Source organism: Pseudomonas sp. W2Aug9, from assembly GCF_023127755.1.
In the GTDB taxonomy this organism is placed as follows: domain Bacteria; phylum Pseudomonadota; class Gammaproteobacteria; order Pseudomonadales; family Pseudomonadaceae; genus Aquipseudomonas; species Aquipseudomonas synxantha_A.
Genome location: NZ_SPKL01000028.1, coordinates 112,316 through 169,986, shown reverse-complemented (window position 1 = coordinate 169,986; position 57,671 = coordinate 112,316). Strand labels below are relative to the sequence as shown.

Annotated in this window: 44 protein-coding genes and 1 pseudogene (2 of these 45 running past the window's edge); 24 read left to right on the top strand and 21 right to left on the bottom strand. The window is 57.9% G+C overall.

Translation table 11 applies throughout. The features are described from left to right. Window positions 1–241, top strand: a pseudogene (locus E3O56_RS18775) (IS3 family transposase); its annotated part reaches 757 nt to the left of the window's first position; the annotation flags it as partial. An 811-nt stretch (window positions 242–1,052) separates the two neighbouring features. Here E3O56_RS18775 and E3O56_RS18770 read toward each other — a convergent pair. The 5 genes from E3O56_RS18770 to E3O56_RS18750 form a co-directional block, all read right to left on the bottom strand. Further along, window positions 1,053–3,167, bottom strand: a complete 2,115-nt coding sequence (locus E3O56_RS18770) for a hypothetical protein (RefSeq protein ID WP_248128738.1) — start codon at window positions 3,165–3,167, stop codon at window positions 1,053–1,055. Further along, window positions 3,154–4,674, bottom strand: a complete 1,521-nt coding sequence (locus tag E3O56_RS18765; protein WP_248128736.1) for a site-specific recombinase — start codon at window positions 4,672–4,674, stop codon at window positions 3,154–3,156. Before E3O56_RS18765 ends, E3O56_RS18770 begins: the two co-directional genes overlap by 14 nt. An 11-nt stretch (window positions 4,675–4,685) precedes the next feature. Next, window positions 4,686–5,939, bottom strand: a complete 1,254-nt coding sequence (locus tag E3O56_RS18760) for a site-specific integrase (RefSeq protein ID WP_248128734.1) — start codon at window positions 5,937–5,939, stop codon at window positions 4,686–4,688. A 290-nt stretch (window positions 5,940–6,229) separates the two neighbouring features. Then, a complete protein-coding gene (locus E3O56_RS18755) occupies window positions 6,230–6,664 on the bottom strand; it encodes a hypothetical protein (protein WP_248128732.1) in 435 nt (144 codons plus the stop codon). A gap of 194 nt (window positions 6,665–6,858) precedes the next feature. Next, window positions 6,859–8,472 carry a methyl-accepting chemotaxis protein gene (locus E3O56_RS18750; protein ID WP_248128731.1) on the bottom strand — a complete coding sequence of 538 codons (1,614 nt, stop codon included), beginning with the start codon at window positions 8,470–8,472 and terminating at the stop codon, window positions 6,859–6,861. Between the two features lie 159 nt (window positions 8,473–8,631). On the opposite strand from E3O56_RS18750, the gene E3O56_RS18745 reads away from it, so the two are divergent. Next, window positions 8,632–9,843, top strand: a complete 1,212-nt coding sequence (locus tag E3O56_RS18745; RefSeq protein ID WP_248128729.1) for a multidrug effflux MFS transporter — start codon at window positions 8,632–8,634, stop codon at window positions 9,841–9,843. Between the two features lie 22 nt (window positions 9,844–9,865). On the opposite strand, the gene E3O56_RS18740 is transcribed toward E3O56_RS18745, so the two are convergent. Beyond that, a complete protein-coding gene (locus E3O56_RS18740) occupies window positions 9,866–10,780 on the bottom strand; it encodes a tyrosine-type recombinase/integrase (RefSeq protein ID WP_032875314.1) in 915 nt (304 codons plus the stop codon). A 106-nt stretch (window positions 10,781–10,886) separates the two neighbouring features. Further along, the gene (locus E3O56_RS18735; protein WP_248128728.1) at window positions 10,887–11,699 is read right to left on the bottom strand and encodes a hypothetical protein; all 813 of its coding nucleotides are present in this window, start codon (window positions 11,697–11,699) and stop codon (window positions 10,887–10,889) included. A gap of 410 nt (window positions 11,700–12,109) precedes the next feature. Between E3O56_RS18735 and arnC the strand changes: the two genes are divergently transcribed. The 12 genes from arnC (at window position 12,110) to E3O56_RS18675 (ending at window position 25,218) form a co-directional block, all read left to right on the top strand. Continuing rightward, on the top strand, window positions 12,110–13,168 hold the full coding sequence (arnC, locus tag E3O56_RS18730) for an undecaprenyl-phosphate 4-deoxy-4-formamido-L-arabinose transferase (protein WP_248128726.1): 1,059 nt from the start codon (window positions 12,110–12,112) through the stop codon (window positions 13,166–13,168). Next, window positions 13,165–15,156 carry a bifunctional UDP-4-amino-4-deoxy-L-arabinose formyltransferase/UDP-glucuronic acid oxidase ArnA gene (gene arnA / locus E3O56_RS18725; RefSeq protein ID WP_248128724.1) on the top strand — a complete coding sequence of 664 codons (1,992 nt, stop codon included), beginning with the start codon at window positions 13,165–13,167 and terminating at the stop codon, window positions 15,154–15,156. Before arnC ends, arnA begins: the two co-directional genes overlap by 4 nt. Continuing rightward, the gene (arnD, locus tag E3O56_RS18720) at window positions 15,156–16,040 is read left to right on the top strand and encodes a 4-deoxy-4-formamido-L-arabinose-phosphoundecaprenol deformylase (RefSeq protein ID WP_103735168.1); all 885 of its coding nucleotides are present in this window, start codon (window positions 15,156–15,158) and stop codon (window positions 16,038–16,040) included. Before arnA ends, arnD begins: the two co-directional genes overlap by 1 nt. Next, a complete protein-coding gene (arnT, locus tag E3O56_RS18715; RefSeq protein ID WP_248128722.1) occupies window positions 16,037–17,692 on the top strand; it encodes a lipid IV(A) 4-amino-4-deoxy-L-arabinosyltransferase in 1,656 nt (551 codons plus the stop codon). The genes arnD and arnT overlap by 4 nt, the downstream gene beginning before the upstream one ends. After that, window positions 17,689–18,036 (top strand): 4-amino-4-deoxy-L-arabinose-phosphoundecaprenol flippase subunit ArnE, encoded by a 348-nt coding sequence (arnE, locus tag E3O56_RS18710; RefSeq protein ID WP_032875331.1) that lies wholly within the window; start codon window positions 17,689–17,691, stop codon window positions 18,034–18,036. The genes arnT and arnE overlap by 4 nt, the downstream gene beginning before the upstream one ends. Continuing rightward, window positions 18,033–18,446 (top strand): 4-amino-4-deoxy-L-arabinose-phosphoundecaprenol flippase subunit ArnF, encoded by a 414-nt coding sequence (gene arnF / locus E3O56_RS18705; RefSeq protein WP_078821367.1) that lies wholly within the window; start codon window positions 18,033–18,035, stop codon window positions 18,444–18,446. Before arnE ends, arnF begins: the two co-directional genes overlap by 4 nt. Then, complete coding sequence (locus E3O56_RS18700; RefSeq protein WP_032875337.1) at window positions 18,443–19,825, top strand: UDP-glucose/GDP-mannose dehydrogenase family protein; 1,383 nt, start codon at window positions 18,443–18,445, stop codon at window positions 19,823–19,825. Before arnF ends, E3O56_RS18700 begins: the two co-directional genes overlap by 4 nt. Beyond that, entirely contained in the window at window positions 19,826–21,448 is a 1,623-nt protein-coding gene (locus tag E3O56_RS18695; protein ID WP_248128720.1) for a phospholipid carrier-dependent glycosyltransferase, read from the top strand. 321 nt (window positions 21,449–21,769) lie between these two features. After that, window positions 21,770–21,958, top strand: a complete 189-nt coding sequence (locus E3O56_RS18690) for a type VI secretion system contractile sheath small subunit (protein ID WP_282446895.1) — start codon at window positions 21,770–21,772, stop codon at window positions 21,956–21,958. Window positions 21,959–22,123: 165 nt separating this feature from the next. Beyond that, the gene (locus E3O56_RS18685) at window positions 22,124–22,831 is read left to right on the top strand and encodes an HPP family protein (RefSeq protein WP_248128716.1); all 708 of its coding nucleotides are present in this window, start codon (window positions 22,124–22,126) and stop codon (window positions 22,829–22,831) included. 131 nt (window positions 22,832–22,962) lie between these two features. After that, window positions 22,963–24,063, top strand: coding sequence for an enoyl-CoA hydratase/isomerase family protein (locus E3O56_RS18680; RefSeq protein WP_005788310.1), 1,101 nt, complete (start codon window positions 22,963–22,965; stop codon window positions 24,061–24,063). A gap of 3 nt (window positions 24,064–24,066) precedes the next feature. Continuing rightward, window positions 24,067–25,218, top strand: a complete 1,152-nt coding sequence (locus E3O56_RS18675) for an acyl-CoA dehydrogenase family protein (protein ID WP_005788309.1) — start codon at window positions 24,067–24,069, stop codon at window positions 25,216–25,218. A 75-nt stretch (window positions 25,219–25,293) separates the two neighbouring features. On the opposite strand, the gene E3O56_RS18670 is transcribed toward E3O56_RS18675, so the two are convergent. The 5 genes from E3O56_RS18670 to E3O56_RS18650 are packed head-to-tail and all read right to left on the bottom strand — an operon-like array spanning window position 25,294 to window position 30,850. Continuing rightward, window positions 25,294–26,067: an enoyl-CoA hydratase gene (locus tag E3O56_RS18670; protein ID WP_223018320.1), complete on the bottom strand. Its 774-nt coding sequence runs from the start codon at window positions 26,065–26,067 to the stop codon at window positions 25,294–25,296. Between the two features lie 11 nt (window positions 26,068–26,078). Continuing rightward, window positions 26,079–27,206, bottom strand: coding sequence for an acyl-CoA dehydrogenase family protein (locus tag E3O56_RS18665; RefSeq protein WP_248128714.1), 1,128 nt, complete (start codon window positions 27,204–27,206; stop codon window positions 26,079–26,081). 9 nt (window positions 27,207–27,215) lie between these two features. Next, complete coding sequence (locus tag E3O56_RS18660) at window positions 27,216–28,400, bottom strand: acetyl-CoA C-acyltransferase (protein WP_248128713.1); 1,185 nt, start codon at window positions 28,398–28,400, stop codon at window positions 27,216–27,218. A gap of 11 nt (window positions 28,401–28,411) precedes the next feature. Beyond that, window positions 28,412–29,179, bottom strand: coding sequence for an SDR family NAD(P)-dependent oxidoreductase (locus E3O56_RS18655; protein ID WP_248128711.1), 768 nt, complete (start codon window positions 29,177–29,179; stop codon window positions 28,412–28,414). Between the two features lie 21 nt (window positions 29,180–29,200). Further along, window positions 29,201–30,850 (bottom strand): AMP-binding protein, encoded by a 1,650-nt coding sequence (locus tag E3O56_RS18650; protein ID WP_032875355.1) that lies wholly within the window; start codon window positions 30,848–30,850, stop codon window positions 29,201–29,203. A 245-nt stretch (window positions 30,851–31,095) separates the two neighbouring features. Here E3O56_RS18650 and E3O56_RS18645 point away from each other — a divergent pair, with 245 nt between their 5' ends. The 4 genes from E3O56_RS18645 (at window position 31,096) to E3O56_RS18630 (ending at window position 36,426) form a co-directional block, all read left to right on the top strand. Continuing rightward, window positions 31,096–31,989 carry a bestrophin family protein gene (locus tag E3O56_RS18645; protein WP_103735159.1) on the top strand — a complete coding sequence of 298 codons (894 nt, stop codon included), beginning with the start codon at window positions 31,096–31,098 and terminating at the stop codon, window positions 31,987–31,989. 76 nt (window positions 31,990–32,065) lie between these two features. Next, window positions 32,066–33,124 (top strand): tetratricopeptide repeat protein, encoded by a 1,059-nt coding sequence (locus E3O56_RS18640; RefSeq protein ID WP_032875361.1) that lies wholly within the window; start codon window positions 32,066–32,068, stop codon window positions 33,122–33,124. 132 nt (window positions 33,125–33,256) lie between these two features. Further along, window positions 33,257–34,759 carry an ATPase domain-containing protein gene (locus E3O56_RS18635; RefSeq protein ID WP_223018322.1) on the top strand — a complete coding sequence of 501 codons (1,503 nt, stop codon included), beginning with the start codon at window positions 33,257–33,259 and terminating at the stop codon, window positions 34,757–34,759. 71 nt (window positions 34,760–34,830) lie between these two features. Further along, window positions 34,831–36,426 (top strand): ATP-binding protein, encoded by a 1,596-nt coding sequence (locus E3O56_RS18630; RefSeq protein WP_248128751.1) that lies wholly within the window; start codon window positions 34,831–34,833, stop codon window positions 36,424–36,426. Window positions 36,427–36,481: 55 nt separating this feature from the next. On the opposite strand, the gene E3O56_RS18625 is transcribed toward E3O56_RS18630, so the two are convergent. The 6 genes from E3O56_RS18625 to E3O56_RS18600 all read right to left on the bottom strand — a co-directional run bounded on the left by E3O56_RS18625 (window position 36,482) and on the right by E3O56_RS18600 (window position 47,250). Further along, window positions 36,482–40,321 (bottom strand): hypothetical protein, encoded by a 3,840-nt coding sequence (locus tag E3O56_RS18625; RefSeq protein ID WP_248128709.1) that lies wholly within the window; start codon window positions 40,319–40,321, stop codon window positions 36,482–36,484. Between the two features lie 361 nt (window positions 40,322–40,682). After that, complete coding sequence (locus E3O56_RS18620; protein ID WP_005788286.1) at window positions 40,683–41,060, bottom strand: response regulator; 378 nt, start codon at window positions 41,058–41,060, stop codon at window positions 40,683–40,685. Window positions 41,061–41,138: 78 nt separating this feature from the next. Further along, window positions 41,139–42,332, bottom strand: coding sequence for a hybrid sensor histidine kinase/response regulator (locus E3O56_RS18615; RefSeq protein WP_078821356.1), 1,194 nt, complete (start codon window positions 42,330–42,332; stop codon window positions 41,139–41,141). Further along, entirely contained in the window at window positions 42,326–42,925 is a 600-nt protein-coding gene (locus tag E3O56_RS18610) for a chemotaxis protein CheB (RefSeq protein WP_005788283.1), read from the bottom strand. Before E3O56_RS18610 ends, E3O56_RS18615 begins: the two co-directional genes overlap by 7 nt. Further along, the gene (locus tag E3O56_RS18605) at window positions 42,922–43,737 is read right to left on the bottom strand and encodes a protein-glutamate O-methyltransferase CheR (RefSeq protein ID WP_005788281.1); all 816 of its coding nucleotides are present in this window, start codon (window positions 43,735–43,737) and stop codon (window positions 42,922–42,924) included. Before E3O56_RS18605 ends, E3O56_RS18610 begins: the two co-directional genes overlap by 4 nt. A gap of 15 nt (window positions 43,738–43,752) precedes the next feature. Beyond that, entirely contained in the window at window positions 43,753–47,250 is a 3,498-nt protein-coding gene (locus tag E3O56_RS18600) for a response regulator (protein ID WP_248128706.1), read from the bottom strand. A gap of 283 nt (window positions 47,251–47,533) precedes the next feature. Between E3O56_RS18600 and E3O56_RS18595 the strand changes: the two genes are divergently transcribed. The 3 genes from E3O56_RS18595 (at window position 47,534) to E3O56_RS18585 (ending at window position 53,201) form a co-directional block, all read left to right on the top strand. Continuing rightward, complete coding sequence (locus tag E3O56_RS18595; protein ID WP_248128705.1) at window positions 47,534–51,118, top strand: hypothetical protein; 3,585 nt, start codon at window positions 47,534–47,536, stop codon at window positions 51,116–51,118. Between the two features lie 197 nt (window positions 51,119–51,315). Further along, on the top strand, window positions 51,316–51,672 hold the full coding sequence (locus E3O56_RS18590) for a response regulator (RefSeq protein ID WP_216091395.1): 357 nt from the start codon (window positions 51,316–51,318) through the stop codon (window positions 51,670–51,672). A 128-nt stretch (window positions 51,673–51,800) separates the two neighbouring features. Further along, window positions 51,801–53,201, top strand: a complete 1,401-nt coding sequence (locus E3O56_RS18585) for a DUF1254 domain-containing protein (RefSeq protein WP_248128703.1) — start codon at window positions 51,801–51,803, stop codon at window positions 53,199–53,201. A 19-nt stretch (window positions 53,202–53,220) separates the two neighbouring features. Here the strand turns inward: E3O56_RS18585 and E3O56_RS18580 are convergent, their stop codons facing one another. Together E3O56_RS18580 and E3O56_RS18575 are read right to left on the bottom strand one after the other, a co-directional pair. Further along, window positions 53,221–53,892 carry a DUF3313 domain-containing protein gene (locus E3O56_RS18580; protein WP_005788271.1) on the bottom strand — a complete coding sequence of 224 codons (672 nt, stop codon included), beginning with the start codon at window positions 53,890–53,892 and terminating at the stop codon, window positions 53,221–53,223. Window positions 53,893–53,997: 105 nt separating this feature from the next. Further along, the gene (locus E3O56_RS18575) at window positions 53,998–54,492 is read right to left on the bottom strand and encodes a hypothetical protein (protein ID WP_032875395.1); all 495 of its coding nucleotides are present in this window, start codon (window positions 54,490–54,492) and stop codon (window positions 53,998–54,000) included. Between the two features lie 165 nt (window positions 54,493–54,657). On the opposite strand from E3O56_RS18575, the gene E3O56_RS18570 reads away from it, so the two are divergent. Continuing rightward, entirely contained in the window at window positions 54,658–55,350 is a 693-nt protein-coding gene (locus E3O56_RS18570) for an aspartate/glutamate racemase family protein (RefSeq protein WP_032875398.1), read from the top strand. On the opposite strand, the gene E3O56_RS18565 is transcribed toward E3O56_RS18570, so the two are convergent. After that, complete coding sequence (locus tag E3O56_RS18565; RefSeq protein WP_032875400.1) at window positions 55,347–55,859, bottom strand: GNAT family N-acetyltransferase; 513 nt, start codon at window positions 55,857–55,859, stop codon at window positions 55,347–55,349. The genes E3O56_RS18570 and E3O56_RS18565 overlap by 4 nt on opposite strands. 227 nt (window positions 55,860–56,086) lie before the next feature. Here E3O56_RS18565 and E3O56_RS18560 point away from each other — a divergent pair, with 227 nt between their 5' ends. Both E3O56_RS18560 and E3O56_RS18555 read left to right on the top strand, forming a co-directional pair. Further along, window positions 56,087–57,058 (top strand): LuxR C-terminal-related transcriptional regulator, encoded by a 972-nt coding sequence (locus E3O56_RS18560; RefSeq protein ID WP_248128701.1) that lies wholly within the window; start codon window positions 56,087–56,089, stop codon window positions 57,056–57,058. Window positions 57,059–57,158: 100 nt separating this feature from the next. Beyond that, a protein-coding gene (locus E3O56_RS18555; RefSeq protein WP_248128699.1) for a transporter crosses the window boundary here: on the top strand, window positions 57,159–57,671 show its 5' portion. The gene runs 363 nt beyond the window's last position; the window shows 513 of its 876 coding nt (coding positions 1–513); it begins with the start codon at window positions 57,159–57,161; its stop codon lies beyond the right edge, outside the window.

Below are 57,671 nucleotides of genomic sequence, written 5' to 3'. Positions count from 1 at the left end.
AGTTGCCAGCATGAGTCGCCGAGGCAACTGTCATGACAACGCCGTGGCCGAGAGCTTTTTCCAGCTTCTAAAGCGGGAACGAATCAAGCGGAAAATCTACGCCACGCGGGAAGATGCTCGTAGTGATGTGTTCGATTACATCGAGATGTTCTACAACGCAAAATGCCGGCATGATTTCAACAATCAGCTGTCACCGATAGAGTTTGAAAAGCGTTACGCAATGAGCTTGAAAGGTGTCTAGAAAATCCGGGGCGATTCACACCCTGAGTTTCCCACCTAAGCGCAGATGACCAATGGTCAATCTATACCCCGCCCAGAGGGTTCTTAGCCGCAAGAACTCCTTTGTAGTTGAGGGTTTGAAAGACTAACAACCAGCGGCTGTGTTGGAGCTGAAAAGCAGAAAGGCAAAAGCCCGGTCGCTACCGAGCTTTGCAGATCCCTCTAGGGGAGATAAAGCGAAAGTGCCTCAAGGGCTACCAATGAAACTCTACGGGCGGTTGCCGCACCTGTCAACGCTTTGGTCTGCGATGATATAGTCATGAATGCATACCGTAATGTGTAGTCGTAAGTGCGGACGCACTCCTGCGCAACACTGTAGCCGAGCCACTATGCCGCAATCTGTAGTCAATATAATGACTAAGCTGATTTAACCACCGTTCTCAACGACGCCATTATCGACTCTACGTCCAAACCGTTCACTAGGCAGTTATGTGCTATTGCTGACATAGCCTCAAAGAGCTTATCTCGCTGTCTTATCAACAATGCGTTCTCCGCTTGCAAACTTGCTATACACTCTTCAAAACTTCTGCGCCGACGGGCGCCATCTGGATCCCTTCCGCTTTCCCTCATTTGTGCGATACGGGCAGACTCGATTCGGTTCCCGCGCTCACCCCCTAGCGTAGCTCGGCTCGTCAGGCATAACCTGCGCTGCACCTCCGGCCGGGAAATCGGCGCCAGTTCCACCCCTAAGCTAATCATCTGGGCAAGGAGGGAGTCAATTGCCTCGTCCAGGGTATTACCCCTCAATTTCTGTCTTTTCGCCATGGTCGCCTCTAGTCATCTGAAACCGAACTGTGTCGTTTGTAGTTGTCTGAGACTGTAACTGGATGCCCATTTGGAAACACGCGTTGCACACCTACATTGGTATCCCGCGTGAGCACGGACTTGAGATTGTTGAGTTTTTCCTGCTGGTCCACCAGCCAAACATCAGTGCCTGCCTCTCCAGCTCCGGCATCCCGCATGATGGTGATTGCCGTAGTCAGATTATCGGCTTGCTTCTTAAGGTTAGCCCGTTCCGATGGTGTGCCCATCAGATGCAGATGCGAGCAGCCATTCCAGCACTGAAGATGCTTAGGGCAGGGCGCTTGAGAGAAGTCGTGAATGCAACCTCCAAAGGGTGTCACGTGCAGCGCCGTTGCGTGTACGGTAAGGAATGCGTCTGCTGTGGTCGTGCCTTTATTTGACAGCAGCGCATGGTAACTGTCGGTCAAAGCGCCCTGGATGCGCTTATCTCTTATGCCCGTATGTAGAAAGTCGATGCGCTCTTGATGACTATTGAACGCCAAGAACTCTTGATGGGTAGCAGTGTCTTCTTCAATGGTTGTGTGTTGGTAATAGAAATTCTGGTCGAGACGTTTTCGCCCCAAAGCCAGCGCCTGCTGAACATTGCTCATGCCAGTCAGATGGTAGATAGTATTTCGCCAGTGGCGCGGTTGATGGCTAGTCAGCTTGATCGGTGTCCCATCAGCTTCAAATAATGAACGACGCGAGAATATAGACGAGAATCGCGGATCCGCGCCGAGTGCTCGGTTAATGTCAACCAACGTGACTCGTCGCGGGATGGCGCGGAACACATTGCCCTCACGTCCACCTAAACGAAATTGTCCGTCAAACGCAATTGCAAGCGTTTCGCTAGTCTTAAGTACTGTCCGTGGAATACCACCGATGTTCTCCGTTAGAGCCTCATGACCGCGCAGCTTAGGGATGAGTAGTTTTTCAATCTCACCGGCTAGGTACCTCCGTTTCCTAGCTTCAGTGGATTTAAGCTTTGTTTCATCGTCGATTGGGTCAATGCCATTTCTAGATAGATACAAATGGAGATTCCGACCTGAGCTTGACCCGTCACTAAATCCGAGCCACCGGAGAACTTGATTCTCAGTCAGAATCTCGTGCGGCGAGTAATCCCAAAGGCGTCCCGGATTGGCCTCTTGCCATCTAGCGATTTCTCGTTGCTCCTGCGTCAGTACCTTGAGTCTCTTTACTGCACGCCTGGCTAGAGGGATGTCGCTTTCTCCAAACCAATGAACACGAGATTGGAAATGCTTTTCCGCAAAGTACCTGATTCCGCATTCGATCAAGCTTTTGCCATTTGCATCTACAACTATCTTTCCTGTTGCGCCTTTGATTGGCCTTTCGACCCAACAGTCAAAAGGAATTACCGCTACCTCGTTCCCCCTTTGGCCTGTCGCGATTAGTAAATCGATAACGCGCAACAAGATTTCTTCACTGTCACTAAGCGGGTTATTTGAGCAAAGGGCGTAGGCTTCCATCGCCTCCCGAGAGGGTAGCTTCTCGTCAGATTTACGATGTTTTACATCACGATCGGGATCATGCAGTGAAATGTAAACGTGACGGCGCTTTTCTGGTTTTGCATCATGCTCAAAGTGGATGGCGATCTCAGTTAATTGCAGACTATCAATCGTATCCGCTACTACTTGAAGGTGAGAGATCGCGTCGTACAGATTTTTGTAACTACTTTGGCGGAGAAATTCTACGACGCGATCAAAGTCGCCTCGTGTCAATTGTGTTGGATCGGATGCGCCGCGCTCAAACAAGGGGTTGTATATCCGCCGAATAGCAATATTGTATGCGGCCACCATCGAAAACTTTAGGTTCCTGGTGCGTTGTAGATACACAATCAGGGCCTTGCAAAAATCTTGGAACTCGAAGGGGAGTGGGCCCTTGGCCGGAGAAGGATAGCCCGTTTTTTCGAGGGCTTGCCGGTGTGTCTCGAAGGTGAGCGTATTTTGCTTTCCCCGTTGTGGTAACCAGCTTCCGACGGCCCATAACGATGACGACCACGGTGTTGAAATCGGTAACGAATGAAAAATTGCTTGTTCCTGTATAACAAAATCTCCGAGGCTTTGACGTTCTCTAGACAGCGTCATCTGCAGCATCCTCAGTTTGTTGCCGGCAGCGCTCGATCGTAGCGCTTACCGCGAGAATGGTTGTCTGATGCTGAGCCAGGGGCCGGTTGTGAATGAGCTCACCGGCTAGCTCTGCCATATCAATGAACCGTTGGGCCTCCCGCTGGAGCGCATCCTTTACCTGCTCATGGCGGCCGTCAGCAAAGGGGTGGAACTTCTTGCAAGTGTAGCACGCGTATATAGGGTTGTAGGGACAGTGGGTATGGACCGGCAGGGCGCAGGCACCAATATCGCCTATGTACTGCGTATCAATGACGCCGCGGATGGCTCTTTCAGGAGCTGTATCGCGGCGTTGGACGATTTTCCCAGTTAATAAGCTGCGCATGATGCGTTGATAGGACGGGCTCTTACCCAGTGCTTTCTCTTTGATCCGGGCAATGTTGGGGGTGGCCGTTACGTAAGCACGCGCGGCAACCGTGCTGTTGTGTCCGAGCAGTTCGGCAATCATGTCTGCCGGAGTCCCCTGATCCGCCAAGCCTTGCCCGAGGTGGTGACGCAACAACATGGTTACCTGATTCGGCCTATCTATCCCAGCTTCACCCAGCTCGTGTTTGAGGCCTGAACCGATTTCAACAACCGAGAGACGCCTTCCACAAGGATCGACAAATAATGGTTCACAGTCGCTACCAAAACGGCATTGAATTTCTGAAACGTGCCGTGAGATTTTCTCACCTAGGCAGGTGGTTATTTTGCGGGGGCGCCGCTCAGGTCTGCGCTGCCCGACTTTTTTGGCCATGGGTAACCACAGGGTGTAGTACTTCTCGTGATCAGCGCTCTCAATAAACTCAAAATCAGCAATGTCAAGCGAATGAAATTGAATCGACCGGGGCGCTAGTTCGAACCCTAGGTGAAGCAGCATGTTAAACTGGGCTTCCTCCCAATAGTCATATGAAATGCGTCGCTCGATACGCTTGAGTAACCGAATTTCCTCATCAAGTTCTAATCCAGACTGCGAGAGGAAAATTCGCGCATACGGATCCACCCGTTCTGATTTTGTATCTTTGATCGTTAAATAAGTCCTGTTATCAAAACCTTTAATTCCTCTGTCGATTGCCCAGCGATAAAATCTGCGAAGCCCAATTAGGTTATGCCTAACTTTTTTAAAGCCTTCTAATTTGGCAATAAAATTTTGCTGATCCCAAGGAAAGCGTCGGGCGAGATTGGTGCTTGATAGGTAGACAATAAACCTAGCAAACATGAATGCTGTTTGGGGAGCATACTTCTCTAATGAATAAGCCATAAAGCCTTTGGCTATTTCAGTGAGCTCTGGAGCTAAGTCCAGCTCGACCCAATCAATTTTCAGCGCGACTCCACCGTCGTACCATGTCCACACCTTTAGCCGGGTATCGACGTAGCGTGGCTGGTCATTAGTGCGAGTTCGAATCGCAACGTAAGCGGGTCCCCTGAACACGTAAGCTGGCAAAGAAGAGGGCGGTAACGCATGTTCTTGATCGGCTGATTTGGTCACGGCGAACCTCCTTAACTGTCAAGTCGGCTCCAGGCTGCCGAGGTGCGCTGGGCATTGTGGAGGTTGGCCGACTCGGCTAGATAACGACCTGCGTAACGGCGTGGCATAGTCGAGGTCTCAGACCAACCGCAGACTCGCCGTAGTTCGTCCGTGGCCCGCTCGAGGTCATGCCCACGCTTTTCGACCAGGTAAGCCAAAAAGTGGTCTGCAAAGGTGTGGCGAAAGTCATGCGCAGAAAGTGTAGGCAACAATCCTGGATGAGCCAGCTCAATGGTCAGAAACAGCCGATCAAGAACGTTAGACAACGCGCGGATCGACAGCGGGCGGCCACGATCCGAGATGAACAAATAGCGATACAGCAATTTCATCGGTTTACCGTCACGCAGAGGGCGCCGGTCGTGCTGGATATAGCGCTCGTAGACCTCATACAACTGTGCGGAGATGCCTACGGTCCGCCCATGTGTTTTGAGCGCAGGCTCTTCAACGCGCGGGTCGCAGGGATCATGTTCGCGGTCATTGATGCTGACATAGGCGTGCTGAGAACCTTTATTGATATCCGTGGTGTAGAGCTTCAGAAGCTCTCCGCGACGGATGCCGGTCTCCAAGAGCAATTCAATCATTAGCCAGTTACGCAGTTGCAAACGTTCCGGGAACGGATTCGCCGCAGCGTCAGGGCGAATCAGCATGCGAACGATCTGTAGTTGCGTATCTGTCAGGCTGCGGTAACGAATGCGATCGGGACGAGCATTGATGATATGGCTCTCAAAGCGCCGCTCAATGACGTCGGCAACATCGGCAAATACCACGTTGATGTCAGCCTGTGTGGTTGAATTCTGACGGACGCGCGGGATGTAACGGGTGACGCACCAAGACAGGTATTTCTTCAGCAGGCGCAGGTACTGGTCACGTGTTCGTGAACTGATCTGCTGAAAAAGTACAGTGCCAGCTTTGCCGATTCGGGCGATCAGATTATCGGCATGACGGCCACTTTGGAGCCAAATAGCGTAACCGTCCAGCAAAGCCAGAATCGCCTCAAAGTGGCAGGCCAAGATGGCCTCATCGATATCCAGATCTCGGCTTTTGGCATAGGCGTAGAAAGCCTGGATCGCGCGCAGGTGCGCCGCAGCCGTGTTGTAAGCGCGGTGCCTGAGTTTGAGCTGGACGTAGATGAACGGAATAAGTATGGGCAACGGCGTCGTATCACCAGCTTGTACAAGCAGCGGTAGTCGGTGACCTGAAGAGAAACGGCACTGAATCAGTTTCATCGACAGCTGCCTCATTCAAGAAATCGTCATGAACACTATGAACATGGCCCGTTGAGAGAGTAGACGTCAAATACGAATTGGTCGAATCAGTGACTTACGTGGCTTATGAACATATCTAACATAGCACCTCGTTTAACATAATATACATTATGCGAACCACTGAGCCATCCTTCAGGGGCTCTGTTCGGCGCATTTCACTAAGCGACCTAGACCACCGCGCGCCAGATTCATAAGCAGCCATCGTTGCCCTCGCTGACCTGCCTCCGTTTGACCCTTGGGCCACCGGGCATTTACGGCGAGTCAGCACACGGTTCACCAACGCTGTGGTGAAATGGATAACGTTGCCCGTCATAACGCAGTACTGGGAAACAAGAGCCCGGGCCGCCGACCTCGACATCAGGCCAACCATTACTGCCTTTGCCAGGGAGAAACTCAGCGACGCCGCTTTCTTTGAGCATGAGTTTCCAGTGACCGTCAGTCTGCTGGCTGACTAGATAAAATCCAGTACCCGCTTGCCCATAACAGTCAGTGCTGCCTTCGGTAATCAACGCATCCGGCCGACCGTCGCCGTTCAGGTCCTTGATCAGCTCCATGGTTGCCGGCGTGTAGCTACCTGTTGTCTCGATTTCGCACTCCGACGTCTCTTGGTTAAATCCAGCAGCGCGGAAAGCTTTTATCTGCTCGCTACGCGGCAGTTCATCCGCCAGCGCCGTGGCACTGATCACGAAACATGCCACCCATAGACCTGACGTAAGCCTTCCCCGCATATAGACCGTCCCTTTATGATGCTCAAATGTAAAGTATCGTGCACGTACCCACACTAGCGTGAAGGATGAGCTAGCTCTGCCCTTATTATATAACCACTGACTATAACTAAACTAAATGACTATTTAGTTGAGTTATATATAGATAGGCCGGTTCACAACCTGAACCGATCCACCGACTGCGACAGCTTCCCCGCCAAACTCGACAATTCATCCGTCGTTGACGCCGTGTCTCCAATCACGCGGCTGTTGTTTTGCGACATACCTGCAATCATCTCCACCTGGTGAGCAATTTCATTGCTGGCCAGGCTTTGCTCGCTGATGGTGCGGGAAATATCGTTGACCAATTCGGTGGTGCTGAGCGTGGCCTGAAGGATCTCGCGAATGGCGCGTTCCACTTCGGCGGTAACGGCCATGCCCTTGTCCACTTGAGCAACGCCCTCCTCCATGCTGGTCACCGCTTCCCGGGTGTTCAGCTGGATGCGCCCGACCATACTGGCGATCTCCTGCGTGGATGCGCTGGTGCGTCCGGCCAGGCTGCGCACTTCATCGGCGACGACTGCAAAGCCGCGGCCCTGCTCACCTGCACGGGCGGCTTCGATGGCGGCGTTGAGGGCCAGCAGGTTGGTCTGGTCGGCGATGCCTTTGATCACTTGAATAATGCTGTAGATCGCCTCGGACTCCTTGTCCAGTGTGCGGATCACTTGGGCCGATTGCTGCGCTGAACGGGCAATGCCATCCATGTCGCTGACAACCTGGTGAATGACGCGGCCGCCGTCCTTGGCCAGGGTTTCTGCCTGGTTGGCCATGTCGAGGGCACGTTGGGCGTGGCGAGTGATTTCCTCAATGCTGGCAGTCATTTCGCTAGCGGCGGCGGCCATGGTGCTGGCGGCGGCGCTTTGCTGTTGACTGCTGCCTGCGACTTCATGGCAACCCTGGCTCAGTTGTTCGCTCATGCCATTGACGCCGTGGGCGTTGCTGCGAACCACTTCAATCATGCCGCGCAAATCCCGCTGCATGGTGGCCAGGCTGCGAATCAGCGCACTGGCTTCATCGTGATTTCTGGGCTCGATAATAGGTTCGCTCAAGTTGCCATGGGCAATGCTGTCGGCAATGCGGCTGGCGGTACGCAGTGGCCCCATGATGCTCAGGATCACCCAGCGCCCTTGTGCCAGCAGCAGTAACAGGCTGGCGATCAGTACCACGGCCAGGGTCCAATTGGCGTGGCTGATGGTTTGTCGGGTACTGATACTGGTCAGTTGAGTCTTGTTTTCGATCAGTTCGCTCAAGGCCGCCATTTGATCTTCCAGCCGACTGAACGCGGCATTGAAGGTCTCCAGCTCACCACGGGCGGCTTCGGGGTTGTCCAGGGCCAGCGCGACGATACGCTCACCGGCGCTGATATAGGTATCCAGGCTGGGCTTGATGTTTTCCAGGCTCGCCTTGATTGCATCGTCCAACGGCTGCTTGAAGTTGTCCGCCAGCACCTGGCGAAAGTGGTCGGCATGTTCCTTGAGCGAGCTGTTGACCTGGGCTGGTGTGCTGGTGCTTTTGCCTAGCCCCACCAACATGGCCGATAGCACGTCGGCACGCAGGGCGTCGTGCATCATGTCGGCTTCCATGTGATTACGCAGCACGGTCATGCTGACGTCATTGTCCTGTACCGCATCGCCCATCCGGGTATTTCCCAAATAGCTGGCCAGGCTCATGATCAAGGCGGTGAGCAATCCGGTCCCAATCAACAGCATCAAGCGTAATTTGATCGTCATGCTGGTATCCCCGTGCCAGGACCATCGGTTGGGAATCCAACCGTTCAAGTGCTCACTGTTAGCTGTATCGGCAACAACTCCTTGTTAGTGAAGCCTAAGTTTGCGGATCTGCGCGTTTCACTTAAGCTGACCGTCCTTTGCTCCAGCCGGACCTGCCAAATGTCTCGAAGTATCGCCCATCTCGCCCTGCTGCTGGGCTTGATCACCGCCGTCGGCCCGTTTGCCATCGACATCTACCTGCCCGCGCTGCCAACCCTGGGCGCAAGCCTTGGGGCCTCACCGGCGGCGGTGCAGATGAGCCTCACCGTGTTCTTCATGGTCATTGGTGTGTGCCAGTTGTTCTACGGGCCGATCAGCGATGTGTTCGGGCGCAAACTGCCGATTTATGCGGGTTTGGTGATCTTTACCGTTGGCAGTATCGGCTGCGCATTGGCGCCGACGATCGAAGTATTGATCGGATTTCGTGCCATACAGGCGTTCGGTGCCTGTGCGGGGATGGTGATCCCGCGGGCGATCGTGCGCGACCTGTACACCGGCCATGAGGCAGCGCGCCTGATGGCTTTGCTGATGCTGGTGATGAGTGTTTCGCCAATCCTCGCGCCGCTGGCCGGCAGCCTGGTGATTTCGATCTGGAGTTGGCGCGAAGTATTTGCTGTGCTGGCGGTGGTCGCCGTGCTGTGCCTGGTCATGACCATCGCGCAACTACCGGAAACCCACCCGGCCGAACGCCGTTTGGGCAAGACCCTGGGCAATGCATTCGGCAGTTATGGAGCGCTGTTGCGCGACCCGGTATTCACCGGGTTATCGGTGGTGTGCGGGTTTGGCCTTGCGACCTTCTTTGTATTTATCGGCAGCGCGCCCTTCGTATACATCGAATATTTCGGCCTGACACCGACGCAGTTCAGCCTGTGTTTTGCCCTCAACGCCGCCTCGTTTTTTGCCATGAGCCAACTGACCGCACGCCTGAGCGCACGGTTTGGTCTGGCGCCGCTTATTCGTTGGTCGGTGGTCGCAGTAGCCACGATCATGGCCCTGTTGGCAGCCACCACATTCTGGGGTGATAGCCTGCCCTTGATGATGGGCCTGCTGTTTATCGGGTTCGGTTTTCTCGGCCTGTTGCTGCCGGCGGCAGGTGTGCTGTCGCTGGAAGATCATGGCGCGGTGGCAGGCTCTGCGTCTGCCTTGCTTGGCGCGATCCAGATGGTTACCGCGGCCGTTTCGATGACCCTGGTGGGCGTATTCGCCGACCATACTCCTGCACCGATGTTGATCGGCATTGCGCTATGTGCGCTTGCCGCGATGCTCACCACGTTGTGGACCTTGCGCCGGTTGCCGGCGCACCTGGCCTCAAGCGTCCCGCCCTCCTCCTGAGGCTTGCCCTACCCCGCCCAGCTCACAGATCAAAGCGGTCCACTGCCCTGCGCCGCTCATTGTCGTCGCGTACGTCGTAGCTGGCGGTGGTCTGGATATTGGTGTGATGCGCCAATTTCTGGGCAATCGACAAATCATGCTCTTCGATCACTCGGGTGATGAACGAACGGCGGAAATCATGGGGCATGATTTTCACACCCACCTGATCACCGCGCTGCCGAGCAATGTAATAAATCGCATGTTTGGTAATGCGTTCGCGCGTGATGTGGCTGCCCCGGCGGATACGGTTGAACAGAAAGGTGTCGTCCTGCTCACCTTCCTTGAGTTGTTCACGACGAAACTCAAGCCACGCCCGCAGTTTTGCGAACGCCCAGTCCGGCGCGTACTTGATCAGTTCCTTATTACCTTTGCCGATCACCCGCAGGCTGCGCTGATCAAAATTGATCTGCGCGAGGTCGAGATTGACCGATTCCGACTTGCGCATCCCGGAACCATACAACAGGCCGATCACTGCGGCATCCCGCAGCCCCTGGGGCCGAGGATCGGCTGCGCATACATCGAGCATCTCGCGGATCAGTGTACGACGCAGGTTGCGGCCCTGCCCCAGGCGCGTACCGGCGGCAGCCTTGACCGAGCGCATCTTCAACAGGTGATCCTGGCTGATCAAGCTCATGCGCCACGCTTCATTCATCACTCCTCGTACCGCATTCACGTACAGCGATGAGGTATTCGGCGCATAGCCGTCCTCGCGCAATGCGGCCACCAGTGCGACGACGTGTTCGGGTTGCAGTAGATGCCAGTCAATGTCTTCGAGGTTGAGGTCTTCGAAACCCAGGCGGTCGGCGGCATCCTGCAGCACGTAGCGCATGGTCAGTTGGCTGGAGGGCGCCAGGCGAGTGAGGTAGAGGGTCAGCGGGTTGCGGATAGTCTCGGTCAAGGGATCAGCCTTTGGATTAAATACATCAAACAACTCGTTGATTAATCGATGTATTTAGTGGGTTGGCGAAGACTGAGTCTAACCCAGGCGCGGCCCTGGCACAAAATCACGGCGCCAATTCGACTTCCTCTGCCGGTTCCTGCGGTTGCGCCAGGGACTGGCTCCAGTCAGCGTCCTGTCGCTGCATCAGCGCAAACCAATGCCCACGCATAAACGTCAGGTAGCCAGCCGGGGCCTTGGCAAAGTCCTTCTCGTCGCCATAGCAGCCTGGCAGTGGCAGTTCGGTGCCCTGCTCCTTGTACTGGCTGACCAACTTCTGTTGGGCCTCGACGCTGCAGTCAGTGGGCAAGGGCATGCCGCGCAGGGCACCGGCATCTTCGTCCCACCAACTGGCGCCGACGCGATCGAGGCCGCGCAGGCGATACTTGCCGGACTTGCCGACCCGCATGATCAGCTTGAACTCATTGGGGCTCACATCACTGGTACAGGTGCGCGAATAACCGACCGTGACCTGGGTATTGCCGTCGCGCAGCAGGTCGGTGACTTTGGTGGCCGCCTGATCAAAGCGCAGGCTGGCGTCGAACTCGCAGTGTTGCACGTCGTCGTGCAGCATCCAGACCCGCTTGGGGCGATCGCCCGTGAGCAGGTACTGCGCTGCGTAGACAAACGCCGACTGGGTGCCATCATCCTCCCGCTCGCTGACCTGCTCGGCGAGTACCAGCAGGTTCTTGCCCTGAAGGTCATCCCAGGTATAAGCAGCGACTTGCTTGCCGGGCACTTCCACACCTTCCGGCACCTGTTCAATGCTGGTCAGTGCGATCCCTTCATCGGCGCGTACGCTGGTGACACAGGCCATCGTCATCAATAATCCCATCAACGCAGGCCGCAACTGGCCGCGCAAAAGCTGCACGCTATTCATCCGAGTACCCTGGCAAGAGATGGCTTACTTTACCGGCACTTGAGCGCCAATGCAGAGAAGATTGTTCAATCACCGGCATTGGCCGAGCGGGAGCGCCCGGATTGAACCAAACGCCCGGCACAGCGTTCCGATCTGACCATCCGGCCTGCACATGTAACGCCTTGATTACTTAGCTGAACCCTAGCTGTCTACCTGTCAAATAAACGAGTTTTTCATCCGCCTTTCATATTCGTTGCACACATTTGCGCTTAACCTTGTAAGCAGTACTTCAGGGCATTCCGTGGTTTATCGACTAACCTGTTGATTACGCTTTATCTTTAGCGCCGCGTTGTCATCTGCGGGCTGTAGTTCTGCCCGATGATTGCTGCTGTTTTCACGCGTCAAGTTGCTCCAGCCGAGGTCATGAAACTTTGAAACCCTACCCTATTCACTGCGTGTCGATCGTTATCCCGGTCTACAACGAACAAGAGAGCCTGCCGGAGCTGCTGCGTCGTACCACAGCAGCCTGCAAGCAGCTGGCCTACGAATACGAAATCATCCTGGTGGATGACGGTAGCCGCGACAATTCGGCCCAACTGCTCGAAGACGCCGCCGCTGAAGAAGGCAGCCATGTTGTAGCGGTGATCCTGAACCGCAACTACGGCCAGCACGCCGCGATCATGGCCGGCTTCGAACAGTGCCGTGGCGAAGTCGTAATCACCCTCGACGCCGACTTGCAGAACCCGCCGGAGGAGATCCCGCGCCTGGTGGAGCAAGCTGCCCTGGGCTACGACGTGGTCGCCACCGTGCGTAACAACCGCCAGGACTCCGCGTTCCGTCGCTGGCCGTCGCGCTTGATCAACCTGGCCGTGCAGCGCTCTACCGGCGTGGCCATGACCGACTACGGCTGCATGTTGCGTGCCTACCGCCGCACCATCGTCGACGCCATGCTCGCCTGCCGTGAACGCAGCACCTTCATCCCGATCCTGGCCAACGGCTTTGCCCGCCATACCACGGAAATCCTCGTGCACCACGCCGAGCGTGAGCACGGCGAGTCCAAATACAGCGCCATGCGCCTGATCAGCTTGATGTTCGACCTGCTGACCTGCATGACCACCACACCATTGCGCCTGCTGTCCATCGTCGGTTTCAGCCTCGCGGCGTTGGGCGTGCTGTTCGCCTTTGCGCTGATCGTCATGCGCCTGGCCTTCGGCGCCGATTGGGCGGGTGATGGTCTGTTCGTGCTGTTTGCGGTGCTGTTCGTGTTTACCGGTGGCCAGTTCATCGGCATGGGCCTGCTGGGCGAATACCTGGGCCGCATGTACAGCGATGTACGCGCCCGCCCGCGCTTCTTTATTGAAAAAGTGCTGCGCAACCAGCCGGCAGCACCGACTCCAGTCGTCGTCGTTGACGGCCTGGTGTCTTCCCATACTTCTACTTCTACTTCTACTTCTACTTCTACTTCTCCTTCGGATCAGGTTCAGTCATGAGTTCAAAAGCTGTTGTCTTCGCTTACCACGATATCGGCTGTGCAGGCATTGAAGCCCTGCTCGGTGCGGGTTACGACATTGCTGCCGTGTTCACCCATGCCGATGACCCCAAGGAAAACAATTTCTACGGCTCCGTCGCCCAACTCTGCGCACGCCATGGCATCCCGGTGCACGCCCCGGAAGACGCCAACCACCCGCTGTGGGTCGAGCGCATCGCCAAGTTGAACCCGGAGTACATCTTCTCCTTCTACTACCGCAACCTGCTGAGCGAACCGCTGCTGGCTACCGCTCGCAAAGGCGCGTTCAACCTGCACGGTTCGTTGCTGCCTAAATACCGTGGCCGCGCCCCGGCCAACTGGGTGTTGGTCAACGGCGAAACCGAAACCGGCGTCACCCTGCACCGCATGGTCAAGCGTGCCGATGCCGGCGCCATCCTCGCCCAGCAGAAAGTCAGCATCGACCGCACCGATACCGGCCTGAGCCTGCACGCCAAGTTGCGTGATGCGGCCACAGCCTTGCTGCGCGACGCGCTGCCACAATTGGCCCTGGGCAAGCTGACCGAAACCGCCCAGGACGAAAGCCAAGCCACCTGTTTTGGCCGCCGCACTGCCGCCGATGGCAAGCTGGACTGGAAAAAGCCTGCCGAACAACTGTTCAACCTGGTGCGCGCGGTGACGCAGCCGTACCCGGGCGCCTTCTGCGCAGTGGGCGAGCACAAGCTGATCGTATGGCAAGCCGACGTGGTCAAGGGCAACGACGGTTTGGCGCCAGGCCGTGTGATCAGCGTCAACCCGCTGCGTATTGCCTGCGGTGAAGACTCCTTGGTCATCAAGTTTGGCCAGCGTAACGAAAACGGACTGTACCTGGCCGGTCCGGCCCTGGCCGATGAACTGGGCCTGGTGGATGGCTCCGTACTGCGTGGCGCCGAGTCTGGCCGCAAGCCACGTCGTACCCGCGTGTTGATCCTGGGCGTAAACGGCTTTATCGGTAACCACCTGTCCGAGCGCCTGCTGCGTGACGACCGTTACGAAGTCTATGGCCTGGACATCGGCTCCGACGCCATCGAGCGTCTGCGCAGCCACCCGAATTTCCATTATGTGGAAGGCGATATCAGCATCCACACCGAGTGGATCGAATACCACATCAAGAAATGCGACGTGGTCCTGCCATTGGTTGCCATCGCCACGCCAATCGAATACACCCGTAACCCACTGCGTGTGTTCGAACTGGACTTCGAAGAAAACCTCAAGATGGTGCGCTACTGCGTCAAGTACAACAAGCGCGTGATCTTCCCCTCGACCTCCGAAGTCTATGGCATGTGCCAGGACCAGTATTTCGATGAAGACACCTCCAACCTGGTGGTCGGTCCGGTCAACAAGCAGCGCTGGATCTACTCGGTGTCCAAGCAACTGCTGGACCGCGTGATCTGGGCCTACGGCGACAAGGGCCTGAAGTTCACCCTGTTCCGTCCGTTCAACTGGATGGGCCCGCGTCTGGACCGCCTGGACTCTGCGCGTATCGGCAGCTCCCGCGCCATTACCCAATTGATCCTGAACCTGGTGGAAGGTACGCCGATCCGTCTGTTCGACGGTGGTGAGCAGAAGCGTTGCTTCACCGACATTGCCGACGGTATCGAAGCGCTGGCGCGCATCATTGATAACGACAATGGCGTGTGCGACAGCCAGATCATCAACATCGGCAACCCGGAAAACGAAGCGAGCATCCGCCAGTTGGGCGAAGAGCTGCTGCGTCAGTTCGAGGCTCACCCACTGCGCCACAACTTCCCACCGTTCGCCGGTTTCCGCGACGTCGAAAGCAAGGCGTTCTATGGCACGGGCTACCAGGACGTGGCGCACCGCAAGCCGAGCATCGAGAACGCCAAGCGCCTGCTGAACTGGGAGCCGAGCGTGCAGATGAGCGAAACCATCGGCAACACGCTCGATTTCTTCCTGCGTGAAGCCATGCTTGAAATTGCGGATAAAAAGTAATGCAGGCAGGTCTTCGCATCGACGTCGACACCTACCGTGGCACCCGTGAAGGTGTGCCGCGGCTGCTCGAATCCCTGGATGAAGCCGGGGTAAAGGCGACGTTCTTCTTCAGTGTCGGCCCGGACAACATGGGCCGCCATCTGTGGCGCCTGATTCGGCCACAGTTTTTGTGGAAGATGCTGCGTTCCAACGCCGTCGGCCTGTATGGCTGGGACATCTTGCTGGCCGGCACCGCCTGGCCAGGCAAGCCGATCGGCCGCGACCTGGGGCATCTGATGCGCCAGGCCAAGGCCGCCGGGCATGAAGTCGGCCTGCACGCCTGGGATCACCATGGCTGGCAGGCCAATACCGGGCGTTGGAGCGAGGCACAGCTGGTCGAGCAGATTCGGCGTGGCGTGCAGACTTTGAGCGACATCCTAGGCGAGCGCGTGGACTGTTCAGCCGCCGCCGGGTGGCGCGCCGACGAACGTGTGGTGCAAGCCAAGCAAGGCTTCAATTTTCGCTACAACAGTGATTGCCGGGGCACCAGCCTGTTTCGACCGACACTGGCCGATGGCAGCGCGGGCACCCCACAAATTCCGGTAGACCTGCCGACCTTCGACGAAGTCGTCGGGCCGGTGGTGGCTGCCAATGATTTCAACCGCTTCATCCTGGACCGGTTCAGCGCAGCGAAGCTGAACGTCTACACAATCCACGCAGAAGTTGAAGGGATTCTGATGGCCAATGATTTTCGCCAGTTGCTCGCCCAGGCCGGGCAGCGCGGCATTGATTTCAAACCCTTGGGTGATCTTCTGCCCGCAGATGTAACCACCCTGCCCCAACAAAAACTGGTGCGCGGCGCATTGAGCGGCCGCGAGGGTTGGTTGGGAGTACAGCAGGCATGATTCGTCGCTGGGCCTTGCCCCTGCTCCTGCTGGCGTTTGCCGCGTTTTACCTGCTGCCGCTGGCCACCCATGGCCTGTGGATTCCCGATGAAACCCGCTATGCGCAGATCAGCCAGGAAATGCTGCTGACCGGCAAATGGGCCTCACCGCACTTCATGGGTATTCGTTACTTCGAAAAACCCGCCGCGGGCTACTGGATGATTGCGCTGGGCCAGGCGATTTTCGGGCAGAACCTGTTCGGCGTGCGGTTTGCCTCGGCCTTGAGCAGCGCCTTGAGCATTGTGCTGGTTTACCTGGTATCCCGCCGGTTATGGAGCGACCCGCACAAAAGCCTGGTCAGCACCCTGCTGTACATGAGCTTCGTCAGCGTGGCGGCCCTCGGTGGTTATTCCAACCTGGACCCGCAGTTCACCTTCTGGGTCAACCTGACCGGCGTGGCGTTGTGGTTCTGCTTTGACAGCAGCACGCGGCGCGGCCGACTGTGGTCCTGGGCGCTGTTGGGTTTCGCGTGCGGCATGGGCTTCATGACCAAGGGCTTCCTGGCCTGGTTGCTACCGGTATTGATCGCCCTGCCCTACGCCCTCTGGCAAAAACGCCTGGGTGAGTTGTGCACGGTTGGCGGCGTGGCCGTGGTGGTTGCAATTGCTGTCAGCGTGCCGTGGGCATTGGCTGTGCACCTGCAAGAACCGGACTACTGGCATTTCTTTTTCTGGCACGAGCACATCCAGCGCTTTGCCGGGGAAGATGCCCAGCACGCTGAGCCGTTCTGGTATTACCTGCCGCTGCTGGTAGCGTTCGCGCTACCGTGGGTAGCCCTGTTGCCGTCCACGCTCAAGCAGGCATGGCTGCAAAAGCGCGCGCCGAAAACCGCATTCCTGCTGCTATGGCTGTTGATGCCGCTGGCGTTTTTCAGCCTGGCCAAGGGCAAGTTGCCCTCCTACATCATGCCTTGCATGCTGCCCCTGGCGTTGCTGATGGGCTCGACCTTGAGCGACAAGCTCAAGCAAGGCCACGGTCGCGTCCTGCGCATCAATGGCTGGCTGAACCTGGCGATCGGTGTGCTGGTATTGCTGGCCCTCAGCTGGTTCCAGTTGAAAAAACCGGTGTACGAGCCGGGTGAGGAAACCTTCAGCCTGGTGCTGGTGTTCATCTTCCTGTTCGGTTGGATCGTGGTCAACCTGCTGCAAGCGGCACGGCCCTTGACGTTGTGGGCCGCGCCTCTGATTGGCAGTGGGCTACTAGTGGTTTTGGTGCCTGCGGCATTGCCCCATTCGGTGGTTTATAACAAGACCCCGGACCAGTTCATCATCGATCACATCGAGGAATTACAGCCCACTGTCGCCCTGTTGAGCAACGATCTGGGCGCTGCTTCTGCACTGTCCTGGCGTCTCAAACGACCGGATATCACGCTCTACAACACCTCGGGCGAGGTCAAGTACGGGCTGGCTTACGCCGACACGGCCCATCGGCTGGTCGACCGTAATGCGATCCAGGCGTGGATGGCGCAAACCCGCCGCACCGGTGCCGTGGGTGTGGTGATGCGCGTCAACAGCCAAGGTGAAAAGGACGAGCTCGCGCTGCTGCCCACCGATGGCAAGCGTTATGCCCAAGGCAAGATCGTGATCCTCATTTTCCCGCAGGTCGCGCCATGACCACCCTGCTGCTGTTGCTCACAGCCTGCTTGCTCACCTGCATGGGCCAGGTATCGCAAAAGTTTGCCGTGGAAAGCTGGCGGAACCTGCCTCAAGGCTGGGCATTGAAGGTGCGCTCGCCGTGGTTATGGTCAGCGTTGGTGTGCCTGGGCCTGGGCCTAGTGGTGTGGCTGCTGGTATTGCAACGCCTGGAAGTGGGGATTGCCTACCCCATGCTCAGCCTGAATTTTGTGCTGGTCACGCTGATGGCGCGCTTTGTATTTCACGAACCCATTGATGGCCGCCACTGGCTGGGTGTGGGGCTGGTGATTGCCGGCGTCGTGCTGCTGGGGCGCCAGGTATGAGCCGCATAAAGGGTTTCGCCCTGGCCCTGGGCAGTGTCGGCCTGGTGAGTGGCGCCCAATTGGGCATGCGCTGGAGCATGACGCGCCTGCCCTTGCCCACCGAGTGGCTGGCCGCCTTCGCCCACAACAGCATCGACCTGAGCGCTCTGGGCGTGGTGATCCTGGCGATCATCGCCTACGCGCTGTCGATGCTCTGCTGGCTTGGCGCACTCAAGCATTTGCCTCTGGGCCGTGCCTACTCGCTGCTCAGCATCAGCTACGCGTTGGTCTATCTGCTGGCCGCCAGCCTGCCGGTGTTCAACGAAGCTTTCTCGCTTTCAAAAACCCTGGGGGTGGCCTTGGTCATCCTCGGCGTACTGGTTATCAACTCTCGTCGTGCATGCACCTCAAGTCCCAGGAATACCCCATGAAAATCAGCGTATTTGGTAGTGGTTACGTTGGTCTGGTACAGGCCACTGTATTAGCCGAAGTCGGTCACGATGTCATTTGCATGGACGTTGACAAGAGCAAGGTCGAGTCGCTCCAGAAAGGTCACGTGACCATCTTCGAGCCGGGCCTGGCCGCGATGGTCAAGGACAACCTGGAAAGCGGACGCCTGCATTTTACCTACGACGAAAAACTCGCTGTCGAGCACGGTGAAGTGTTGTTCATCGCCGTGGGTACGCCGTCGGATGAAGACGGCTCTGCCGACCTGAAATACGTGCTGTCGGTGGGTGACGCCGTGTCCCGCCACCGCGTGCAGCCGGTAATCCTGGTGGAGAAATCCACCGTGCCGGTCGGCACCGGTGACACCCTGCGCGCTCATATCGAAAAGAACCTGAATGCCGCTGGCCGTCAGTTGGAGTTCGATATTGTCTCCAACCCGGAATTCCTCAAGGAAGGCTCGGCCGTTGCCGACTGCCGCCGCCCGGACCGCATCATCATTGGCTGCGAGCGCGAGGAAGTACGTGAGGTCATGCGCGACCTGTACGCGCCGTTCAATCGCAACCACGACCGCATCATCTTTATGGACCTGCGCAGCGCCGAACTGACCAAGTACGCCGCCAACTGCATGTTGGCCACCAAGATCAGCTTCATCAACCAGATTGCCGAACTGGCCGAGCACCTGGGCGCCGATATTGAATCGGTGCGCCTGGGCATTGGTGCCGACTCGCGAATCGGCTACCACTTCATCTACCCAGGCTGTGGCTACGGCGGCTCGTGCTTCCCCAAAGACATGCGTGCCTTGATCCATAGCGCCAAGCAAGCCAACTGCTCCAGCGACCTGCTCGAAGCAGTGGAAGCCATCAACCAGCGCCAGAAGAGCAAGCTGTTCGAGCGCATCAATGCGTTCTTCAAGGGCAATCTGAAGGGCAAGACCTTCGCCCTGTGGGGCCTGGCCTTTAAGCCCAACACCGATGACATGCGCGACGCTCCCAGCCGCGTGCTGATGGAAGCCTTGTGGGCCGCCGGTGCCAATGTGCGCGCCTTCGATCCGGAAGCCATGCAGGAAACCCAGCGGATCTATGGCGACGACCCGCGCCTGATGCTGATGGGCACCCCGGAGTCCACCCTGGGCGGCGCCGATGCGCTGATCGTGTGCACCGAATGGCAGCAATTCAAGGCGCCGGACTTCGACCTGATTCACCAGCGCTTGAAAACCCCGGTGATCTTCGATGGCCGCAACCTGTATGACGGCGAACGCCTGACACGCAAAGGCTTCAAGTATTTCCCCATTGGCCGTGGCGATTCCTGCGAGTTGCCGATTCCCCAGCAAAACTGGGTGGAACAGGTCAGGGATGTCGGCTAGGTGAACAAGGCTTTCCCATCCATGCAGAGCGCCACAATCCGCCGCCATTCACTGGGGCTTGGGCTCTTGGCGCTGGTGCTGTTTATCGCCGGCAACTGGCACCAGGCAATTATTGGCTTTGATTCACGCTTCGTGGTGTTTGCCCAGGAAATGCTGCGCCACGGGCCTGGTTTCTTCCCCACGACCTACGGCCAACCGTATGCCGACTACCTGGCGACTTCAACGCTGCTGACCTGGCTGCTGTCGTTGCCATTGGGCCAGGTCACCAGCCTGACGGCATGGCTGCCCACCGCGGTCGCGTCAGCAGTGATCGTAATGCTGGTCTACCGCCTGACTGCGCCCTACTCCCCGCGCTGGGGGCTGTTGAGCCTGGCAATCTTGCTGCTCAGCAGCACCTTTGTCAGCGAAACCCGCGCGGTCTCCTTGGACCAGATGCTCGCCGCCGTGACCCTGGCGGTGTTCTATCTGGGCTATGCCCATGATCACTTCGCTGCTGCCAAGCGCTTGCATTGGGTGTTTGTGTTATTGCTGCTCGGGTTTGCACTGCGTGGGCCGATTGGCCTGGTGATCCCCACAGGCGTTTTGTGCAGCTATTACCTGATCAACCGCCAATGGCGCAGCCTGTTCAGCTTCGGCCTGCTGGCGTTGGCGCTGCTGGCAGCGTGCGTCGGTCTGTTGCTGCTGCTGGCCAAGCTCAGCGGCGGCGAAGACTTCATGCATGACGTGATTCGTATGCAGTTCTTGGGGCGCATGGATGGCAGCGAAGGCTCCGGCGGTGTGCTGTATTACTTCACCAGCTCCATGGGTAACTACGCGCTGGCTTATCCGCTGGCAATATTGGTACTGGTGGCGGTCATGATCGGCGGGCGGCGCACACCGGATCCGGCATTGAAGCTGGTGTTGTATTGCGCAGCCGCGGGTGTGCTGGTGATGGTGGGCCTGTCGGTGCCCCAGGCGAAAAAAGCGCGCTATATCCTGCCGATGTTGCCGATGGCAGCGATCATTGCCGCGTATCCGTTCCAGGCGACACAGGGGCGACTGTTTGCCTGGCTGCGCGGCCTGATGCTGGGCGTCTGGACGCTATTGCCGACGCTGTTGGTGATTGGCCTGCTAGTGGCGCGGCGGCGTTATCCGGAGCCGCTGGCCCACCTCGAAGTGATCTTCGCCGTGCTTGGGCTGCTTCAGATCCTGGCGCTGCTGACACTGCTCAAGTCCCGACTGCGTACGTATGGCCCGGCCCTGGCTGCAGTGCTGGCCCTTTGGACAACCTACATCCTCGTGGTCGAACCCCTGGAGCGTCGGTTATACGACACCCGCACGTTCAGCCTCGCCGTCAAGGCTCAAGTCCTGCAGCAACCGGCGCCCGTGGTGCTGCACGCGCTGGGTAAAGACGCGAAAGCCATCAAGTTCATGGTCAACTTCGATTGTGACAAGGTCCCGCTGTTTACCCAATTGCCCATTGAATTGAAGCCGATCCAGGCCCCGGCATGGTTGGTCATGAGCCAGGCCGACTTCGAAGGGCTGGACGATCCACGCTTGCGTTCGATCACGCCCACGCTGACCGGCGAGTTCGACAAGAACCCCTACGTATTGTTGCATCTGGTAAAAACCACGGTGCCATGAGCACTTTTCCAGGGGCATTGTAAGAAAGAACGCCGACTCTTTAACCAGTAGGCGTCTTTCATCACAAGCACCAAGAAAACACCTACATTCCTTTGCGTAATAGCTGGTGCACTTTCCCTTCCTGTGCCTGGAACCCGACGGTAGACTCGCTGCCACGTGCGTTAAGTATCTACCACCCGATCGTCAGGGCTGTCCCGAAAGCGCTTGGGTCAAGGCACGCCATAACTACAAGGACGCTGTAGGCTGCCCAAGCGCGATGGCTTACTTCATTGAGAGGACAATGCCGTGCGAGAGGAACTGTTGAATGTACCTTTACCAAGACTGGATCGTTTGATGGCATTGCGCGACGCGCTGGTGGCGTTGAAGGGGCCACTGGCCGACGACGCCAAATTGCGCGAAAACCTGCATGAGAGCTTGTTCAATGAAGAGGCCAATAACCGGGTGCTGGGCAAACTCTGCACACCAGCGCCCACTGTGGCAGGCCCCATTACCTTCGGAGACACCCTTTAACTGCATAATATTTGCGTTTAACCTTCATTAATATGCAGTGGTGCGATCAGACCAACCTCGGCACACTGCACGGGTTCCTCCCCCAAATGTTGGAACGTTCAAAGGGCTGCACCGGGAAACCAGGCAGGCCTTTTTTTTCGCCCGCCGTTTATGGATCGTCTTTAAATGCTCGCTCGCTGGTTACCCGCTGCAATCAACACCCGCCCCGCTGAATGGAGTCGTGCCGGCATCGGCATGGCTTTGGGCACAATGTTCAGTGTCTGGGCTTGCGCCCAGGTATTCGGCATGGAGATCGCCCTGCATTTGCTCGGCCCCCTTGGCGCTTCGGCCGTGTTGCTGTTTGCGGTGTCATCGGGAGCGCTGGCCCAGCCATGGTCGATCATGGGCAGTTACCTGTGTGCCGGCATCGTTGCATTGCTGGTGGCACGGGTACTGGGGCGAACCCTGGGTAGCGCGTGCCTGGCGGCGGGCATGACGGTAATCCTGATTTGTTGGCTGCGTTGCCTGCACCCACCGGCCGGTGGCCTGGCCATGACCCTGGTACTGGCCGACCCTGCGTCCATCGCCCTGGGCTGGTATGAACTGGCGCCGGTCATGCTGGGTGCCGGCGCTCTGCTGGGATGCGCACTGCTCTATAACAATGCCACGCGCACACGTTACCCCAAGGGGCCAGCCGAGCCTGCTCCTGTCGTCCTCGGCATTCAGCCCGTGAGCGATCCATCGATTACAGCGGCCGACCTCAAGCTGGCGCTGGCCGAAATGGAGCAATTTTACGATGTCGAGCCCACTGAGCTGGAACAACTGATCCACGCAGCAGAAGGCCATGCACGACGTCGCAGTATCGGTGAGGTCCTGGCCAACCGCGCGGCTTGATCCCTGCTGCATAAATGCAAAAACGACCTGCATGATTACCGGTTGTACTGGGCAAATTTGCACTGGTAGGATCGCGAGAAGGTTCGCCCGCGAACATCTTGATAAAGAACAATAAAAGCAGGGAGTTAGTGATGACTGCTCAGGTTTCATCCGAAGCAAGCCACGCCGATATTCAGCAGGAAGTACTGAGTGAAGTGCGTAACCATATCGGCCACCTCACCCTCAATCGCCCCGCCGGCTTGAATGCCATCACCCTCGACATGGTCCGCCAGTTGACGGCGCAGTTGCAGGCGTGGGCGGATGACCCGCAGGTTTATGCCGTGGTGCTGCGTGGCGCCGGCGAAAAAGCCTTCTGCGCTGGCGGCGACATCCGCTCGCTGTACGATAGTTTCAAGAACGGCGACACCCTGCACCAGGATTTCTTCGTGGAGGAATATGCCCTTGACCTGGCCATCCACCATTACCGTAAACCGGTCGTGGCACTGATGGACGGCTTCGTCCTCGGCGGCGGCATGGGCCTGGTACAAGGCGCGGATCTGCGGGTCGTCACTGAACGCAGTCGCCTGGCGATGCCGGAAGTGGCTATCGGCTACTTCCCTGATGTAGGCGGCAGCTATTTCCTGTCGCGTATTCCCGGTGAGCTGGGGACTTACCTTGGCGTGACCGGGGTGCAGATACGTGCCGCCGATGCGCTGTATTGCGGGCTGGCCGACTGGTCTATCGACAGTGCCAGACTCCCCGCCCTGGACAACAAGCTCGACCAGTTGCAATGGAGCGATTCCCCCCTCAAGGATTTGCAAGGTGTGCTCGCCAAACTGGCGGTGCAGCAATTACCCGATGCGCCGCTGGCGGCCCTGCGCCCGGTCATTGATCACTTCTTCGCCCTGCCGGATGTACCTAGCATCGTCGAGCAATTGCAGGCAGTTACGGTCGCCGACACCCACGAATGGGCGTTGACTACCGCCCATCTGATGCAGACCCGCTCGCCCCTGGCCATGGCCGTGACCTTGCAAATGCTGCGTCGTGGTCGGCACCTCCCGCTGGAACAGTGCTTTGCTCTGGAGCTGCACCTGGACCGTCAATGGTTCGAACGTGGCGACCTGATTGAAGGCGTTCGCGCCCTGATCATCGACAAGGATAAAGCCCCGCGCTGGAACCCGCCCACGCTCAATGCGCTGGATGCCAGCCACGTCGAGAGCTTCTTCCACAGCTTCGCGCAGATTGAGAAATAAGCCATGCAAGATCTTGAATACACAGAAGAACAAATCATGATCCGCGACATGGCGCGGGACTTCGCCCGTGGCGAAATTGCTCCCCATGCCCAAGCCTGGGAGAAAGCCGGGTGGATCGACGACGCGCTGGTGGCGAAGATGGGCGAACTGGGCCTGCTCGGCATGGTGGTCCCGGAAGAATGGGGCGGCACCTATGTGGACTACGTGGCCTACGCGCTGGCCGTGGAGGAAATTTCCGCGGGTGACGGCGCCACGGGCGCCTTGATGAGTATCCATAATTCAGTGGGTTGCGGGCCTATCCTCAACTACGGCACAGCTGAGCAAAAACACACATGGCTGGCCGAACTCGCCAGCGGCCAGGCCATCGGCTGCTTCTGCCTGACCGAACCTCAGGCCGGCTCCGAAGCCCACAACCTGCGCACCCGTGCCGAATTGAAAGACGGCCAGTGGGTGATCAACGGCGCCAAGCAATTTGTCAGCAACGGCAAGCGCGCCAGGTTGGCCATCGTGTTTGCGGTGACCGATCCGGAACTGGGCAAGAAGGGTATTTCAGCGTTTCTGGTGCCTACCGACACCCCGGGTTTTGTGGTCGACCGCACCGAACACAAGATGGGCATCCGTGCGTCGGACACCTGTGCCGTTACGCTCAACCAATGCAGCGTGCCGCAAGCTAACCTGCTGGGTGAGCGCGGCAAGGGCCTGGCAATCGCCCTGTCCAACCTGGAAGGTGGGCGCATCGGTATTGCCGCCCAGGCCTTGGGCATCGCCCGCGCCGCCTTTGAAGCAGCGCTGGCTTATGCCCGGGATCGCGTGCAGTTCGACAAGGCGATCATCGAACATCAGAGCGTGGCCAACCTGTTGGCTGACATGCAAACGCAGCTGAATGCAGCACGCTTGCTGATCCTCCACGCTGCGCGCCTGCGCAGTGCCGGCAAACCATGCTTGTCCGAAGCTTCCCAGGCCAAGCTGTTTGCCTCGGAAATGGCCGAGCGTGTCTGCTCCAAGGCGATGCAGATTCATGGGGGGTATGGGTATCTGGAAGACTATCCGGTGGAGCGTTACTACCGGGATGCGCGGATCACGCAGATTTACGAAGGCACCAGCGAGATTCAGCGGATGGTGATTGCCAGGGAGCTCAAGCACTACCAGCTCTGACTGACACACTGCAAAAAACTGTGTCAAACGCTGCAGTTCAAATGTGGGAGGGGGCTTGCTCCCTCCCACAGTGTTTTACTTATCCTTGAACTCCGGCGCCCGCTTGGCCACGAATGCGGCCATGCCTTCCTTCTGATCCTGGGTCGCAAACGCCGCGTGGAACACCCGGCGCTCAAAGCGCACGCCTTCGGACAGGCTGACTTCAAAGGCGCGGTTCACGCTCTCCTTGACCATCATGCTGATCGGCACTGACTTACTGGCGATCAGGGCAGCGACTTTCAGCGCTTCGTCCAGCAACTCATCGGCCGGCACGATACGCGCCACGATCCCGCAACGCTCGGCTTCGACGGCGTCGATAAAGCGCCCGGTCAGGCACATTTCCATGGCCTTGGCCTTGCCCACGGCGCGGGTCAGGCGCTGGGTGCCGCCCATGCCCGGCAGCACGCCGAGGTTGATTTCCGGCTGGCCGAACCTGGCACTGTCACCGGCCAGGATAAAGTCGCACATCAACGCCAGTTCACAGCCGCCACCGAGGGCAAAGCCATTCACCGCCGCAATGATCGGCTTGCGGCGGTTGGCCACACGGTCACTGTCGCTGAACAGGTCGTCCATGTAGATCTGCGGGTAAGTCAGCTCGGCCATTTCCTTGATGTCGGCGCCGGCCGCAAAGGCTTTTTTCGAGCCGGTGAGCACGATGCAGCCGACCTCTGGGTTGGCCTCCAGGTTATCCAGCGCCTGGTTCAGTTCGCTGACCAGTTGCGCGTTCAAGGCGTTCAACGCCTGCGGGCGGTTGAGGGTAATCAGCCCGACGCGGCCCTGGACGTCAAGCAGGATGGTTTCATAACTCATGTATCGGCTCCTTATAGATTGCGTGAGATGACCATGCGTTGAATATCGCTGGTGCCTTCGTAAATCTGGCAGACCCGCACATCGCGGTAGATCCGCTCCAAGGGGAAGTCGCTCAGGTAACCGTAACCGCCCAGGGTTTGCAAGGCGGCCGAACAGACTTTCTCGGCCATTTCCGAAGCAAACAGCTTGGCCATGGACGCCTCCACCAACGCCGGCTTGCCGCTGTCACGCAGGGCCGCGGCGTAATGCACCATCTGCCGGGCCACGGCAATTTGCGTGGCCATGTCCGCCAGGCGAAAGGCGACGGCCTGGTGTTCGATCAACGGTTTGCCGAAGCTTTCCCGCTCACGGGCATAGTCGCGGGCTGCTTCGAAGGCGGCGCGGGCCATGCCCACCGACTGGGATGCGATGCCGACACGGCCACCCTCAAGGTTGGCCAGGGCGATCTTGTAACCCTCGCCCTCCTCGCCCAGGCGATTGGCCACGGGCACCTTCACGTTTTCAAACAGGATCTGGCAAGTGTCGGAAGCATGTTGCCCGAGCTTGTCTTCGACTCGCGCCACGGTGTAGCCCGCAGAGTCAGTGGGTACGATGAAGGCACTGATCCCGCGCTTGCCCGCTGCTGGGTCGGTGACGGCAAACACAATCACGATCCCGGCGTTTTGCCCGGAGGTGATGAACTGTTTGCAGCCATTGAGCACATAGTGATCGCCTTCAAGGCGTGCACGGGTCTTCAAGCTGCTGGCATCGGAACCGGCCTGGGGTTCGGTCAATGCGAAGGCACCGAGCATGGTGCCACTGGCCAGGGGCGTGAGGAATTGGGCCTTTTGCTGGTCATTGCCGAACTTGAGGATCGGCACGCAGCCCACCGAGTTGTGCACACTCATGATGGTCGAGCACGCGCCGTCACCTGCGGCGATTTCTTCCAGGGCCATGGCGTAGGCCAGGTAGCCGGTGTCGCAACCGCCCCACTGTTCCGGCACCAACATGCCGAAAAAGCCCAGTTCGGCCATTTCAGCGATGGCTTCCTTGGGAAAGCGATGCTCGCGATCCCATTCGGCGGCGAACGGCTTCAAGCGTTCCTGGGCAAATTGCCGGGCGGCGTCGCTGATTTGCAGTTGTTCGTCATTGGGCAGCATAAGTCATCCTTAGTAGAGGCATTCAACGGCCATGGCCGTGGCTTCCCCGCCGCCGATACAAATGGCCGCGACGCCACGCTTGAGGCCCTTCTGGCGCAGGGCCGACAGCAGTGTCACCAGGATCCGCGCACCCGAAGCACCAATAGGATGGCCCAGGGCGCAGGCACCACCATGCACGTTGACCTTGTCGTGAGGGATCGCAAGCTTGCTCATGGTCACCAGGCTGACCACGGCAAAGGCTTCGTTGATTTCGAACAGGTCGACGTCTTCCAGGCGCCAGCCAGTCTTGCTCATCAACGTGCGTATCGCCCCCACCGGCGCCACCGGAAACAGCCCCGGCTCATCGGCAAACGCGGCGTGCCCGTGGATCACCGCCAACGGCTTGAGGCCACGTTTAAGGGCGTCCGACTCGCGCATCAGCAGCAATGCCGCGGCGCCGTCGGAGATCGAGCTGGAATTGGCCGCGGTGACGGTGCCGCCTTCACGGAACGCCGGCTTCAGGCTGGCGATCTTGTCCAGCTTGGCTTTAGGCGGCTGTTCATCGTGCAGGATGGTTTTTTGTTCCTTACCCACGGTGACCTGCACCGGGACGATCTCGCTGGCGAAGCTGCCATGGGTGATGGCCTCCTGCGCGCGCGTCAGGGACGCGATGGCGAAGGCATCCTGAGCTTCCCGGGTAAAGCCGTTGTGCTCGGCGCAGTCTTCGGCAAAGGTGCCCATCAGGCGGCCCTTGTCGTAGGCATCCTCCAGGCCATCGAGAAACATATGGTCAAGCACCTTGCCGTGCCCCATGCGGTAGCCGCTGCGCGCACGATCCAGCAGGTACGGTGCGTTAGACATGCTTTCCATGCCGCCGGCGATCACCACATCGACGCTGCCGGCGCGCAATGAGTCGTGGGCGAGAATCGCTGCTTCCATGCCCGAGCCGCACATCTTGTTCAGGGTGGTGCAGCGGGTGGACTTGTCCAGGCCGGCGCCCAGGGCCGCCTGGCGTGCAGGTGCCTGCCCGAGCCCGGCCGGCAGTACGCAGCCAAACAGCACCTCGTCCACCGCATCGGTGGCGATACCGGCGCGTTCAACGGCGGCGCGAATCGCTGCGGCGCCCAGCTGCGGTGCGGTCAGGCTTTTGAGGTCGCCCTGGAACCCGCCCATGGGCGTGCGCACGGCGCTGACAATCACAATAGGGTCGTTCATACAGGCACTCCTTACTTGGCGGCCATACGCAAGGCACCGTCGAGACGGATCACCTCACCATTGAGCATGCTGTTTTCAAGGATATGTCGCACCAGCGCGGCATATTCGGCGGGTTTGCCCAGGCGCGGTGGAAACGGCACGCCAGCGGCCAGGGAGTCGCGAACTTCCGGAGTCATGCCGGCCATCATCGGGGTTTCGAAAATGCCCGGGGCGATGGTCATCACGCGGATGCCGAAACGCGCCAGTTCCCGAGCGGCGGGCAAGGTCAAACTGGCAATCGCACCTTTGGACGCGGCATACGCGGCCTGGCCGATCTGCCCATCGAATGCCGCCACCGAGGCGGTATTGATGATCACACCGCGCTCGCCGTCGGCATTCGCTTCGGTTTCTGCGATCGCCGCAGCGGCCAGGCGCAAGAGGTTGAAGCTGCCGATCAGGTTGACGTTGATCACCTGGGCAAAGCTGGCCAGCCCATGCGGGCCGTTCTTGCCAAGGATTTTCTCGCCGCGCACGACACCGGCGCAGTTGATCAGGCCATGCAAACCACCAAACGCCTCCACCGCTGCCTTCACGGCAGTTTCGGCAGCGGCTTCCTGGCAGATATTTGCCACGGTGCTACGAGCGTTGTCGCCCAGTTGCGTGGCCTTGGCGGCAACGGCGTCAGCGTTCAAGTCCACCAGCATGACTTTGGCGCCGGCCGCGATGAGCATGTCAGCCGTGGCCGCGCCGAGGCCAGAAGCACCGCCGCTGACCAGAAATACCTTGTTTTCAATCTGCATCGTTGTTTCCTTTGAAAGGGATCAAGCCACGGCCGCCTGGGCCTTGGCTATTTCCTGATTGCGCAAAATGAAGCGTTGCAGCTTGCCGCTCGGGGTTTTGGGCAAGTCGCTGACAAATTCGATTTCCCGTGGGTAAGCATGGGCGGCCAGGCGCTGGCGTACATGCAGGCGCAGCTCTTCGGCCAGTTCCGGGGTGGCGCGGTATTGCTCGCTGATCACCACGAAGGCTTTCACCAGTTCAGTACGCTCAGGGCATGGTTTGCCGACCACGGCGGCCTCGACCACCGCCGGGTGTTCGACCAGGGCGCTTTCGACATCGAATGGCCCCACGCGGTAGCCGGAAGTGGTAATCACGTCATCGCTGCGCCCGACAAAACTGATACTGCCGTCGGGGTTCAATTCCACCGTATCGCCACTGAGGTAGTACTTGCCGACGAAGGCTTTGGTCTTCACACCGTCGTAGCCGGCAAACCAGCACATCGGCGATTGCTCGCGGTCGATGGCCAGAATGCCGGGCTGCCCGGCTGGCAGTTCCTGGTGGTTGTCATCCAGCACCACGATGCGGTGCCCGGGCGAAGCGAACCCCGCCGAGCCCACATGCACCGGATGCGTCAAGCCGTGGTGATTGCACAAGACCATGCCCAGCTCGGTCTGGCCGTAGTGGTCGTGGATGGTCACCTCCAGGTTGTCGGCGAACCAGCGGATCACCTCCGGGTTCAACGGCTCGCCGGCACTGCTGACGATGCGCAGCTTGCCCTTGATTGAACGGGCGAACTGCTCGCCGCCGGCAATCAGCAATCGATACGCCGTGGGCGAGCCGGTCAGGTTGGTGATCGCGTATTTATTGATGACCCGGCAGGTGCTTTCCAGGGTGAACGGGCCGTCGTAGAAGGTAATCGGATGCCCCATGGACAACGGCCCGGTCACACCGAAATAGATGCCATAGGCCCAACCGGGGTCGGCGACGTTCCAGAACGCGTCTTCAGGGCGCAAGTCCACGGCGTCGCGCATATAGCCCTGGAACGCGACAATGGCTTTGAGCGGCACCGAGAGTGCTTTGGAGGGACCGGTGGTGCCCGAAGTGAACATCAGCAGGAACGGATCCTCCGCGCCCAGCAACACCGGCTCGCAGACGTTGGAGTAGTTGGGCAGCTCAGCCCAGAAGCTATAGTCGCCACGCACGATGCCCTCGCCCTTGGCGCCGGTGACCGTGACAATGGTCGGGCAGCCGGCGACTTCGGCCAGCTTGGGGCGGTTCACCGCGTCGGTGACCACCAGCGCCGCGCCGGAGCTGGTCAGGCGATGTTCAATGGCCTTGGGGCCGAAGGCAGTAAACAGCGGCTGATACACCGCGCCGATGCGCCAGGTTGCGAACACCACCACCAGCAACTCGGCCGTACGTGGCAGCAGGCCCGCCACCTTGTCGCCGCGCTTGACGCCCTGGGCCAGGAGGAAATTGGCGAAGCGTGCGGCCTGATCCTGCAATTCAGTAAAGGTCGACGTGGCGCTGCGCCCGTCCCGACCCTCCCAGAACAACGCGATGCGCCCTGGCAGCGCGTGGCGGTCACAGCACTCCACGCAGGCATTGAGCGCCTGCAGGTTGCCAGCCAGTGCGGCATCGACAGTGCGCTGATAATCAAACTCGGTGGTGGCGGCCAAATACTCACGCATCGTTTCAATCCTTCTGTATTTTTATTTTCAGGACTTTTTAACTGGATAAATCGGCTGAAATAGTCGCTCCAGAGCGTTGCAGGGGCAATGGTCAAAGCCTTCAACTTGGCTGACTGGTTTGGCCAATCCTGCTATCGGCGGCTACGCCGATCATTGGTCCCACCGATCAAACGGTCGATCCAAGTGATTGGACGCTCTGCAAGCCAGCTTCTACCCTGATGCCTGCACCCTCACAGAAGCCTGCCATGATCGTTCGCCCCAAGCCCAACCTGCTGGGCATCCTGTTTTCCCTCAAGGGCTCGATTGCCAAGCGCATTGCCTGGCGCAGCCTGTTGGTCACGCTGCTGGCTTCAGTCATCGTGCTGGTGGAAACCCTGCACCCCGCCTATTTTTCCAAGGTCAACGCTACGCCCTTTACCTTGCTGGGCTTGTCGTTGTCGATTTTCATGAGTTTTCGCAACAACGCCTGCTACGACCGCTGGTGGGAAGGCCGCAAGCAACTGGGACAGATGATCATCGAGGTACGCTCGCTGATTCGTGAAACCCAGGTGCTCGGCGATACCCCCGAGCGGGCCGGGCTGTTGCGTGAGCTATGCGGTTTTGCCCATGGCTTGATCGCGCATTTGCGCCATGAAGATGAGGTGCGCGCCATACAGCCCTGGGTTACCGTGCGCGCGAGCCACCCCAACTTGCCTGACAGCGTGCTGCAGATGCTCGGTGCGCGGTTGTGCGTTCTGGCCCGGCAGGGTGTGATCAGTGAATGGCGCTACACCCAGCTGGAAGCTCGGCTAGTCGGCCTCAGCCAGGTGCAGGCGTCCTGTGAGCGCATCAAGACCACCCCGCTGCCCTTCCCCTACACCTTGCTGCTACACCGCACCATTTACCTGTTCTGCATCCTGTTACCCTTCGCCATGGCCGAACCGCTGGGCTGGTTGACGCCGGTGTTCACTGCAATCGTCAGCTACACCTTCTTTGGTCTGGATGCGATCGGCGATGAATTGGAAGACCCGTTTGGCTTTGACGAAAACGACCTGCCGTGCGATGCCATCCTGCGAACCCTGGAGCGCGAGATCCTGGCGGCCCTCGGTGAAGTCGACTTGCCTGCTGCGCCGCAACCGGTGGAGTACGTGCTGACCTGACGCCGGTTTGACACTGGCCCTGCACTGACCGAAGCTGATGGCTTTGCACTAGCAACCACAGCTTTCGGACGCCCGCATGTCAAAGTCACGCCGTAACTCCATCATCGGCCTGTGCGCCCTGTTGTTGATCGTGTCGATCACTTGGTTTTTCTCTCGTCCCCCTCAAGTCACCGTGGCGCCCGCCATTGCCCACGGTTATTCCAAGGCGTTGAAACAGGCCCAAAACGGTGAGCCGGGCGCTGCGCGCGTGTTGTACCAACAGTTGGGACGGCCTGATCTGTCGCCTGAGCGCCGTGCCGCCCTGCACGCCCAATTGCCCAATTACCCCAGCCCCCAAGCGCTGAAGCTGGCGGATAAAGACCTGGCCGATGAATCTGCAATGGTTCGCGAAGCGGCGATCCACAGCATCGTCGGCCTGGTACCTAGCGGCCAGCGCACCCTGTTGCTCGGTCCGGTACTGGATGATCCCGAACAGGCTGTGCGCTTTGCTGCGGCCAATGCCCTGCTCGGTCTGTCGCCGGACACCCTGGGCTTGTATTTCGGCCCCTTGCAGCAGGTACTCGACGAGTTTGTGAAAACCCTCAAGGCCCAGCCCGAAACCGCTGAAGGCTGGATCCAACTGGCGCGCCTGTACATCCACAGCGCGATGCTGGCACCGGCGCAAGACGCTCTGGAACAGGCAATGCGCCTGGAACCGGACAACCTGCAAGCAGGCGTGGCGCAAATCGAACTGCTGGACAAGCAAGGCAAGAGCGAGGAGTCGCGCCAACTGTTGGCGCAGCAATTGGCGGCGCATCCGGAGTCGGCCTACCTGCAACACGCGTTGGGCATGTGGTTGCTGCACCACGGCGAGCGCCCCTATGCCTTGCTCGGCCTGTCCAAGGCGGTGGAGCTTGAGCCGGACAACCAGGATTATCGCTTTGACCTGGCCACCACACTGCACGACCAGGATGAACTGGAGGCGGCCCAGCGCCAGTTGGAAGAGATCGTTCAGCGCCACCCGGCCAATCGCAAAGCACGTGTACTGCTGGTCAATTACTGGAAAGAGAGCGGCCAATTGCAGAACGTCCAGGTGCTGCTGGCACAGTTGGAGCAGCAGAACCCGGATGATCCAGCCTTACAGCAAGGCCTGTAGGAACGAGCTTGCGCGCTCCTACACGACTGCAATTCTTAAGAAACGTTGAACCGCCACATGCCGATACGGTCAAGTGAATATGGCGCGCCCCTTCGGCGTGCACCCAACTTGTACGTGACCTGAGGGCACTTCTTGTCTACATCCAATGCGCTTTTAAGTGAAAAGGCGGCCACCGGCATCGAAGGTCTTGATGACATTCTTTCCGGCGGGCTATCACGTAGCCATTTGTTTCTCCTTGAAGGTGAGCCGGGCACCGGTAAAACCACCGTCGCCCTGCACTTCTTGCAGGCAGGGGCGAAAAACGGTGAAAAATCGCTGTATATCACCTTGTCAGAAACCGAGCGGGAACTGCGCCAAGGTGCCAAGTCCCACGGTTGGGACCTGGACGACAACATCCATATCTTCGAATTGACCCCGCCCGAAAGCTTGCTCAATGCAGAGCATCAGCAGAGCTTGCTGTATTCCTCCGACCTGGAGCTGGGCGAAGCCACCCGGCAGATTTTCGAAGTGGTGGAACGCGTCAAACCGACCCGCGTGGTAGTCGACAGCCTGTCGGAGATCCGTCTGCTGGCGCAAAGCTCGCTGCGCTATCGCCGGCAAATCCTGGCGATCAAGCACTACTTCGTGCGTTATGACGCCACGGTACTGCTGCTCGATGACCTGACCACCGAGTCTCTCGACAAAACCGTGCACAGCGTGGCTCACGGCGTCATCCGCCTGGAAGAGTTAACCCCTGACTACGGCGCCGAACGCCGTCGTGTGCGAATCGTGAAGTACCGCGGGCAGAAATACCGGGGCGGCTTCCACGACTTCACCATCATGGGAGACGGTGTACATGTGTTCCCGCGTCTGGTAGCGGCCGAACACCGTGGTGGCTATGTACGGCAAACCATGAGCAGCGGCATTGCCGAACTGGATGCCTTGATGGGCGGCGGTGTCGAGACCGGCTCCAGCAGTCTGATCCTCGGTCCGGCCGGTACCGGCAAGTCCTTGATATCGATGATTTTTGCCGCCGCCGCCGTAGAGCGCGGAGAAAAGGCGGCACTGTTCATCTTTGACGAAGAGATGGGTCTGCTGTTCGAGCGCATGAGGAACATGGGTATTGACCTGGAGGCTATGCAAGCGACCGGCAATCTGTTGATCGAACAGGTGGACGCCGCCGAGTTGTCCCCGGGTGAGTTTTCCCATCGGGTACGACGTTGTGTGGACGAACGCGGCATCAAGACGGTGGTAATTGACAGTATCAATGGTTATCAAGCGGCGATGCCGGAAGAAAATGCACTGATCCTGCATATGCACGAACTGCTGCTCTATCTCAACCGCCGCGGCGCTGCGACCTTTATGACCGTTGCCCAGCACGGCCTGGTCGGCGATATGCAAACCCCGGTAGACATCACCTATCTGGCCGACACCGTTATCCTGCTGCGTTATTTCGAAGCACTGGGCAAGGTCCGCCGCGCGATTTCCATTATCAAGAAACGCACCGGTTCCCACGAATCGACCATACGCGAATACCGTATCAGCAGTCGCGGCATGACCGTAGGCCAACCCCTGGATAATTTCCAGGGCGTGTTGCGCGGCATTCCGACCTACATGGGCGCCGGTTCACCCCTGCTCAAGGAAGAAGACGTGTGACCCCGCCTCCTTCTGCCTTCGAACGAGCCATCATCCTTGCGCCCCTGGGGCGAGACAGCTCACTCGCGCTGATGATGCTCAATGAAGCCGGTTACCAAGGTGTGGTTGCCGGCAGTCTTGAGGATTTGTGCGCAGCGCTGAACGAGGGTGCCGGCCTGCTCATCATTGCGGCTGAAGCCTTGCGTGACGTGAACCTGGAACCTTTGCTGGAGTTCCTGCACCGACAGCCGGCCTGGTCGGACCTGCCCATTGTGTTGATGACCCATCACGGCGGCAGTGAACAAAATGGCTCTTCACACTTGAGCGGGCTACTGGGCAACGTCACGTTCCTTGAGCGCCCATTCCATCCTGTGACGCTTATCAGTCTGGTCAGTACTGCACTGCGCGGTCGTCGACGCCAATACGAAGCGCGCGACCGGCTGATCGACTTGAGCCAGAGCGAACTGCGTTTGCAGCGCACCCTGGAAACCCTCGAACAGCAAGTGGAAGAACGCACTGCGCAACTGCGCAACAACGAAGAAGCGTTGCGCCAATCGCAGAAAATGGAAGCCGTCGGCCAGTTGACCGGCGGTATCGCCCATGACTTCAACAATATGCTCACCGGAATTATCGGCAGCTTGGAATTGCTGCGCAGGCGCGTGTCCCGCGGCAAGCTGGATGACCTGGACAGCCTGATCGACCTGGGCGTGACCTCCGCCAACCGTGCGGCCAGCCTTACCCACCGACTGTTGGCGTTCTCCCGTCGACAATCGCTGGATTCCAAACCCGTGCAGATCAATCAGTTGGTCATTTCCATGGGCGAGTTGCTGCAACGCAGCATCAACGAAAGTATCAGCTTGGACATGCGCTTGAGCGAGGTGTTGTGGACAGCCGAAGCCGACCCGAACCAACTCGAAAGCGCCCTGCTTAACCTGGTAATCAATGCACGCGACGCGATGCCCACGGGGGGCACGCTCAGGGTGGAAACCACCAATCGCCACCTCGACAGTGTCTTCACCGCCGCCTACGGCTCCCTGACACCGGGCGATTACGTAGAGCTGAGTGTCAGCGACAACGGTTGCGGCATACCGCAACACTTGATGGGCCGTGTGTTCGATCCGTTTTTCACCACCAAACCCATCGGCCAGGGCACCGGGCTGGGGCTGTCAATGATCTATGGCTTCGCTCGCCAGTCTCGTGGGCATGTGACCATCCACAGCGAAGTCAACAAAGGCACCACGGTCAGCTTGTTCCTACCGCGTTTTATCGGCGAGCCCCAAGCCCAGGAACCGCTCAATCCGACTTTGCTACCGTTTGCCAATGCAGGGGAAACGGTGTTGATCGTCGAGGATGACCCCGCAGTACGGGTGCTGGTCAGCGCCGTGCTCAAGGAACTGGGTTATGGGTTTATCGAGGCTGAGGACGCGAATACGGCGGTGCCAATCATTGAGTCCGAACAACGCATTGACCTGATGATCAGCGATGTCGGGTTACCCGGTATGAATGGCCGGCAATTGGCGGAAATCGGCCGGCAAATTCGACCTGAACTCAAGGTGTTGTTCATTACAGGCTATGCCGAACACGCAGCGGTGCGCGGTGGTTTCCTGGACCCAGGGATGCAGTTGATCACCAAGCCGTTTACGTTTGATTTATTAACGGCCACAGTACGGGAGATGATTCGGGAGTAAGGGCCTTTATCAGAGCTGACAGCCCTTTCGCTGTGACGAAGGGGCTGATCATGTTTTAGCTTGCCTTAAACTTTACTGGGCGATAATAAAAGGGTATTTCCTTTCCAGACCGAGAGCCGCTAATTCCTTTAGAGCTGGTTTTACTTGTGCCAAGAGATAAATTCAGCTGAAGCTGATTGTAGATCCTCTGGTTAATATCAGCGGCTGAAGCTCCGGGACTTGTCAGATTTATATCTGCCTTTAAAGCATCAACATGTTCAGGCACGACATACGCACGAACAGGCCCTTGAAACGCCTTGACATCACGCTTTATTAATTTCCCAAACTGACTCCCAAAAGAATTGGCAGAACCATTGGCTGAGTGACACATCAACAAGCGTACATTGTTGAACTTTTCAGGGCTAATACCCGAAGCGCGAAGATGCTCCAGCAGATCAGCGGGGGTGTTCTTCTTACCATTAAAAAACATACTCATTGGCTCATCAGTGAGAAGTTGTTTAAAGTTCGGATTGACGCCATGGGCACAGATATTAAGCCTCTCCACGCCTTTATATTTATCCACATAGCAAAAAATACCATCGCCGAGCACCTTGAAGTCCTTGATTTCGCGCCCTAAATGTATTGCGCGATCATTGGCCAGGCTTTTTTCCAGGTGATTGGTTTTTTTTCTGCGGCGTACCACTTCACCGACGCCATCTGCAACATCATCTGCAACGCCCAAGCTGTCCTCAAAATACCTGGCGGTTTCAGGGGTGAAGTTTTCCAGGGGTTTGCCATAGACTTTGTTTTTGGTTACATCATAAGGTGACCATCTGCCAGTCGCCTCATCGAACTTCGCAGCGACGTTCGATATTGGCTCGCCGTTGAGCGGTTTATAAGTACCTATTGCAATATCGTGTCTATTGGAGAGCTTAAGTAAGTCGACACTGTCGGAGGATCCTGTCAACCTGCCGAACCACTGACGGCCTGTGGATACCAGTTTCCCCCCACCGTTTGTTGTCGACCTAAGCAAGTTACCCACGCCAGCTGTCGATTTGCCAGCAGTCAGGAACTTTCCGAAGTGGCTTGACCCCGCACGAGATGCTCCACTAACCGGCTTTCCTAGCCCTGCGGTGGCGCCGTATAACACGATATCAAAAATGATATCCGCAGCTGCATCTTTGTAATTGCCGTGTGCCAAATTCCACACGGCAGACCCTCCGGGGATTAAACCCAGGATCAGGTTACGAAAAAACGTCTGTTTTTCTTTTTCTTGATCAAACGTTGTTACTTCGCGAGTGGAGGCCTTCACCTCCTCCATGCCGTAGGATCCTATAATGTTTTTAGAGAGCAGCATGCCCAAAAAATTACTTCGGTCACTGGAAAATGAATCAGGTAGGAAATCTTCGTTCTCTGGGGCTCCCCGCCTAGTGGCGGCGTCATCAGAGGCCGGATGTTTTTGAATGGTATCAACGGTGAATTGTTTGCCAAGACCGCCGTACTGGATTTCAGTCTCTGGACCTTGAGGCCCCTCATGGAAGGTGTCCTTCCAATCGTCTCGTTTTCGTATCGCCTTGCGTTGAGGATCAAACTCATAGTAAGTCTCGACACCGTTACGAACGGTTTTAATAATCAGTGACCTGTCTTCTTTAGGCCGTGAAAAACCGTTGGAATAGTGTAGAGCTCCCGCACGGCCTGCGATTGTTTCCGTACGCGTTGTCTGACCTTTTTCATAAAACTCCAAATCGCCCCATTCGATGTTTTTGCGGTCTTCCAGAGGTAAGTTGGAAATAAGCTTTTTGGTCACTGTACTCCAGGCCTGCGACAAATCCTCCGCGTACTGATCGAACACCTCGCTGTGTTTTGTTATCGGATCCGGCAACGTTAAAAGTTTGTTGATGACTGTTTCAGTAATCTTGGGGTTGGTGGAGTACCAACCCACCGTCAACCCTGCCTTCTTCGCCAGAAAAAGGTCCAGCAATGAATAACTGCCTTCAGGATCTAATGTAAGCGATGGAGTTAACCTGTAGCCATCCGTCCGAGTGACGTGGCTACGGATACTCTTTTCTTCAAACGGCATGTCCTCACCGAAGTGCGCCTTGAGCTCGGCCAGTGCTATAGAACGCTGCGTCGGGGGTGAGGACGTCAATACGTCAGCGGCGCTCAATATCTGCTGTTGCTCCTGACTGAATGCCTTCTGGGTTTCTTCCAGCTGTTGAGCTGTATGCTCCTTTGTTAGCGAGAGCTTGCCATGAGCTTTGCCCCATTCGCGGAGCCCAGGCAAGGCCGTCAGCGTTTGAATCTCTTGCTCATGGTCTGTAATAGGCTCAATAGCGTCGAAATTAACAATTTCGCTAAAGCTCATGCGTGTCGCGGCACCCGGGCTGGTTGCTTCGAGCCGGCCTACCGCTGCCTTGAGCTTGAGCCAGTTAGCTGAGAGATAGGTCACGTCTTCGGGAATGTCTTTGACACATAGCTCTGGTGCGGCACGACTCAGTAGAAGCATTGCTGCAACTGGCGCGGCCTCTGGTGTGGTTTTGTTGGTCTGCACCAGATGATCGATCAGCCCTTGTTTGATGACGGACAAGGGCTGGTGATTGAACTCGGGCGCGGTGAGATTAAACCCGGCAATGTGATCGGGTTTTGCCTCAACCAGACTTTGTGAGTTCAGTGTCACAGCCAATACCGTCAACAATACTTCCCGTGGTGTGGAGTGTTGCGCCACCTCCCCCATTCGCTTTTTCAGCTCCGTGCCTAATTTTTGGCCCACAACGCTGTTGAGGATCCATTCTACGGTGGCGACTGGATCCCCTTGATCGAGTACGGCACGGGGGACCTGCTTTACCAATGCCCCCAACACATCAGCGCTGCCAAGCCGAGCGTCACTGCTCAAGCCAGGCAATGGCGGCTGGTTGTCAATGACTATGCGCACCAGTTCAGACTGGTCCTCGGCGGACATTGGCGTGGGCCATGCCAATGCGCCGGCAAAGTTTCCGTCGGTTGTTTGAGGCAATGCAGGGGAGCCCAGAACATGGATCAGATTTTTCAGTTCGTCCACATTATTTGGCACGTACCAGCCGTTTGCATGAAGCAGGTCTTGCAGACTGGCGTCGGGCTGTTGAGTGTCTTGTCGGTAGGATGAGTCTGGGTGGGCCGAGACCCGTGTATCGGCCAGATACCCGGCAAGGAACTGAGGATGGACGTGGTTGAATTTCTTCAGTTTTTCAAGCAACGCGAATTTGTTGGCGCTATCGCCTAGCTCGCGCTTTTGCTGTTCCAGTATCTCGGGCGATTGAGCGCCAAGATCGACATAAGTCTCAGCGCCCAACACATCGAATTCCTGATTATGTTCAAGCTGCGTGGCTCGGGCGAGCACTTCTTCTTTTCTGTAAGGCAGCAGTACCTCACCATAAAATCGAGCAACCAGAATCAACGGCGCCAGCTCTGGGCGGGTTGGCGCGTCGACGGTGGAAGACCCCAACGCTTTCGCGGCCACCATGATCGGGCCCGTATCCTCCCGCCAGCCGGGGCCTTGTTCCGAACCGCGCAATTCAGTACGTTCGCCATTGATCGTAACGGTCAGCACGTCACTGTGAGGGTTGATGGTGATGGCTTGTGAGGTATCGATATTCTTCGATTTCGCCCATTCCAGGAAAACCGGGCTATGGGTAGCGTTGTACAGTTGCTGCCACCATGCGCCAAACCGCGAGTCATTAGGAATATTGTCAATTGTTTCATCGCCCGTGTTTGTCTGCGTTGCTTGGCGTATGGCACTCGCATAAAGCTCCAACAGCCGCCTATCGCCAGTTTCCCCGGTGGCTTGGGCTTGTTGTATGGGCGCCTCGATAGAAAGCGGGTGCGAGTTCATTACCGGATCAGACAGGCGGTTGCTTGAGGAAATATTGGATAGGGTCATGGGTCAACCTTCTGAAAGACAAATTAATAAAGTCAGTGATGAATGTGGCTCATCGCCGACGAGATTAATGGGCTGAATCTGTCAGAAGGTTCCGATCAGGATATATAAAGCAACGATATTTCGACGCTGCCTTGGCAAAAGGCCGTCATGACAGGCTGAAATATACTTTCGTTATGTCATCCGACATTGTTACCACTTTCCTCGCTTAAAAAACCAAGATCGATATGAATGTTGCCACTACCTTTTTGCTTGAGTCAGCCTTTCACCGGGTGAGCAGAGTTGCCCAACCTGAAGTTATTACTCCATCGGCTGATGTTGGACTCATCCGCGAGGATTTTCCCTCGCGGTGGAGGACGTGTACTTATGCAAGCAAACGCTGGATATGCTCTTGCAACGTATCCAAATCAAACGGCTTGGCGAGGATAGGTGCATTGCGCGTGATCGGGCTGTTGCAGTCGAGGATTTCCTGCGGGTAGCCGCTGATAAAAATCACTTTCAATTCCGGTCGCAGCTTGAGCGCCGGCTCGGCAATCTGCACCCCGGAAATCCCGCCAGGCAGGCGATAATCGGTGACCATCAGGTCTAGGTGCGGCTTGGTCGCTAGGATTTCAAAGGCCTGCTCCCCATCGATTGCCTTCAAGACCCGGTAGCCCAAACCTGCCAGGTATTCACCCAGCACAAACATAATGGATTCGTCATCCTCGACGATCAGTACGACATCTTGCGCATCTTCACTCATGGGAAGCCTTTGTCCGGTCAATTGCTGCAGTTACGACCATGGGGTCACGCAGAGGTTGCGTTGAGCTGACGATTGATTTCACGCAGCCGCCTCAAGGGGCAGGCACACCCGAAACAGGGCGCCCTCGCCTATCTGGCTCTCGACTTCAATGGTGCCGCCATGGGCGGCAACAATCTGCTCGGAAATAAACAACCCCAGGCCCAGGCCAGCGGCGGCATGGTTGGCAGAAACCCGTTCGAACTGCTGAAAAATGCGCTTCTGGTTGGCTTCACTGATACCAATGCCACGGTCGCGTACTTCCACGCGCGCCTCGCCATGCTCGGTATACACCCGCACATCCACCGGGCTTTTAGCCCCGTAGCGCAGGGCATTGGTCAGCAGGTTGGTAATCACCTGCTCGATACGAAACTCATCCCAGTTGCCTTCCACAGCCTCGTCGGCCACCAACTGCATCGACGACTCGGCAGCGGCGACCTGTGGTTCGAAGTTATGTACGAGGTTGCGCACCAGTTGCGCCAGATCAAAACGCGCCGGGCGTATGGACAGCTTGCCGGTGCGGATGCGCGACACATCGAGCATGTCTTCGATCAGGCGGATCAGGCTTTTGATCTGCCGCTCATCGCGGTCGACCATCGCATGCATCTTGTCCAAGGTAAACGCGGCGGCGTTGTCACGGGCCAGGTGCATCTTGCGCAGCTGGGTCTCCAGAATCAGCCCGTTCAGAGGCGTACGCACTTCGTGGGCGACAATCGACATGAAGTCGTCTCGCATACGCACCGCCTGCTCCAGCTCGGCCTGTGTAGCTTGCAGGCGCGTAAGCAACAGCTCCTGCTCGCGGCGGCTGCGCTCTAGTTCCTCGACTTGCAGCTTCATCGCCTTGCTCTGGCGATACAGGTCGACGAACACATTGACCTTGCTCTTGACCGCGTGGATGTCCAGCGGTTTGTGCAGGAAATCTACCGCCCCGCTTTCATAGCCCTTGAAGGCATAGTTGAGTTCGCGGCCGGCGGCGCTGACGAACACAATGGGAATGTTCTTGGTCTTTTCGGTGCCGCGCATCAGTTCGGCCAGTTCGAAACCGTTCATCCCGGGCATCTGCACGTCGAGAATCGCCATGGCGAATTCGTGTTCCAGCAACAAGGACAACGCCTCGTCGGCACTCAATGCCTTGAAGACCTGGCGATCCTCGCGCTTGATCAGCGCTTCAAGGGCCAGCAGGTTTTCCGGCAGATCGTCGACGATCAGCAGTTTGGCCTGGACAGTACTTAACATGGGAAGGGTTCCAGGGAAGCCAGCAATGAGCCGATCTGGCTCAAGGAAAGAATATGGTCAGGTGTATGCAAGGCCAGGGCCGCCAGGGGCATCACGGCGATCCGTGCCTGCTTGGGATCCTGCACGATGGTGGTGCCGCCGGATTGCTTGACGTGGGCCAGCCCCTGCGCACCGTCCTGGTTGGCGCCGGTCAACAGGATCGCCAGCAGGCGCGGCCCATACACATCGGCAGCCGAGGCAAACAGGTAGTCGATGGCCGGCCGTGAGTGGTGCACACGGTCTTCCTGGCTCAGGGACAGGCTGCGGTCATGTTCCACCGACAAGTGATAACCAGGCCCGGCAAAATACAAGGTGCCCGCCTCGACCGCCTCTTTGTCCCGGGCTTCCTTGACCGGAATGCTCAGGCGCCGCGCAAAGACTTCTGCCAACTGGCTGCGACGCTCATCCGGCAGGTGCAGCACGGCGATGATCGGCAGGCTGAAGGTCACAGGCAGTTCACCAAAAATGCTCAGCAAGGCCTCAACGCCGCCGGCGGAAGCGCCGACAACGATAGCTTCAATCCCACGCATCGGGGGGTCATGCGCCTCGCTCATGATTTTCGGTAGATCCGTTCCTGTTTGACCAAGGGTTCGAATTGCTTGCTGTAGGCAGAAAAATCCAGGGTTTCCTTGCTGCCCAAGACGAGAAAGCCACGATGACACAGCGACTCATGAAACAATCCGAATGCGCGATCCTGCAACTTTTTATTGAAGTAAATCAATACGTTACGACATGAAATTAATTGTGTTTCTGAGAATACGCTGTCGGTCGCCAAGCTGTGGTCGGCGAAGGTCACGTTCTCGCGCAGCGTCTTGTCGAAGATCGCATAATCGTAGGCTGCGGTGTAATAGTCGGCAAATGAACGCTGCCCACCTGCCTGCTGATAATTGGCTGTGTAGGCGCGAACGTTCTCAAGGGAGAAGATGCCCTGCTTGGCTTTCTCCAGCGATGCCGGATTGATGTCCGTGGCGTAGATGATCGTGCGCTCCAGCAACCCCTCTTCGCGCAACAGGATGGCCATGGAGTATACCTCCTCGCCCGTGCTGCAGCCGGCGATCCAGATCTTGATCGACGGGTAGGTCTTGAGCAGCGGTACCACTTCCTGGCGGATGGCGAGGAAGTGCGACGGGTCGCGAAACATTTCGCTCACCGGGATCGTCAAGAATTGCAGCAACTGCATGAACGCTGCCGGGTCGTGCAGCACTCGCTCCTGCAGCGCCGAAATAGTCGCGCAGTCGAACTGGCGCAAGGCGTGGGCCACGCGCCGTTTGACCGACGCACCGGAGTAGTCACGAAAGTCGTAGCTGTACTTGAGGTAAATCGCCTCAATCAGCAGGCGCAGCTCAATGTCGCTGCTTTTGTCCAAAAAACACTGCTCCACTTAAATACGTTCCATCTTCGGTAGCCATACGCGAATCAGCGAGAACAGACGGTCCAGGTCAATCGGCTTGGCCAGATAGTCGTTGGACCCGGCCGCCAGGCAGCGTTCCTGATCGTCTTTCATGGCCTTGGCCGTCACCGCAATGATCGGCAGTTTTTTCCAGCGCGGGTCCTGGCGGATCAAGGCCGTGGCCTCGTAACCGTCCATCTCGGGCATCATGACGTCCATCAATACCAGGTCGACATCCTCGACTTCGTTGAGCTTGTCGATAGCTTCGCGTCCGTTACGTCCGATAACCACTACGGCGCCCTTGTGCTCCAGGGCGCTGGTCAGGGCGAAGATATTGCGTACATCGTCGTCCACCAGCAGGATCTTGCGCCCCTCGAAGACCTTGTCGCGGCTGCGGGCAGTCTTGAGCATCTTCTGGCGGTCATGGGACAGCTGGGATTCGACTTTGTGCAGAAAGAGTGTGACTTCATCCAGCAGGCGTTCAGGTGAGCGTGCACCCTTGATAATGATCGAGCGGGAATACTTGCGCAGCTCAGCTTCTTCATCGCGGGTCAGGTTGCGCCCGGTATAGACGATTACCGGCGGGAACGAGCAGATGTCTTCGGTGGCCATGCGTTTGAGCAGCTCATTGCCGAGCATATCCGGCAACTTGAGGTCGATGATCATGCAGTCGTAGATGTTGTTGCGCAGCAGGTCGAGGGCTTCCTGGGCAAAGCCTACGGCAGTGATCTCGATGTCATCGTCGCCGATCAGGCGGGCAATGCTGTCACGTTGCAGATCATCGTCCTCTACCAGGAGCACGCGCTTGACCTTCTGGGTCAGCTTGGCTTCCAGGCGGGCGAACACGTCCTTGAGCTCTTCACGAGTGGTGGGTTTGACCGCATAGCCGATGGCGCCCATGTGCATGGCAGCTTCGACGCGGTCTTCCACGGAAATCACGTGCACGGGGATGTGGCGGGTGTTGGCGTGTTCTTTGAGACGCTGCAGCACGGTCAGCCCGGAATGGTCTGGCAGGCGCATGTCCAGAAGGATCGCGTCCGGGATGTATTCCTCGGCAAGGCTGTAGCCTTCGTCGGCGCCGTGGGCGACCAGGCAGTGGTAGCCCAGCTCATGGGCCAGGTCGAACAGGATGCGCGCGAAGTTGGGTTCGTCTTCCACCACCAGGATGCAGCGGGTGCTGAAAGGGGCCTTTTCACGGTCATCGGCAAAACGTGGGATCTGCTGGGTATCAGTGACTGGCAGCGCAGAAATCTTCACCGGTGCAGGGTTTGGCGCGACCACGGCTTGGCGCGGTTGCTCGATAGGTGCTGCGTCTTCCTCACGCTCCACGTACTGCTCCGGCAATACCAGCGTGAAAATGCTGCCTTTGCCTGTTTCGCTGGTCACGCTGATGTAGCCGCCGAGCAACGCCGCCAGGTCGCGGGAAATGGACAGGCCCAGGCCGGTGCCGCCATAACGGCGATTAGTGGTGCCATCAGCCTGGCGGAAGGCTTCGAAGATGCTTTCCTGCTGGTCCAGGGCGATACCGATGCCAGAGTCGCGCACGGTAAAGGCAATGCCCTCCCCTGGCGCCCTGGAGACCGTCAGGCTGACCTCACCCTGTTCGGTGAACTTGATGGCGTTGGACAACAAGTTCTTGAGGATCTGCTCCAGACGCTGCCGGTCGGTAAACAGCAAAGTCGGTGCACCCTCCTGCACGTCCACCTCAAAGCCCAGCTTGCGATCTGCCGCCAGCGGCTCGAACATGCCCCGCAAGCCGTCGACAAGGCGTACCACACTGGAGTTCTCCGGGCGCACTTCCAGCTTGCCGGCTTCAACCTTGGAAATATCCAGAATGTCGTTGATCAGGTTGAGCAAGTCATTGCCGGCCGAATAGATCGACTCGGCAAACTTGACCTGCTCGGCGCTGAGGTTTTCCTGGGGGTTTTCTGCCAACAACTTGGCCAGGATCAACGAGCTGTTCAGTGGGGTGCGCAGCTCGTGGGACATGTTGGCGAGGAACTCGGACTTGTATTTGCTGGAGCGTTGCAACTCATCGGCGCGGTCTTCGAGCTCCAGTTGGGCCTGGTTGAGCTGGATATTCTTGCGATCCATGGCGTCGCGCTGCTCGGCCAGGGTCTGGGTCTGCGCGGCCAGTTGCTCGTTGGTCTGCTCAAGCTCGGCCTGCTGGGTTTCCAGGTGGGCCTGGGATTCCTTGAGGATACGCGACTGTTCTTCCAGCTCTTCGTTGGCGGTCTTGAGTTCTTCCTGCTGCACTTGCAGCTCTTCGTTGAGCTGTTGGGTTTCGGCCAGTACTTCCTGCAAGCGCTGGCGATAGCGGGCGGCTTCGATAGAGGTGCCGATATTGCCGGCGATCAGTTCCAGCAGTTCGACATCGCGCTCATCCAGCGCACGCAGGAAGCCCAGTTCAACCACACCGTTGACGCGGTCTTCATCGCTGGTCGGCATCACCAGCACGCTGCGGGTAGCGCCTTCGCCCAGGCCGGAGCTGACCTTGAAGTAATCCACCGGCACATCGTCCAGGCGAATCAGGCGATCCAGCTGGGCGGCCTGCCCGACGATGCCTTCGTCGCTATAGATCGACTGCTCCTGCTGCTCTTGCTCGCGGGAGAACCCATAAGTGGCCACGCGCTTGAGGCCGCCGTGCTCTTCGCGCACATACAAAGCGGCAACGGCCGAGCCCATGTACTGAGCGAAGAACTGCAGGATGTTGCGCCCGAGCATGTTCAGGGTCAGTTGGCCAAGCACCTGTTCAGCCAGTTCGGTCTGGCCATTGCGTAGCCATGCTTGCTGTTCGAGGCGTCGCGCAATCTTCTGTTGTGACGCGAGGTTCTTACTGTAACTGTCTGAAAGTGAAACTAAATTCTTTCTACCGATATAAGCAAGAAACCCACTCAGTCCCAGTACGAACACCAGGTACAGGGTGACGCTGAGCACCGTCGTGCGGGTGACCTCTTGGTTACGGGTGATGCGGAACTGCTGCTCCATCGCCACCGCGTCTTCGTACTCCCGGCGAATCTCGTCCGTCAGGCGTTTGCCACGGCCAGCCTTGACGGCGCCACGGTAGTCACCGTTCTGGCGCTGCATATCAATCATCGACTGGGCGTAGGTGTTCCACTCGTTCTGCAAGGCTTCCAGGCGTTTGAGGCGGTCGACCTGCTGGGGGTTGTCTGCCACCAGGTCTTGCAAATTACGCAGGTCGGCAATGATTCGCGGCTTGGCCACTTCATAAGGGTCGAGAAAATGCTCGTCACCGGAGATCAGAAAACCGCGCATGCCGGTCTCCAGGTCAACTGTCAGCTTGGACGTCTCATTGAGGTTATTGATGACCCGATCGGTGTGCTCCACCCACTGGATCACCGAAAGCAGATAGGTAATCAGGCAGACGAAAAATACCGCACTGAGCACCCCCACGCCCAAGGGTAGGGCCACGTTACGGCTCAACAGAGTACGAAAGCTCTTTTCATCGACGGACGACGTGGGAGTCATGGGGATGCCTTGGCCAAATGCGGAAAAACCGGGAGTTTGCCCCAAAGTTGCGCTTGAACGCTATTTTTCTAAGGCCGAAATACACAAGAAGCATCACCCGCGAGCAAAAAATACGCCATGGCTTTGCCTGTTTTACATTCGGTTATTGACGTTATTTCTCACACAGCGGAGTAGGAAGTATCGGAACCTGCCCCATCCACCCCTCCACTCAGGAGGGCGTCTCGGGACAAGGAGGCTCCATTAGGAGGGCGCATTTCCTATCCACATTTAAGGTTTATCTATCATGTTGAATATCGAGCGACGTGCTTTGTCCTCTGTGTCAAGCGCCATTCCATTCCCTGAAGAAACACAAGCCCCCGACACCCCTCAAACTCAATCGACCCTATCGTCCCCCCCTGCGCGCACCAGCCTGATACCTTCCCGGAAAACCGGTTTGGTCGCCCAGTTGGCAGACAAAGAAAATTTGAAGTCACTGGGCCAAAAGCTCCAGCAGATTGCGGCGAAACTGGGTGAAGAGGCGCAGCCCTCAGCCGTCCTCGCCGCGCTGGGCAGCACCCCGCTGGATATTCACCCTGGATCTTCCTACGCTGAAGAAGCGGGTGGCAGTGTGACCCTGGAGACCTTCATCAAGAAGTTCCTGGGGTTGCCGTTGCCCAGTAGCCATGTCCAACTCACGGGCCTCGCGTCCACGGTGACCAGCCGCTCGCTGGAAAACCCGCTGGGCAACCTGAGCGGCGCGCTGTCCTGGCCGGTGCCCTTGAGCAAAGATGAACAACAACGCTTGCGTAACATCACCCTGAATCAAGAACATGCGCTGGGTGATAAGCCGTTATTGATGCAAACCAAAGGCGGTGTATTGGAGTTCCTGCGCTACCAGCAACCCATTACCACAGGGCCTCAGGATGATCCGGCTAAAATACTGCTGGCACTGATCCGTACCCCGCAGGCACAGTTGATGGGCAAAGACCTGCAGGAGCGAATGCAAGGCCTTGCCAGCGACAGCAGCGTGACCGACTACCTCTTGGCGGGCATCACATTGCAGTTGGACCCGGAGTCGATCACCGCTCCTCATCGCAATAAAATCGCCGGTTTCGATCTGGCCAGCAACCAGCACTGGGGTAAGCCTGCGTCCACTATCATCGATAACCTGTCCAATTGGCTGATCGATAAAGGCAAAACGTCCCCGGAAATGGCCAAGGTGGGGGCCTACCTGCTGTTGGCCGGCCGTGCGCCTGAGTACCTGATCAAGGACATCCCTTCCAGCGTGAAAGTCGGCAGTGCCCTGTGGGCCCAACTGACCATCGCCGCCGCAAAAATCGAAGCCCACACACCTGGTCGGGTTCCCGGCATGACCTATGCCGAAGTGCTGATAGCAGCAGAATCCTTACCGGCCAATACCTACGCCGTTCAAACGGCCCAGCGCGATGCCCTGATACTTTGGGGTGGGGCACGAAACCTGCTGGATCGCCATAACAGCGAACCTACACCTTCACAAATCGAACAGGTCAGGGTGGCTTACAACAACCATCTGAAAACGTTGACGGATATCTCGTCCTCCATACAGGTGCCTATCCCCAATCGCACGGAGATGGCGCTTGACTGCCTGAAAGCTGAGTTTCCCGACGTAGATCCGGCGGTTTTCGAAGCCCGAGTATTGGCCATGCGTTACACCGGAGACGGCCCTCTGCGCGGTGACCCGAGAATGCGCTCCATGCTCGATATTCTGCTGGAGGGGGAGCGTCTAGGGGAGAAATACGCATGGATCACCAACGACAAACGGCTTCCGATCACTGCATTCAATCGCTTTGCACGCACCGAAGAGTGTGACATCACCGCAAACTTCATGGACCAATATGAAAAGGCTATAACGGCACAAAAGAAAGGCCACCATGGGATGGTCAAACATCTGATTGGCGAGCTGCCATTGGAAGATCGCAAAAACTTTGAATTCGGCAAACTTGAATACTTCTACAACGATGAATACCGCAAAACAAAGAACGGCAGATTAGAGTTGGTCAAACGTGACCGTACCTTGTATGTGAAAACCACCCGAGAAGGTGTGGAAACCCTTTACCACATCAACACCAGCACCGGCAGTATCGAGAAAAAAAACGAGCTGATCTCAAATTTCCCTGGCCTGCTCCCCCTAGAAAAAACCAATAAGGCCGGGGAACAACTCCACGCGATATCAAGGCCTTATCACCCTTTCACTAACTCGCCCGCCCCTGACTCTGCAGAAAAACCTGGCAGTGATGCGATTCCCAATAGCTTCGACTCCAGCCGAACCAATGCGATTGCCAGTTTCTACCTGGAAAAAATGGACCTCGACCGCAAGGAGTTGCTCAATTACGCCAAGAGCGTTACTTCCTTCGAGCATGATCGGATGGGCGATAGTCAGGTGGGTGAGTTCCTGCTCAATTTGATCCCATTTCGGCCTGCCGTTAACAACATTCGGCAAGGCAACTACGGCGAGGCGGTATCTGACCTGGCCTTCGATATCCTCGGATTCCTCACTTTTGGCGTGGGCAAAGCTGCGCAAGCCGGCAATGCCGCGCTCAAGGGCGTGCGGACCTTGAGTGCTGGCGCCAGGGCCGTGAAGACAGCAAAGCTCTTCGGTGCAATGGCAATTGATTCACTCAACGTACTCGGCGGTCTGGTCGGCGGGATAACCGGGGTTGGGACCGTGCTACATAAAATTGCGACCAAGGGGCTCGAATGCGTGAACATGCTCAAAGGCGCAACCGGTAGTTATGACCTGCTTAAAGCCGCCAGTAAACAGGAGGGCATCGTCGCAACCGGCACCTACAAGGTTACAGAGCAGACGGTCGAAGGCGGCGCTGTGTTTCGAGAGGGCAAGTGGTACGCCTACGACCCTATCACGCAGAAGCCTTATGGAGCTGCGCTGGATGATTTCACACCTGCGACCGTTGCCGTCAATGGTCAAATAAACAGTAACTTTATTGACTGGATAGCCAGGTATGCCGCGCCCAATCCATCCACCAGTCGCGAGATATTCAGAGACACATTAGAGAGCGCCCAGAGAAATGATAGCGTTGCCTACATGCGAGGCTTTAACTCGGGCCGGGTCGAAGATGTCCCAGGCTACCACCCAACGATGAAGCAATCGGAGGTTAGGGATCTGGCAGTCACGAAGACCAATGATCCTGAGGCGGTAGGCACATTGGCCAAGGAAATACAGAAACGCATGGCGCACACTAGCCTTGAACATTACAAAGCTTTTCAAAATGAGATAGTTGCCCAAGGGGGTAAAGCCTACGCAATGCCGCAAAACCTCTACCTCAGCCAAACGGACCTGGCTTCTAATGGGGAGTGCGCAGCTATCGTGAATACCATGGCGCTGGCGATTCTGCACGGTCGCAGGGACCAGTTCATCAGTAACTTCATGAAAGCAGTTGGGAATGCTGACGACCCCAACGTAAAGGCTTTTCGTAAGCAACTGAACCAAATGCATCAGGTTCTGAGTAGTCAGTATCACGGTACGCAACCTTTCAGCCAATTGCCGTACACCGACATTATCGACAATCTCAGCAAGGCAACTCCTCCGACACTCTTGGCGATCAGTACCAAAGATCATGGGCTGCTCGCAGGCGTCACCCTGAACAAAAACAACGAGAAAGAATGGTTTTTCTTCAACCCCAACTTCGGGTTGGCGACGTTTGCGGATGAGGCCTCAATGCGCCGGGGGCTGGAGGTCTCTTTGAACAGCGGATGGGCCGCCGGCACGCTTAAACCCGTCGACGTTGCCAGCGGCGTACCAGAGTTCAACGTCAGTTATTTCAACGAACAGAGCTTTGTCAACACCGTGCCGTACAACGAGCCCTATCCGCTGATCACCGCAAATCTTTGACCTTCGTTTGAATCACTTGCGTCAATGGCATGGTTGCGCAGTGCCATTGACGTTCTTCCCTTTGTTCCCGCGACATTTGCTCGCATACCCTTCACAATGCCCCACCGCAACGGAACTTGCCGAGATCGGCGCGACTCATTAGAGAATGGTCTTTCAAGCGTTGAAGACACGCCCTTTATTTTTCAGGAATCTCCCTTATGTCCGCTGAAGCATCCACCATCCTTGTAGTCGAAGACGATGCCATCGTGCGCATGCTGATCGTCGATGTACTCGAAGAGTTGGAGTTCAAGGTGCTTGAGGCCGCTGACGCCGAAGAGGCACTCTCTATGGTGCAGGACACTAGCCAGGTGATCGACCTGATGATGACCGACGTCGGCCTGCCAGACATGAATGGCAGGGAGCTGGCGACCAAGGTCCGCGAACTGCGCCCCACCCTGCCTATTCTATTTGCCAGTGGCTATGCCGAAAATATTGATGCGACGTCCGGCATGCAGGTGATCGCCAAGCCATTTTCCATCGACCAACTACGTGACAAAGTCAAATCCATGCTTTGAGCCTGCCCCCTCCTTTAGTGATCTGTCCGCGTCGGCGAAGGGATTAACGTGACGTTCGGCCAATAAAACTGGAAACTCTGCGCCTTCACCTCACGCTCTTAGACAGAACTCAGGAAGGACGCAACAACATGATTGGAAAACCGACGCGCCTGCTGTTGGCGAGCCTCTCGATATTTATGAGTACCGGCGCCTGGGCTGACTTCACCGCCAGCCCGAGTGAAGCCCGGGCAATCGCCAAGGAAGCCTACCTGTACGGTTTCCCGGTGGTGCAAATGTACAAGACGCTCTACACCCAGGCCGTTGACAAGGGCGGCGCCCACTTCAAGGCGCCGTTCAACCATATCGGTAATACCGCGCAGGTACTGACCCCCAAGGACACCGCGCTCCCTAGCCCGAACGCGGACACACCCTACTCATTCGTGTGGATGGATCTGCGCAAAGAGCCTCTGGTACTGACCCTGCCCAAGATTGAAGACGAGCGCTACTACTCGGTGCAGTTGATCGACCTCTATTCCCAGAACATTGCTTATCTGGGCACCCGCAGCACCGGTAACAACGGCGGTCACTACATGATCGCCGGGCCTGACTGGAAAGGTCAGCAACCGGTGGACATCGACCGCGTGGTCTACAGCGAAAGCAACATCGCCTACGCCCTGTACCGCACGCAACTGTTTGATGACAAGGACCTGGCCAAGGTCAAGCAAATCCAGAGCGGCTATAAAGTGCAGCCCCTGAGCAGCTATGTGAAGCAGCCTGCCCCGGCCAAGGTGCCGAAGATCGAATGGCCCAAGCCGACGGCGACCATGACCGAAGGCCCGCAACTGTTTCGCTACCTGAACTTCATGCTGGCCTTCGCCGCCCCACAGGACAGCGAAAAAGACCTGCTGGCGCGCTTTGCCAAAATCGGCATAGCGCCGGGTGCGCCGTTCAAGGTCAACCAATTGACAGCAGAACAGCGCAAGGCCCTGGAAGAAGGTATCGCCGATGGCCGGGCCGAATTTGCCGCGTTCAAAAAGGACAAACTCGACACTCATCAGGTTGCCCAGGCTGATCTGTTCGGTAGCCGCGACCGCCTGCAAAACAACTACCTGTATCGCTACGCCGGTGCCGAGTTAGGCATTTTCGGTCACTCCAGCGACGAAGCGGCGCACCTGACCTACGACGTCGACAGTGAGGGTAAGCCGGCCAACGGCGCACGCCACAGCTACACCGTGCATTTTGCCAAGGACCAGCTGCCACCGACCGATGCGTTCTGGTCGCTGACCCTGTACGACGCCAAGACAAAAATGCTGGTGCCTAACCACAAGAAACGCTATCTGATCAACTCGCGGATGTTATCGACCCTCCAGCGTGACGCCGACGGTGGCCTCACCCTGGCGCTGCAACACCACGAGCCACCGAAGGCCGAACAGAGCAATTGGCTGCCGGCCCCGCCCGGTCCGTTCTATGCGGTACTGCGTATTTACCTGCCCAAGCCCGAGGTGGGTAACGGTCAATGGAAGCTGCCCCCGTTGACACCGCTGAAATAGCACCTGGGCTTGCCGAGGCTCAATGTTTTTTGAGCTTCACGTAGGACTGATGCAGGTCCGACGCCCAGCCATCAATGACGACTTTCACGTCGTCGGCCTTGAGCACCTGTGAGTCATTGGCCAATGGCTTGCCGGTGCCTTTGCGTACCACCTGAGCCACCACTTTGTTCGTGCCTCCGTCGAGGAACTGCGCCTCAGTGCCCAGCGTGGTCTCCTGATCGCGGATGCCCGTGCCGGTGCTGACTGCTGCGGCCACCAGCGCCACGGGGATAAACTCATAGGGCTTGAGGCTTTCGGTCTTGCTGCTCACGGCGGTAATCGCCGCACGCACCACGATCACGCCTGGGCCTGGAGCATTGGCCAGGGGCAGTGACTTGGCCAGTTCACGCCTGAGCGCCTGGTTGTAATAGTCGCTGATGCCCCGCAGGGTGCTGTCCGGAATCTTTGCGGTGGCCTGGGGTTTGGGATAGAACTGGGTAGGCTCGATGTACGCCGCGGTGTAGCGGCTCAAGTCCAACTGCGGATCGACCCAGCGCATCACCTCTGCCCCGGAGGGCGACTTGGCTTCCTTGAGCTGGCTGTAATTGGAGAGAAACCCTGAATACTCATCTGGTTGCGGCACCTTGCTGGCACAGCCTGCCATGCCGAGCGAGGCGACGCACAGTGTGCTGATCATGAGCCTTAATTTCATTGTTGAACTCCCTGGCGACCATCATCGTAAGAATGAGTTTTAGGTATAGCCAATACTTGGGCAATGCACCTGATTAAATGCAGAGCCTGTTTTCTTCTGTGCCGATCATGCGCGTTCGCGCGGGATCAGGCTCTGTAGCTGAGTGGCCAGGAAGTTGGCGTCGAAACCGAAGGTGTCCGGGTCTTTCAGGCCGTTGGTTTTCTTCCACAGCCAGTCGTGCTTATCCACCGGCAGGACCAGCGACACACTGCCGTGGCGAGCGGCGGTGAGGCCCATCACCGATACTGAAATCAAACCACCGACGCCCATCACATCCGGCACGAACTCCACGCTTTTGCCAGTGATGTGCACACTGAGTTTTTCGCTCTTGAAGGGTGAACTCTCCACCGGCACGCTCGGGCTGCTGGCGGTGTAAGCCTCACGCTGAACTTCCAGCAAACCTACGGTTTTTACCGGCTCCAGCCACTGTTCAATCTGGCCGAACAGCTCGCCAAGCTTCTGCGCCCAACGTGCTGATTGCAGGTCGAACTGCTGTTGTTTGTGTGCTTCGCTATCGGCGTAATGACGAAGCATCTCGCCCAGTTGCTGTACATCGTCCATTGCGGATTTCCTTGGGTGAGCCAGGTTGCCAAGCCTGATCATGGCAGATGCAGAGCATTACCGTATGGGTTAAAAACTGCTCCGGTGATTTTGTCGGCAACTGCGTATGACGAACCCACCGTCGATGAGTAAGGTGGTGCCCTACCCCCTTGTCCGGAGCATTGCATGCGCACCATCGGCCTTATCGGCGGCATGAGTTGGGAATCCAGCGCCGAGTATTACCGCCTCATCAACCAGCGCGTACGTGACCAGCTTGGCCCTTTGCGTAGCGCGCAGATTTTGCTGTACAGCGTGGACTTCGGCCCGGTGGAGCAGGCCCAGCACGCCGGGCGCTGGGACGATACCGCGCTGATCCTGGAGGACGCCGCGCGCCGTTTGCAGGCAGGGGGCGCCGAGTGCGTGGTGCTGTGTACCAATACCATGCACCTGGTGGCGCCGCGTATTGAGGCGGCGGTGTCGATTCCATTCCTGCATATTGCCGACGCCACGGCGGCCGCAGCCCTTGAGGCCGGAACCTTGACGGTGGGTCTGCTCGGTACCGCGTTTACTATGGAACAGGACTTCCTCAAATCCCGCCTCGCCGCCCAGGGCCTGACCGTGCTGATACCGGACGCGGAAGAGCGCAAGCAAGTGCACCGAATCATTTATCAAGAGTTGTGCGTGGGAGTCATCAGCGACGCTTCGCGCCAGGTGTATCAGCGGGTGATCCGGGCGCTCGCCGCGCGCGGCGCCCAGGCGGTCATCCTCGGCTGCACGGAAATCTGCCTGTTGATCCAGCCCGAACACAGCGCCCTGCCGCTGCTGGATACCACCGCGCTGCATGCGCAGGCTGCGGTGGCGTTTGCTCTAGCGGATTAAGCCGACTTGCGCAGGCGCGCCATGCTCAGGGTGTCGACAAACGCACCGTCACGCAGGGCGTAATCGCGCAACCGGCCCTCCACTTCGAAGCCGAACTTGCGATACAGGTGATGCGCGGCTTCGTTGTCGGCATACACCGTCAGTTCCACGCGGTGCAGGTTCATCCAGTTGTCGGCGACGTCCAGCGCGGCGGTCAACAGCCGCGAGCCGACGCCCTTGCCCTGCCAGGCAGTCGCCACGCCCATGCCGAATGAACCGACATGGCTCTGACGCACGCGCAGGTACTGTTCCAGGCCCAGTTGGCCAACCACTTCACCGCCATGTACTGCCACCAGCTGCAAGCGCCGCTCGTTATCCATCACCAAACGCTTGCGCCAGGCTTCCACCGATTGGAAAGGCATTTGCAGCACCTGACGGCAGACCGCCGGTTCGTTGTAGAGCGCGGCGACGCCCTCAAGGTGGGCCTCGGTAAAGCGCTGGATCACGATATGGGGCTCAGGTGTGTGCATTGCGTTTCATCCTTTGAAAGACCAATGGCGGACCAGTGTAGGGGCAAAGTCAGCCGCCTGACGAGCCCGGCGTTTTCCCACACATCAACCAGCGCCATCCTGCATCTGAACGATGGCAGTCCAGCCGTGCAACATCGATACTCAACCCAGGCCCTGCCCCCTGACCCCAGGCCCCGGCCTTCACCCTGTGACGAGAACAACAAAAAAAGTCCCACAGAGGAATACCTATGAGTCGCCTTGATCCCAATGGCCTGTTGCAGGCCTTCAGTACCCTGGCCCTGGATCTGCAGCGCCTGGCCCAACATCAAGACATCGAACATTTCCAGCACCATGCCCTGGCACGGCTGAGCCAGTTGCTGGCATTTGACAGTGCCTGGTGGGGGCGCGCGGCGGTGATTGACGGTATGCCGGAGGAGCACAACAGCTACCTGTACCATTTACCACCACACTACCTGGCGGACTGGCAGTCGATCCGCCATCTGGACGTGACCGTCGGCCGAGTGCATGCAACACCCGGCCAGGCCGTGATCATCGACATGCGCGACCCGGCCAATGGCAGCGCCTTGAATTGGCTGGGGCAGCTCCACGGCCTGGGCCAATTGCTGTGCGTGATCCATATCGACCCGCAAACCCACCTCAGCGACCACCTGACGCTATACCGCAAACCCGGTGCGCCCAGGTTCAACACCCATGACTGCCTGCTGCTCAATAATCTGATGTTGCATCTGGTGGCGGCAGTGTCCGCGAACCAGATCCGCACGCTGGTGGCCATGCGTGAAACCCTGACCAGCCCACGCAACCTCGCCTTGGCTGTATGCGACCCTCGAGGCGTATTGCAATGCGCCGAGCGCGGCTTTATCGACATTTTGCTCAGTGAGTGGCCGCGCTGGAGCGGCCCTACCCTGCCGGTACAACTGGATGAACGCGGCCATGCCGGCAAGCACATTCACATCCAGGTTTCGGCAGTGGGCGACCAGTTGCTGCTGGCGGCGCGCCTCAACCGTGCATTGCCCCAGTTGAGCCCGCGAGAGAACGACGTGGCCCAGGGGTTTGGCGAGGGCAAGACTTATAAGCAAGTGGCCCGCGACCTTGGCCTTTCACCCAATACGGTGCGCCACCATCTGCGCGCCATTTACACCAAGCTAGGGGTAAACGACAAGGCGCGTATAGCGCACTTGGTGCACGCCCCACCCGACTGATCCTTCGTCCTTTCAACTTAAGCCTTTGCCACGCTCGTTTTCACGGTCGCGGGCAACTGTTGCCCGTTTTTTGGCTGCCCCTTACAAGAGACGCCTTGCCATGATTCATTCACCTCTACGCAAGATCACAGTGTTGCTTGGCGGCACGCTGCTCAGCCTCGACAGCCAGGCTGCCGACCTTAACGCCCGGGACTTTTTTGGCGCACCGGCGGGCACCAGCCTGGGGGTGGTGTACCTGCCCGCCACCCGTGCCGGCGATTTCCACGGGCCCGCCGACAGCACCGGCAAGGCCGACCTCAAGGTCAACGCCCTGGCCTACCGCCAGGTGTATTTCACCGACGCCTGCGGCACGCTGTGTACACCGCAGTTCATCCTGCCATTTGCCGACATTACGGCGCGCTTGCCCGGCACTGAGCAGCGCACCCGCGAGCGCGGCCTGGGCGATCCACAAGTGGGCGGCACGCTGTTTTTCATCAACGACCCGGCATCGCGCACCTACAGTGGCCTGTTGAGCCTGATCAGCGTGCCTCTAGGTGAGTACCACAGCCAGAACCCGGATGTGTCCCCGGGTGCCAACCGTTGGGGCGCCACCTTTGTCTACAACTACACCCAG

Excerpts from the sequence above, each read along its gene's own strand:
- E3O56_RS18595 (WP_248128705.1), top strand. The coding sequence starts at position 47,534 with ATGTTGAATATCGAGCGACGTGCTTTGTCCTCTGTGTCAAGCGCCATT.
- E3O56_RS18580 (WP_005788271.1), bottom strand. The coding sequence starts at position 53,892 with ATGAAATTAAGGCTCATGATCAGCACACTGTGCGTCGCCTCGCTCGGC.
- E3O56_RS18625 (WP_248128709.1), bottom strand. The coding sequence starts at position 40,321 with ATGACCCTATCCAATATTTCCTCAAGCAACCGCCTGTCTGATCCGGTA.
- E3O56_RS18670 (WP_223018320.1), bottom strand. The coding sequence starts at position 26,067 with ATGAGTTATGAAACCATCCTGCTTGACGTCCAGGGCCGCGTCGGGCTG.
- E3O56_RS18770 (WP_248128738.1), bottom strand. The coding sequence starts at position 3,167 with ATGACGCTGTCTAGAGAACGTCAAAGCCTCGGAGATTTTGTTATACAG.
- E3O56_RS18620 (WP_005788286.1), bottom strand. The coding sequence starts at position 41,060 with ATGAGTGAAGATGCGCAAGATGTCGTACTGATCGTCGAGGATGACGAA.
- E3O56_RS18735 (WP_248128728.1), bottom strand. The coding sequence starts at position 11,699 with ATGAATAGCGTGCAGCTTTTGCGCGGCCAGTTGCGGCCTGCGTTGATG.
- E3O56_RS18640 (WP_032875361.1), top strand. The coding sequence starts at position 32,066 with ATGTCAAAGTCACGCCGTAACTCCATCATCGGCCTGTGCGCCCTGTTG.
- E3O56_RS18570 (WP_032875398.1), top strand. The coding sequence starts at position 54,658 with ATGCGCACCATCGGCCTTATCGGCGGCATGAGTTGGGAATCCAGCGCC.
- E3O56_RS18680 (WP_005788310.1), top strand. The coding sequence starts at position 22,963 with ATGACTGCTCAGGTTTCATCCGAAGCAAGCCACGCCGATATTCAGCAG.
- E3O56_RS18590 (WP_216091395.1), top strand. The coding sequence starts at position 51,316 with ATGTCCGCTGAAGCATCCACCATCCTTGTAGTCGAAGACGATGCCATC.
- E3O56_RS18675 (WP_005788309.1), top strand. The coding sequence starts at position 24,067 with ATGCAAGATCTTGAATACACAGAAGAACAAATCATGATCCGCGACATG.
- E3O56_RS18685 (WP_248128716.1), top strand. The coding sequence starts at position 22,124 with ATGCTCGCTCGCTGGTTACCCGCTGCAATCAACACCCGCCCCGCTGAA.
- arnE (WP_032875331.1), top strand. The coding sequence starts at position 17,689 with ATGACCACCCTGCTGCTGTTGCTCACAGCCTGCTTGCTCACCTGCATG.
- E3O56_RS18585 (WP_248128703.1), top strand. The coding sequence starts at position 51,801 with ATGATTGGAAAACCGACGCGCCTGCTGTTGGCGAGCCTCTCGATATTT.
- E3O56_RS18575 (WP_032875395.1), bottom strand. The coding sequence starts at position 54,492 with ATGGACGATGTACAGCAACTGGGCGAGATGCTTCGTCATTACGCCGAT.
- arnA (WP_248128724.1), top strand. The coding sequence starts at position 13,165 with ATGAGTTCAAAAGCTGTTGTCTTCGCTTACCACGATATCGGCTGTGCA.
- E3O56_RS18630 (WP_248128751.1), top strand. The coding sequence starts at position 34,831 with ATGATGCTCAATGAAGCCGGTTACCAAGGTGTGGTTGCCGGCAGTCTT.
- E3O56_RS18655 (WP_248128711.1), bottom strand. The coding sequence starts at position 29,179 with ATGCAGATTGAAAACAAGGTATTTCTGGTCAGCGGCGGTGCTTCTGGC.
- E3O56_RS18600 (WP_248128706.1), bottom strand. The coding sequence starts at position 47,250 with ATGACTCCCACGTCGTCCGTCGATGAAAAGAGCTTTCGTACTCTGTTG.
- E3O56_RS18665 (WP_248128714.1), bottom strand. The coding sequence starts at position 27,206 with ATGCTGCCCAATGACGAACAACTGCAAATCAGCGACGCCGCCCGGCAA.
- E3O56_RS18615 (WP_078821356.1), bottom strand. The coding sequence starts at position 42,332 with ATGTTAAGTACTGTCCAGGCCAAACTGCTGATCGTCGACGATCTGCCG.
- E3O56_RS18760 (WP_248128734.1), bottom strand. The coding sequence starts at position 5,939 with ATGAAACTGATTCAGTGCCGTTTCTCTTCAGGTCACCGACTACCGCTG.
- E3O56_RS18745 (WP_248128729.1), top strand. The coding sequence starts at position 8,632 with ATGTCTCGAAGTATCGCCCATCTCGCCCTGCTGCTGGGCTTGATCACC.
- arnT (WP_248128722.1), top strand. The coding sequence starts at position 16,037 with ATGATTCGTCGCTGGGCCTTGCCCCTGCTCCTGCTGGCGTTTGCCGCG.
- E3O56_RS18700 (WP_032875337.1), top strand. The coding sequence starts at position 18,443 with ATGAAAATCAGCGTATTTGGTAGTGGTTACGTTGGTCTGGTACAGGCC.
- E3O56_RS18560 (WP_248128701.1), top strand. The coding sequence starts at position 56,087 with ATGAGTCGCCTTGATCCCAATGGCCTGTTGCAGGCCTTCAGTACCCTG.
- arnF (WP_078821367.1), top strand. The coding sequence starts at position 18,033 with ATGAGCCGCATAAAGGGTTTCGCCCTGGCCCTGGGCAGTGTCGGCCTG.
- E3O56_RS18645 (WP_103735159.1), top strand. The coding sequence starts at position 31,096 with ATGATCGTTCGCCCCAAGCCCAACCTGCTGGGCATCCTGTTTTCCCTC.
- E3O56_RS18660 (WP_248128713.1), bottom strand. The coding sequence starts at position 28,400 with ATGAACGACCCTATTGTGATTGTCAGCGCCGTGCGCACGCCCATGGGC.
- arnD (WP_103735168.1), top strand. The coding sequence starts at position 15,156 with ATGCAGGCAGGTCTTCGCATCGACGTCGACACCTACCGTGGCACCCGT.
- E3O56_RS18650 (WP_032875355.1), bottom strand. The coding sequence starts at position 30,850 with ATGCGTGAGTATTTGGCCGCCACCACCGAGTTTGATTATCAGCGCACT.
- E3O56_RS18750 (WP_248128731.1), bottom strand. The coding sequence starts at position 8,472 with ATGACGATCAAATTACGCTTGATGCTGTTGATTGGGACCGGATTGCTC.
- E3O56_RS18610 (WP_005788283.1), bottom strand. The coding sequence starts at position 42,925 with ATGAGCGAGGCGCATGACCCCCCGATGCGTGGGATTGAAGCTATCGTT.
- E3O56_RS18565 (WP_032875400.1), bottom strand. The coding sequence starts at position 55,859 with ATGCACACACCTGAGCCCCATATCGTGATCCAGCGCTTTACCGAGGCC.